The organism is Actinobacillus ureae ATCC 25976 (genome assembly GCF_000188255.1).
Lineage (GTDB): Bacteria > Pseudomonadota > Gammaproteobacteria > Enterobacterales > Pasteurellaceae > Actinobacillus > Actinobacillus ureae.
In genome coordinates, this window is the sequence record NZ_GL831080.1 from 437657 (window position 1) to 482892 (window position 45236).

The following is a 45236-nucleotide window of genomic DNA, read 5'->3' on the forward strand; positions in this document are numbered from 1 at the left end:
GGGGGGCAGATCAATTCGGCAGGTCTTTGCGTGTAGCTGCGTACATTAAAATCACGCCGTTTTCTTTTGCCATTGATTGTTTCATCTCATCTAACACAATCGCTTTAAAGTCTTCATTTTGTGTGGGGTTCACGCTCACTTCAGCTAAATTGATGAGATAATCACCGTTTTCAAATGTTGCAAGCGGTTGTTTTTCCAATAAAATTTGCGAATCTAGTGGCTCGACTTTACGACCAGTTACTGCAGTTTTAGCAACTTCAATAAACTGTTTAAAATGTGGCGCATTGATATGTGTTTGATAAGCAGCTTCATCTTGGTAAATTTCCAAAATCACATTTTTGCTTGGCTCATCTTTTTTCACGGAATGGAACATTGCCAACGTGCCAGCTTCGGTTTGAATTGACGTACCAAGATTCGTTTTACCCACCGTATCAATCGCTTGCTGTTATTCTGGTTTGACCGTAAGTTCAAATAGACTCATTCGGTATTCAGCTTGTGCCATTGTTGCTACTCCCAATAGAAGTGCGGTTAAAATTCGTTTCATTTTTTCTCCTGAGTTATAGCTTTACTGATTTAGATAAAAGAAACTGCTTACGAACAAATCATAAGCAGCCGAAATTTATTATTTACATCATTGACTCTTCCCAAGCGCCTTTGGTATCTACACCGGTTTCTTCAGCTAACTCTTCTAACTCAGATACTTCATCAGCAGTTAATGTGATGTTCATCGCCTGTACTGCGTTGGTTACGTGGTGCAGTTTGGTCGCCCCTAAAATCGGTAATGTGCCTTTGGCAATCGTATAGGCAACGGAGATTTGTGCCGCACTAGCATTTTGCTTTTCACCAATTTCACGCATTTTGTCAGTTAAAGCAACCAGTTGTGGCAATACTTTATTGTAGGTTTCGCCACGTCCTGAACCTGCTGGCATTGGGTTTTCTGGGCTGTATTTACCACTCAATGCCCCTTTGTTCAAACGTCATATAAGCAAAGAATGTGATGTCGTTTTGTTGGCAGTAATCTAAAATCCCTGCTTTTTCTGATGAACGGTAAAGCAAGCTGAAATGGTTTTGAACAGCATCGATCTTAAAGCCTTCTGCGTTTAAAACCTCATTTGCACGTTTAATTTCCGCTAAGTTGTGGTTTGATACGCCCACCGCTTTCACTTTACCAGCTTTGAGCAATGGAATGAGTCCTGCCACCCAACGTTCAGATTCGATCGGATTGTGAATCCAGTAAATATCAATGTAATCGGTGTGAAAACGAGCTATACTCGCTTCAGCCATTTTCTCTACCGAATTGTCATACATTTCCGCTAATTGTGGGGTGAATTTCGTTGAAATGATAAGATCTTCACGTTTGTAATCCGCCATCAGTCCTCCCAGAATTTCTTCCGAAGCCCCTAAACCGTAAGCAGTAGCGGTATCAAAAGCGTTCAAACCGTTTTCTACGGCAGCTTTAAAAACCTCTTTCACATCTTGAGTTGAAATACTGTTACCGAAGACTTGATCGCCGCCATACATTCCTGCGCCCCAAAACCAAGTACCGAGCATAATTTTTGGTAAGTTTACATTTTCCATTTTGTTATCCTTTGCTGTAAAAATTTTGTGTTTTTTAACCGCTTGTTATTCGTAGGCTTTTGCAACGTGAGCAATCGCTGGCACGATATACGGTGTACCTGCATAAAAGGCAAGGTGCGCAAGCAACTCTTGCATTTCTTCTTTTGTGATACCAACGGCTTTGGCACGCAATGTGTAAACGGTTACAAAGTCATACAAACCTTAAGCGATTAAAGCAGTAACACTGATTAAATTACGTGAACGAATGCTTAAATCAGGGCGTTGCCACACTTGGTGGTAAAGCACATCGGTTGAGTTATCTGCCAATTTCGGCGTGAATGAGTGAATGTTCTGATCGATTAAGCCCATAAAAAATTCGTTGTCAGGCAAAGCATTTTCTAATGGCAACGGATTTGGCTCGAGTTCAGGCAGTTGGTCTGGTGTAATGCCACGCTCTGCGAAAATATCTTTTAGAATATCTACCGCGGCAAAGGCATTTGACCAGCCTGCGTAGAACGCCATATGCAATACAATTTCTGACATTTCTTTGGCGGTTACGCCTAAATCCATTGCTAAGTTGAAATAATGCTTCATACCCAAAGTTTGTTGGCGGGCAATAAGCGCCGCCACCGTAATCACTGCACGGTCGTGCTTGCTTAAAATTGGGTGGTTCCACATATCATCGGAAATTAAGGTTTTGGTGTAAATCGCCAATGTTGGCGGCACGCTGTAAATTTGCTCTGGCGATAATGCCGATTTATGAGACATAACTGCTCCTATAATTTGAATAATTTTTCTGCGTTTTTGTATGCAATTTTTTCTTTATCTTCTTGTGAAATCGGTAGATTTTCTAGCCAAGCTCTCGCCCCATTGAGCGAAAGGTAAGGATAGTCCACCGAAAACAGAATACGATCCACGCCAACTAAGGCTTGGTTAAAGGCAAAGTGCGGATTACTCATCATACCACTTGGGGTGACGTAAACCTGTTCTTGGAAAGTCTGCACAATAGTGCGTTTCAAGCCTGTGGCTTCTTGCGGAATACTGTCATCAAGACGTTGCAAGTAATACGGCACAAGCTCACCCCAATGCCCCATAATCACGTTGAGTTTTGGGAATTTATCGAACACGCCTGCCAAAATCATACGAATCAGCTGCACACCTGCTTCGTTGCGCCAACCCCACGCAAACATTGAAAAACGAGCTGATACTTCACGGCTGAAACCTACGTAATACGATTGCTGCACTTGCTCAAATGGCAAACCAGGGTGCAAGAAAAGTGGCATTTCCAACTCATTGAGTTTTGCCAAAACGGCTCAGATTTGACCGCACTTTTTCAATCAAATAATCATTGGCATCACGAACGGCTTGTACACCTGCTTCGCCTTGCACTAATTGTGGCAAGCCTGCATAAGAAAGCATTTGCATATCAATGCCATGTTCGTCCATCTCTGCCACGCGCTCTTCGCCGACATCAATCAATTTTTTAAGAGACTCACCAGACGCAAGCACATGTGGGTGTGAAAGGTCGGTAATTTTATCGGTAACATCTTTACCCCAATCAAGCAAAAATGGGGCTTGTTTTAGCATTTCAGGCATCATCGCTTTTGCTAAAGTTGGGCTTTGGATATGCTCTTCAACTGCGATAATTTTCATTTGCGTTTCCTTTTTGAGCGGGAAAGACTGGCTAAAATTTCGCCAAATCTTCCTAAAACCACACCACTTGCAAGCAAGCCTGTGTAAGTAAGAAATTTACGTCTAGAAATCATAATTTGTCGGTGGCAAAAGCCACGAGGTTTGTAATAAGGGAGTTTCCGTACGCTCAACGCCCCTACAAATTAACGGATTATCCCAATAACACTTTTGTCAGTGCTGCTCCAACGCCTTTGGCTGAAGCTGGGCTTTGACCTGTTACAAATTGTTCATCAACCATCACATTTTCCGCCCAATTTGGTGCGGCGTGATGAATTGCTCCTTGTTTTTCTAATTCAGTTTGAAGCATATAAGGTACAAGTTTGTTGCCACCGACTTCTACCTCTTCAGCATTGGTAAATGCCGCAATGTTTTTGCCTTTTACCACAAATTCGCCATTTGGTAGTTTTGCCCCTACGAATGCAGCAGGACCGTGGCAAACCGCAGAAACCACACCACCTGAGGTATAAACTTCGCTAATAATACGATGCACTTCTGCACTTTGGGCAAAATCCCACATTGTGCCGTGTCCGCCCGCAAAGAACACCGCAGAATAACCTGCTCCATTGAGTTCTGAAAGTGTTGGCGTATTTTCTAAACGGCTGTATAAATCTAATTCGTTCCAATATTTTGCATTCACAGCATCGGTTAAATCGAAACCATCAATCGGTGGAATACCACCACGCACAGAAGCGATAACAGTTTTAAGCCCTGCTTTTTCGATTTCATCTAAAGCGTGCGTTAATTCCGCTAAGAAAAAGCCTGTTGGAATACCGCTTTTACCTTTAATTGGTGCACTTGTTACAACACATAAAACAGGTTTGATTGAATTTGTCATATTTATTTTCCTTCTTTAAATGTATTAAGCTTATCAAGCATTATTGCTTGATGTAGTTTATTATATGCATCAGAATTATAAAAATAAGACTAACATTTCCTAAATAACAATTAGCTTTAAACTAACAATAGAAAAGCAAATCAGCACACATTTTGCAAAATACATGAAAATTTGACCGCTTGTAAAAACTGAATTAAATCCCAAATCCACCGTCCACGGCATAATGTGAACCTGTGGCATAACGAGCTTCATCACTAGCAATAAACGCCACTACTGGGGCGATTTCTTCAGGCTCTGCAAAACGACCGAGTGGCACAATTTGTTCAACCGCTTCTTCATAGCCTTTCGCTTCCGCTTCGCTTAACCCTAATTTGTCATAAAGTGGCGTTCTGGTTGCACCTGCGGCAACGGAATTCACTCGAATGCCAAATGGAGCAAGACCTTTCGCCCAAGTTCTAGTCATACTTAACACTGCAGCTTTACTTGCGGTGTAAATTGAGTTCATTGGCATCGGATTGTTTACCAAACCTGATGTGATGTTCACAATGTTGCCTTGGGAGACTTTTAGATAAGGAATGGCTTGGCTGACTACATCCACCACAGCGCGTAAATTCAAGGCAAAAGTGCGGTCAAAATCCGCTAAATTTACGTTTTCAATCGGCGTAACTGGCGCAATGCTTGCATTATTCACCACTACATCGAGCTTACCAAAACGCTGGTGAATCTCTGAAAGTATGCGAGCAATCTCTTCTGATTTCAGCACATCCGCCACGATATAACTGATATTTTCATGCTGACTTGTACTCTCTTTCAATGAATGTTCACTTCGCCCAATAATGATTACATTCGCCCCATCTTGAGCCATTTGGTAAGCAATCGAACGACCAATTCCCGTGCCACCACCTGTGATTAATGCGACTTTATTTTGTAATTTCATTTGTCTCTCCTTTATTTGGTTTCAGCAGGCAAGCCTTCTACAATCATCACTCGAGAATTTGTCGAGCTTTGACGAATTGGGCGAATAGCAGAATAAGCGACTGAACCATACCATTCTTTTGCTAATGCTAAATTATCAAATCCAATAATCACGACACGCCATTTACTTGCTTGCCCTTCAACCATAATCGGTTCTGCACCACGAGCCAAAAAACGACCACCATAAGGTTTTAAGGTTTCAGGCATTTTTGTGCGATAAGGTTGTAGTTTATCTATATCTAACACTTCTGTTTCGCCAATGACATAAGCAGGTTTTACACTTTCAGCTTGAGCAAAAGCCGTTATACCTAGCAAAATTACAGCTAAAGATTTCTTCATTTTTACGACTCCATAGAATGATTTAATGAAAATTATACGTAGATGAATAGGCATGATAAGACGGAGATTAGCTAATTGATTATTAGGTTTTATCAAAGAATCAAGCGGTCAAATTCTGCAAAAAATTTACAAAATTCAACCGCTTGTTGTGGGAAATTGACTATTTCAATTTGCCGTAATCTTCATCAGAAACAGGTTCTAGCCATTCATTGCTAGTGTTTTCGCCGTCCACTTCTACGGCTAAATGTTGGAACCAAGAATCTGTTGCCGCACCGTGCCAATGTTTGACGTTAGCAGGAATATTTACCACATCACCAGCTTTGAGTTCTCGGGCTGGCTTGCCCCATTCTTGGTAATAGCCCCGTCCTGCGGTAACAATCAGCATTTGCCCACCACCTTTGGTGGCGTGGTGAATATGCCAGTTGTTGCGAACCGTAGGCTCAAAGGTGACGTTATAGATTTTCACTTGCTCGGTGGAAATTGGGGAGAGATAGCTTTTGCCTGAGAAGTATTGGGCGTAAGCATCATTGGATTGCCCGATCGGGAATTGGCTGAGCGTTGGGACAAGCACATTTTGGATTGTGGCAATTTGCTCATCAGTCACGCCATTTTTTTTACTAATGCCAATATGGGCGTTGAGCTGGCTTTCCACGCCTGAAAGTTGGTTAAGTGCTGCCACAGTGACGATTTCGCGTTCTTGCCAAGTAAGCAAATCACTAGCGAAAATATCGCCGAACAAATGGGTTTTCAGGTAGCGATCAATATCAGGCGAAAGGGCAGAAAGATCCACCTTTTGTCCTACTAATGCTGTCTGAGTTTCTGTTCCCAAAGCTAGCATATGCGTATTCGTAGGTAATAATGTTGCTGTTTTACCTCGCTCTGTCTTTATCCCTTTTTCCTGACGGGCTTTTACCATTTGTGATAAAACGCCTAATGCATTTAAGCTGCGAGGAAAGCCTGTATAAGCATAAAGTTGTACCATCGCATCTTGAATTTCATTAATAGTTAGACCGTTATTTAAAGCTGTATTTACGGCACTTTTTAAGTTTTCAAGATCACCCTTGGCAGTGAGTGCACCGATTTGTGCCAAACTGAATTGGCGAGCAGAAAGTGTCATTTGTGTTGCTCCTTGTGTGTTTTCAATAGCAGATTGAATGTCAGCGGCAAGGATTGTCGTTGGCAAAGAAAATGGTCAGATTTGTATATTGATCAAATTTGACCGCTTGTTATAACCGCTTAATCAACGTAACTAAACGCTCTTCGTGTTTTTTTGCTTCTTGTTTTTGGGCATCAATTTTTCTTCATTTTCACGGCTGGTGTAGCCAATGCCGTTAGTGTAGATATAACCTGAATAAAAAAATAAACTGCACTTTAATGGTTAAGGTTAATAAGTAAACGGATTAAAGTGCAGATGCTTTATAACAACATATAAGTCATTTTACAAATGAGGACTTACTTTCTTCACCAACTAAGCAAATAAATCGTTTAAGCCTTCAATAATTGTCGGATGGGTAAAGATCTGATTTTTGACATAGCTTGCCGGAATTTTGTAGTCCATCGCCATTTTAAACAGATTGATAATTTCATGCGCTTCCGCACAGAATAACGTTACACCTAAAATTTCATCCGTATCCGCATCAATAATGGCTTTCAACAAACCGTCTGTTTGACCCAATACTTTCGCTTTTGGAATCATTTCGGCTTTCATTTTCTTCACAATCACGTTGCGTCCCGATTTTTGTGCCGCACTTTCGGTTAAACCGATATGTGCAAATGGTGGCTCGGTAAATATCGCGGTCGGGAATACCGCACGATCATCACGGCTACGTTTGCCTTCCGCAAATAATTGATCACGCACAATACGGTAATCATCTAATGAAATGTAGGTAAACTGCGCAGAATCGGCGACATCGCCCATCGCCCAAATATGTGATTTACCTACAATACGTAATTGTTCATCGGTAATGATTGCACCTCGCTCATTTAGCTTAATACCGGCATTTTCCAGCGCTAAACCTTTCGTATTGGCACGGCGACCGATCGCAACTAATACTGCATCGGCAACAAATTCACCTTGATTGGTGACTACGGTAGTCGAATCTGCATTTTCAACAAAGCGTTCCGTTTGCACACCTAAATGCACTTGGATACCTTCACGATTCAGTACATCAAGCATTGCTTCCGCCATATCACGATCTTCGCGCGCCAAGAAAGTATCGCCATTCTCTAAAATAGTAACTTGGCTACCGAATGCTTGATACATAAAGGCAAATTCTAAAGAAATATAACCGCCGCCAACAATCACAAGGCGATCCGGACGTTCGGTTAGAGAAAGAATACCGGTACTGTCATAAATTCTCGCACCATCTGCTCCTTCAATCGCTAAACGATTTGAACTCGCACCGGTATTGATAAAAATTTTATCGGCACGTACTTCAAATTCGCCGTCACGACCGTTTAATAACACGGTATGTTCATCTTTAAAGCTCGCTTTGGCAGTAATAATACGCACGTTTTCAAGGCTATTTAATTTAGCAAAGTTTGCGGCACGTAATTTTCCGATTAAGCCGTTTTTTGCCGCCATTGATTGATTAAACATGGCGACTTTATCCGCCACATTTTGCCCTTTCTGTCCTTCTACCAATAATTTTTTAGAAGGAATACAACCGATATTGATACAAGTACCGCCATACATTGCTTCACTTTGTTCTACCAAAATTACCGACTGCCCTGCCTTAGCCAAATCCGCCGCTAAGGTTTTACCCGCTTTACCAAAACCAATCACTAAATTCTCTACTGAGAGCTGCTCCATACAGTATCCTTAAATCTATCATTAAACGAAGTTTTCATAAGTCATGATATATAATTGAAACCTTACAAAAAAAGCGGTCGAATCTGCAAAATTTTTTGCAAATCCAACCGCTTGTAAACCTTCCGTTTTACTTATAACGTAATCTTCTGACCTTTATGCGCACTTTCAAATGCCGCTTCGATAATGCGTAAGACTAAAGTGACTTCTGCTAATTTTACGATCGGTTCTGATCCGATAGTTAACACTTGGTATAAATCATCCAACAAATTTTGATAGCTGGCTTGGGCATTAGGATACGGCTTACGAATTACTTCACCATCAATTTCTGTATGTAATACACCCCATTCAGTTTCCGGCTCGGCATTCCAGTTACCAATCGGCAACACACCTTTGCTTAAATGCGCTTCTTGGCTATCGCTTGCTTGTTTCATATAAGAGCCGTTTTTGCCGTGCAATACGAAAGTAGGGCTTGGCTCTCGTGCATATTTAGATGCTTGTAAGGCAACTTTTAAGCCGTTTTCGTAGTAGAGATGTAAATCAAAATTATCGTCCACCAATGCTTCATCATGCTGATAACGAATATCGGCAAATACCGCTTGCGGCTTGCCAAACAGATAAACCGCTTGGTCAATCAAATGTACACCTAAGTCATAAACTAACCCAGTGCCACGATCGCCCGCTTCTTTCCATACTTTGGCATTTTTACCTTTGGCATAACGATCAAAGCGAATTTCACAATCCACTACCTCGCCCACTAAATTTTTATCCAAGACTTCTTTTGCGGTGGCAATATGACTGTCCCAGCGGCGATTTTGGTAAACATATAGCACCACATTTTGCTGTTTAGCTAACTGTTCTAGTTCTAATGCTTCTGCGGCACTCGCTACAAGCGGCTTCTCAACTAAAACATGTTTATCAGCTAATAACGCACTTTTCACCATCTCATAGTGTGTTTGATTTGGTGTGGTGATCACCACTAAATCCACTTCATCACTCAATAAGGCATCAAAGCTACGTACGGTTTCGACTTCTGGTAACCAAAGCTGTGCATTATTTGTAGTACGTTCAAAAACTTTCGCAATTTGAAAGCGAGCATCTTGTTTAAAAAAAGGCACATGAAAAACTCGGCTGGAATGGCCGGCACCGGCAATCGCTACATTTATCACTTTCATTATTTTCTCCTAAATATAATCTTGAATCTATTCTAAAAAAAGCCGTATCTTGCACAACAAGATACGGCTTAGTGATTATTTATTCATACAACATTTTTTGTATTTTTTACCGCTTCCACACGGACAAGGCTCATTTACGCCCACTTTGTTTTGATTCACATAAGGCTGTGGCTTTTCAAGTAATGGTGCAGCTTCATTAACCTGTTCAAAAATAGCTAGTGCCGCATTACGAAGCGCTTTTTCAATTTTGCGCTGCTCTTCCAACGGTGGCATTTGCTCCGCATAGCTTGATTTGGCGTGCTGTTCGATTAAATCAAAATATGGCTGAATTTCTGCTGAGAGATTTTGCCAGCTCGCAGCCATTGTCAACAATATAGCCACCACACCAAGGAGAAACGACCACTAATTTACGGTGACCGACACGCTCTTCCCAAAAAATCGGGTGATATTCTTTTTTGTCATTGAGAAGTGTTTGAGCTAATGAATTGTAATGACGAGAAACCAACTCAATAAATTGCTTCGAACGTTTGTCTTCTAAATTAGGCACGTCATTATTAAACAAAATCGGTAACCAATCAGTCATTGCCGGCACGTTTACCGACGATAAAATTGCAGTTAAAAAACCATCTAATTCCGAAACGTTTAATAAAATCGCATCTTCATCGCCTTTATTGGCATACAAAAATAGCAGCTCATCAAGTAACTCAAATTCTTCACTGGTTAAAGGTGCGGCTAATTTATCGCTCATTGTCTCTCCTACTGATAAAATTTAAGGGGCGTATTATGCTACTTTTTGGCGAGCTAGTCATTAGCCGCTAGCATGAAAGCGCTATTTCACTTCCAAACTTTCACCAATCAGATAAAACTGTCCTCCGGCAACATAATGTAGCGTACGTAAGTCATTTTCTGCTTGGTCAAAAATCCAATGGTTATCTTTAAACACACGATCATCTGCATACGCTGCTAATACTTTTCCGATAAAAAGATCATGCTCTTGCTGATTCTCTTGGTTTCGAATCAATTCACATAAAATCCAACCGGCGCAACCTTTTACCAACAGAATATCAAAACCGTCTTGATAAAAAATCTCAACATTATCCAATTTATGAGGGTCATTATGACGTGAAGTCGAACCGAGTTTCAGCACTAATTCCGCTTGATTTGCTACCGGAATGTGAATCGCAAATAAACCTCTTTTCTCAACCAAACCTCGTGTAAAAGCTTGCTTATCTAATACGGTCGTAACCTTAGAAAGCGGACCATAATCCAAGGCACAAGGCCAAGCCACCGCCATGACATTTTCAATGTTATCCGCTTTTCCGAAACTAACGTTGTCGGGCCGATATTGAGTAAACGGTATGATTTTTCAACCGGAACAGAAACAATCGCCATTTTTTCTCCTAGTGAATAAGCTAATTAATAAAACATAAGCTATATTGTACACACGGTTTCAGCATAAAACATACTGATTTTAGCATCGTAAAAAATCAGGCAAATCTCACCGCTTTTTGATCGTTGCTAAGAGAAATGAAATAATTATTTCAATCGAAAAGATTAAATCTTGTACAATATTTAGCACTATGTTTACAAGTAAGGAAAATTATGAAAAAAGAATTTATCTTTGATATGGACGGTGTGCTGATTGACTCAGAACCCTTATGGCAACAGACAGAGTTAGATCTTTTACATCACTATGGTATTCCGATTACCGAACAAGAACTTGCCTGTACTCGAGGAATGCCATCCGCGCCAGTATTACGATATGCCAGTGAATTGTACCAAAAGCCTTTGGATATCGAAAAAGTCGCTCAAGAACTATTAGATGCGGCAATCAGTAATATTTTAAAAGCGAAACCGCTGATGAATGGCGTACCGGAAACCTTGGAATTACTTGCACAAAATGACATAAAAATCGCTATCGCTTCTGTGTCACCACGCTATATGTTGGAAAACATTGTCAAAAGTTGTGGCATTGCCGATTATTTCAGTTATATCGCTTCCGGTGCAGAACTGCCTTATAGCAAGCCGCATCCGGCAGTATATTTACAAGCGGCACAAGGCTTAGGAATCGCTCTCGCCGAATGTGTTGGGATTGAAGATTCCAAAACGGGCATGATCTCGGTTAAAGCAGCTTCGATGAGCTGTATTGTGATCCCAAATCCACTAGAATTTCATGAAAATTACTGGGCATTAGCGGATTTTAAATTGGCACAAATGAATGCGATTAATCAGCCGTTTTTAACACAGCTTTAATGACTGGCGCATAAATGACAAGCGGTCGAATTTGCAAAATTTTCTGCAAATTCGACCGCTTGTTATGTATGAAGAATTAGTGAATATCTTCAGCTAAGAAACCACCGCTTTGGTGTGCCCAAAGTTTGGCGTAAACACCGTTTTGTACCAATAATTCTTCATGGCTGCCCTGTTCCACAATTTCACCTTTATCCAACACAATCAGTCTATCCATCGCCATAATAGTTGAAAGACGGTGAGCAATTGCCACTACCGTTTTTCCGTCCATTAACTCGGTTAAGTTTTCTTGAATAGCCGCTTCAACTTCCGAATCTAACGCACTGGTTGCTTCGTCCAATAATAGAATCGGCGCATCTTTTAACATTACCCTCGCAATCGCAATACGTTGACGCTGACCACCGGAAAGTTTTACGCCTCGCTCACCCACATGCGCATCAAACCCGGTTCTGCCTTTTGCATCTTGTAGATTCGGAATAAATTCCGCCGCTGCCGCTTTTTCCACCGCTTTCAACATTTCTTCTTCGGTTGCATTCAGGCGACCATAAAGTAAGTTTTCACGTACTGAACGATGTAATAACGAAGTATCTTGCATCACTAAACCGATTTGTGAGCGGAGGCTCTCTTGGGTAATATCACGTACATTTTGTCCGTCAATCGTAATCGAACCGTCTTGAATATCATAAAAACGTAGCAATAAGTTAGTGAGCGTCGATTTACCTGCACCGCTGCGTCCAACTAAACCGACTTTTTCACCGGCTTTAATGGTTAATTCAAAATCTTTAAGTAATGGTTTTTTTGGATCATACGCAAAATTGACGTGTTCGAATTTAATTTCACCTTTGCTAACTTCCAACGGTTTTGCATCCGCTTTGTCCACTACCGTATGCGGTTTTGATAACGTTCGCATACCGTCTTGCACCGTGCCTAAGTTTTCGAATAAACGGGCAAATTCCCACATAATCCATTGCGATAACCCTTTGATACGTAAAGCTAAAGCAGTTGAAGTGGCAATCGCACCGGCAGTAACGAATTCTGCCCCCCATAACCATAAACCGATACCGGCGGTCGCAACAATTAAGCCGATACTCATCGCATTAGTAAGGGCTTCGATGACTGTCACCAAACGCATTTGTTTATGTACGGTGACCATAAATTCTTGCATTGATTCTTTCGCATACGCCGACTCACGGTTGCCGTGTGAGAACAATTTTACCGTCGCAATATTTGAATAAGCATCGGTAATACGACCGGTCATTAAGCTGCGTGCATCAGATTGTTCTTGCGCCGCTTCCGCCAATTTCGGTACGAAAATGCGGATCGTCACCGCGAGAGCAATAACCCATAGAATAAACGGCACAAATAACCAACCGTCAAACTGCAATAAGATCACACTTGAGGTAGTTAAGTAAACCGCAACGTAAACCAACATATCCGCACAGGTCATAATCACATCACGTACGGCTAAAGCGGTTTGCATCACTTTCGCCGAAACTCGTCCGGCAAATTCGTCTTGATAAAAGCCCATACTCTGACCCAGCATTAAGCGATGGAAGTTCCAACGCAAGCGCATAGGAAATACGCCTTGTAACGACTGAAAGCGGATGATACTCGCTAGAAATACGAATAAAATTCCTAACAAAGCAATGCAAAACATCGCAATAATACTACCGCTTTTCTCCGCCCAAAGTTGTGCTGGGGAATATTGCGCCACCCAATCAACTAATTCGCCCATAAATTGAAACAGCACCGCTTCGATAATCCCGACAGCAGCGACTAACACGGTCAGCATAACTAAATAGCCTCGCATGCCTTTGGTCGCTTCAAGAATAAACGGAATAATCCCAGCTTTCGGTGTTTTAGGCGCTTCTTCCGGATAGGTTTCGATTCTCGCCTCAAACCAACTGAAAATTTTGTTTAACATCTTACTTTCCTGAAAAAACGAAAAGACGCAAGGTGCGTCTGTCAAAATTAGAATATATTTTGCAGAAGAAAAAGACGTAATAAAAATTACGCCTTTTTGAATGACTATGGATTTAATAATTTCTCATCAAGCGCTAAATCTTCGTTACGGTTTACGCCAATACCCTTGGCTAACACATCACGAGCAATTTGATGCGCTTCTTCCAGCGAATGTTCTTTATAAGAACCGCATTGATATTCGTTTAATTCCGGAATTTTTGACACATCCGGCACTTTATGTAACGCATCTTCCATTGATTTAGTCCATGCCGAAACCACATCCGCTTCGCTTGGCATACCGATTAACGACATATAGAAACCGGTACGGCAGCCCATCGGTGAAATATCAATGATTTCCACATTTTCGCTATTTAAATGATCACGCATAAAGCCGGCAAATAAGTGTTCCATCGTGTGAATACCACGCACCGGTAAAATATCAATATTCGGACGGCAAAAACGTAAATCGAATACGGTAATCGTATCACCTTTTGGGGTGGTCATCGTTTTTGCAACACGTACAGCAGGTGCGTTCATACGAGTGTGATCAACTTTAAAGCTATCTAATAAAGGCATTTTTTACTCCAATTTAAAATTTAAAGGGGGTAACGATAATTACCCCATATTCTGAAATTATTCTGTGATTCCTTGATCCCATTCAGGCGCTTCTTGCGGAATCTTACGTTGTAATAAGAAATGACGATTCGGTTTCGCTTGCGGCTGTACCACTCTGCCCGATGGGGTTGAGAATTCAATACCGCCTTTTAATAACTGCGACATGGTGCCCGAATTCATACTCACTCCTTGTAAGCTGACATCTATGGTATAACCGGAAGCCGCCCAGAATTCTGTATTATTACGCACTAAATGTTGGTATCTACTTTCGATACTCAAGTGAATCATCACTCTGTCACCTAATTCACTTAGATTTAGACGTTTGACGATCCCCACTTGCATACCTCGGTAAAGCACTGGCGCATCTACCTCAATTCCACGTGCATCACTAGTTTCGACAATCACCGGGAAACCATTCGCATAAATAGTTTTATTGGTATCGGTATCGCTTAAATTAAATTGCGTTTTGCGCTTGCCGCTCCCAGCATCGACATTAATATAATTTTGTAACGCCGCATCAATATTTTTAACACCGCTGGTGGTAATTTCCGGTGAGATAGCGCTAAATCGACTGCCCTCTTTTGCTACTAAGGCATAATACTGGCTATCAATGTAAGCGGTCGCTTTTATCTGTTTTTTTGCATTTTGCAATTCCAGCGATTCAATCTGACCGATGGTTAACCCTATATATTTGATGTCCATACCTTTTGAAAGTTTGGAGGCATCTTTCGCAATTAAGGTAATACGGGTATTACCTGAGGTCGCTTTTGCTTGGCTGGCATATAAGGTTTTATCGCCTTTAGTGCCGCCATTATCAAAGCTGATTGCTCCTTTCAAAGTGCGCATAAGCGGTGCCGCTTCTACGTTCAAACCTTTCATAGAAAGCTCGGCAGACACCGCCGGTTCAATCCAAAAACGACTTTTGTCACTCAGTAAATGGCAATACGCCGGTTCAACAAATAAATCGACTTCAAATTTACTTTTTTGCGGACGCACTTTCAGCACTTCACCGATTTGAAAATTGCGATAAAGCACAACGGAACCTTTATCAATACCAGATAAATCATTAGCTGATAAGGTTAAAGTGGTCTTTTTATGATCATCAACAATACCGGCTTCGGCACTTTCGACATCTTTATAAAGCGGATATTGCTTTTTAGCTTCGCCTTGCGCTTTATCCGTTAATAATCGAATACCGCCTTTTAACCAGTCAGTTGGAGAACCGGCTTGTACTCGCATTCCGTCTAAACCGATCGATACGTCTAAGTTTGAAATCGCAACAAATTTACTGTTACCGGCAACTAAATGGCGATATGGTAGATAAATAATACCTTGGAAAGTTACCCCATCCAAAGTTAACTTACGTTTCAGCAATTCACCGATTTGTACGTCGTTATAGTAAATCCCCTGCCCTTGATCCACACTATACGATTGCGGCGCAGTAAAGGTTAACGCCAGTAAATTCGGGCGAGAAAGCAAATAATCAGCTTCTTTTTGTACATTAAACTCAAGTTTAGGCTCGCCTTTGCCTGCTTCAATATCGAAATAGACTCCTCGGAAAAGCTCATTAAGCTTACTAATTTGCTCTTTATTTAAATTAAATTTAGGCTCTTTTAGTAAAATTTTACTGCCTTGGCGCAATAAATCGACATGATTAGGATCAATCAATAATGTACCTTTCATCATGCCTTTCTCTTGAGAGTTTTCAGCTTGTGTTGATGCCTCATTGTTATCAAGCGGTACTGAAAGCTCTAGGTTCGATAGCACCCCAACTTGTATATTCTGAAAGAATACCGGCGTTTCATTCACTTTAAGATTCGGCATAATTGGTAAAGTCACTTTAACTTCCGTACCTCGTTTTGCCGAACTTAAATTTTCGTATAATTGGAATTTTTGTCCTTGTTCCGCTTGTTGCAAGTCATCCGGCGAATCAAAGGCGACCGCACCTTGCACAACTGAAGCAAGGCTATCCACATTTACCGATACGCCATCAAGACCAACATTGGCATTAATACCGCTAATATTCCAGAAATGTGAACTTTGTTTGACAAGATTGGCATACTTCTTATCAATAACGACATCAATTTCAACTTTTTTCTGATCACTGGTAAAACGGTAATCGGCAATACTCCCGACCGGCACTTTACGGAAGTAAACACTCGCCCCAACCGTAATCGAGCCTAGATCATTCGAGATCAGGCGAACCAATAAATCACCGTCAGTTACCGTCACCGCTGGCGGTTCTTCTTCCGCAATAAATTCATTCGCACTTTTACCTTCACCCGGTAAGAGTGTGATGTAGTTACCGGAAACCAAAGCATCCAATCCGGAAACACCGGCAATCGAGGCACTCGGTTTAACCAACCAGAATTTTGTATCGTCACGTAATACGCTCTTAGCCTCCGGATTGATCTCAGCTTGCACTTCTACTTTTTTCAGATCATCTACGAAATATACTTTTTTTACCTGACCGATTTGTAAGCCTTGGTAGCGGATCACCGTTTTACCGGCAGTAATACCATCCCCTTCGTTAAAACGGATCGTAATTGTTTCACCTCTTTCTTTCAAAATCTGAAAAAAGAGCAAGCACCCGATAGCAAACGCAACAATCGGTAACAACCAAAATGGCGAAATTCTACGAGGCTGACGTACCTTTGCCGGCACGGAGCTTAAAGTATTTTCATCTGTCATATCTATCGTTTATCTCGACAACTTTAGTGGTTTAATTTTGTAAAAAACAAACTAAAAATAACCGCTTGTAAGCGATTTTTAGCATCCTTTAGATAGCATAAAACCGAAAGTTTCAAAAACCTTCGGTATATTTTGCTAGAGATCCATACAAATCTACTGATTTCACGGATTCAAAATCAATTATTTTTTATCTTTTGACGAATCGCAATGCGCAATATCATTACATTTAGCATAGAGATATAAGCTGTGAGTCGCTAATTCCATACCATGTTGTTGACTGATTTCACGCTGACGGCGCTCGATATCCGGATCTTTAAATTCAAATACCTTGCCGCAATCCATACAGATAATGTGATCGTGTTCTTGTTCTACGTTAAGCTCAAATACCGCTTTGTTCGCATCAAAGTTATGGCGAAGTAAAATATCAACTTCTTCAAATTGGTTTAGCACACGGTAAACCGTTGCTAAGCCGATATCAGAACCTTGTTCCAATAAGAGTTTGTAAATATCTTCTGCAGAAAAGTGCTGCATTTGATCGCGATGTTGTTGCATTAACGCAAGAATGGTTAAGCGAGGCTCGGTTACTTTTAAGCCAACACTTTTTAGAAGTTTTGTATTCTCTTCAGACATAACTGCCACCCTTTGTATCTTCAATTACTATGCTAATTGATCTAAGCACATTTCTTCAGTAAGTTGTTTACACCAACGGCTTACACGCTCGCTGGTTAATTCCGGTTGGCGATCTTCATCGATACATAAACCAACGAATGTATTTTCATCAACTAACGCTTGTGAAACTTCAAAACTATAGCCTTCTGTTGACCAATGACCAACAATCACTCCACCATTTTGTTCTACTACGTCACGAATAGTTCCCATTGCATCGCAGAAATATTCCGCATAATCTTCTTGGTCACCACAACCGAAAATACCGATAACTTTACCGCTAAAATCAATCTCTTTTAAAGTTGGCATAAAGTCATCCCAGTCTGCTTGAGATTCGCCGTAATACCAAGTCGGAATACCTAATAATAAGAAATCGTAAGCCTCAATATCTTCCTTGGTACTTTTCGCGATATCGCGAATATCCACTAAATTCGCACCAAGTTCTTTCTGAATCATTTTTGAAATATTTTCTGTGTTACCAGTATCGCTACCGTAGAATAAACCTACCACTGCCATTTGAATTTACCTATTTTTCTAAGTCGGCGAAATTGTTGCCGATATAATCATTTAAAATAATTTCGATTAACTGTCCGCGTGTCACTCCACGTTGGGAAGCTTCCTCTTCCAAAGTCTGCACTAAGTCCGAATGTAGTTTTAATTCAACACGTTTAAGCCCGGACGAGCGATCTCGTTGAAGCTGGTTTCGTTTATTAATTCGAACTTGTTGTTCCCGACTTAAAGGATTAGTGCGTGGTCGCCCAACTTTTGGCACGGTTGCGAACAGATCTAACGTTATACAATCTGCGTCCTGTTTTGCCATTTGTTCCACACGAAAGATATTTGCCTATCATTCCAATAGATAATTCTAATTGAGAATGAGACGCTACTAACTAATGAGATGTGAACTATACCATACTAATTTAGTCTTGGAAATTACACACCCTAAATTTACATTGGATTTGCGGAACTTTTCAGAAAGCATAACTTTTTGTTTGCTTTGCAAAATTCCGTCCAAAATCAACCGCTTGTTACTCTTTAATATCGGCAAAAGTTGCATTTAACAAACTTGCCAAATCTTGCGGTGCAAGCTCCACGTCTAAGCCTCGCTTACCGCCTGAAACAAACGTTGTTGCAAACTGTTGTGCGGAACTGTCAATCACGGTGGTTAAGCGTTTTTTCTGACCTAGAGGGCTAATTCCTCCCAGTAAATAACCAGTTGTTTTCTGGGCGATATCTTTATCCGCCATTTCCACTTTTTTCACGCCGAGCGCACTTGCTGCGCGTTTTAAATTCAGCGTATGCGAAACCGGCACAACCATCACCGCTAATTTTTTCTGATCACCATTTTCCGCCACCAATAACGTCTTAAATGTCTGATTGGCATCAATACCTAATTTTTCCACCGCTTCTTGCCCGAAATTGGTGTTATTCGGATCATGTTCATAAGGATGAAGCGTATGTGCAATTTTTTGTTTTTTTAATAAATTTATTGCCGGGGTCATTAGTTTTTCCTCTTAAAAATATTGTACAATTACTCCCCTTGTGTGTGCGTTACGCTAAATCACGCGTATAAAAAAGGAGCAACTCACCTATGTCTAATTTAATTACATCAGATATCCGTTTAGCGATTGCCGCTGATTTTACCTTGTCATCAAAATTACTTGAAGCATTAGCAGAAAGTGATTTGCGTTTAGGCAATATTTCCGCCATTGAAATCGAACCTTTTGGTGAAGAACAATCACTTTATATGGGTAGTAAAGCGATTGAACAAATTGCACTGGATGAAGTAAATTGGGCGGATTTCAGCCACGTTTTGTTTGCTGGCAAAATGGTGCAAGCCGAAATTTTGGCACAAGCGGTGCAAGCCGGTTGTATTGTTCTCGACCTTTACGGCATTACCGCATTAATTGCAAACGTGCCGGTGGTAGTACCGAGTATTAATGATGAAGCCATCGCTAACTTACGTGAACGTAATATCGTTGCTCTGGCTAACCCGCAGATTTCACAATTGGCGCTAGCACTCAAACCATTCTTAGCTCAGCCATTAAGCCATATTTTTGTCACGTCTTTATTACCGGCAGCGTATTTCGGTGATGAAAAAGTTAAAGAACTTGCCGGTCAAACCGCTCGTTTGTTAAACGGTATTCCGCTTGATGAAAATGCGAAACGTATTGCATTTGATGCCGTACCGGCAAACGTGCAAGGTGAAGAGAAAAACTTACCGTTCTCTCGTGTTTTTGAATTACAACTTGCAAAAGTTTTACCAAATTTAACCGCTTCCACCACATTCCATTCGGTACAAACGCCGGTCTTTTACGGTATTTCACAAATGGTAAGCTTACATTCAGAATATCAATTAGACGTTGAGAGCGTTAGCGCAGAATGGCAACAACAAAATTGGTTACATTTCCATGAAGAAAGCGTAATGACTCCGGTTAAAAACGGTGAAAACGAAGAAGAAAATCAACTTCAAATCAGCCAATTATTAGCAAAATCGGAAAACGAAGTGCAATTTTGGTCTGTTGCTGATGAACAAAAATTCAGCTTAGCGTTTTTAGCAGTTCAACTGCTCAACTTAGTGTTGGAATATTAATTTTATCCGCCACGGAATAAGTAAATTGTTGCGTGGTTTCTTTCCTTTTATTTGAGGTTCTTATGTTAGAACGTTTGTTCCAATTATCTGCAAAAGGCTCTAATGCCAAAACAGAAATCGTGGCGGGGATCACCACCTTCTTCACTATGGTTTATATCGTGTTCGTTAACCCTTCAATTCTTGGCGTTGCCGGTATGGATACACAAGTGGTTTTCGTTACCACTTGTTTAATCGCTGCATTCGGGACGATTGCAATGGGTTTATTCAGTAATCTTCCTATCGCACTTGCACCGGCAATGGGTTTAAATGCGTTTTTCGCTTTTGTGGTGGTACAAAAATTAGGTTACTCATGGCAAGTGGGTATGGGTGCAATTTTCTTAGGCTCGGTCGGTTTATTCTTATTAACCGTGTTACAAGTTCGCTATTGGTTTATGTCGGCTATTCCGCTCGGTTTACGTGTCGGTATCGGTGCAGGCATCGGCTTATTTATCGCCCTTATCGGCTTTAAAAATATGGGCTTAGTAGTGGCAAATCCAGCAACACTTGTTGCGCTGGGCGATCTGCACGATCCAAAAGTATTAATGGGTCTTTTAGGTTTCTTTATTATTGTGGTGTTAGCCGCAAAAGGCATTCACTCCGGCGTACTGATTTCTATCGCTGTAGTCACTGCATTAGCGTTAATCTTTGACCCTGCGGTAAGTTTTAACGGCGTAATGTCGATGCCGCCAAGTTTAGATGCGGTTGTCGGTCAGGTGGATATTGCCGGTGCGTTAGATGTTGGTTTACTCGGCATTATTTTCTCCTTTATGTTAGTAAACTTATTCGACTCATCAGGTACATTAATTGCGGTAACCACCAAAGCCGGTTTTGCCGATGAACAAGGTCGCTTCCCTCGTATGAAACAAGCGTTATTAGTGGACAGTACTGCAGCAATGGCAGGTTCATTTATGGGAACGTCAGCAATCAGTACTTATATTGAGAGTGGCTCAGGTGTATCCGTTGGCGGTCGTACCGGTTTGACTGCGGTAACCGTAGGTATCTTATTCTTATTAACCATTTTCTTCTCACCGCTTGCTGGTGTAGTTCCGGCTTATGCAACTGCCGGTGCATTAGTTTTCGTGGGCATTTTAATGGCTTCAAATTTAATTGAAGTGAAATGGGATGACTTAACCGAAGCGACTCCGGCGTTTATCACCACAGCAATGATGCCATTTACTTATTCAATTACAGAAGGTATCGCATTCGGATTTATTTCATATTGTGTGATGAAGGCTTGTACCGGTAGTTGGAAAGAAATCAATCCATCTGTTGCGGTAGTATCATTACTATTTATCGCAAAATTTGTTTGGGTTGGCTAATAGCGCTTAATCACGGAATACACAAGCAGCAAATTTGGTAAAAAATATGCAAAATTAGACCGCTTGTTTTGTGTATTCCGTCTTTTTAAAGGAACACTTATGCAAAAACTCCTCTTTATCTTCAACTCCGCGCCTTACGGCAATGAATCTTTATTTAGCGGTTTACGTTTAGCGCTACAAATTCAAGAACAGCATAAAGCTCAAATCAAATTATTCTTAATGTCCGATTCCGTCACGGCAGGTTTGAAAAAACAAAATCCAGCGGAAGGCTACAACTTACAATAAATGCTGGAAATTCTCACCGCACAGGGCGCAACGGTTAAACTTTGTAAAACCTGTACCAATGCACGTGGCATTACTGAATTACCACTGGCAGACGGTGTAGAAATCGGTACACTGATTGAACTGGCGGATCGGACAATCGAAGCAGACAAGGTATTAAATTTCTAATGCAACATTTTGATGTCGTTATTATTGGTGCCGGTGCATCCGGTTTATTCTGTGCCGCACAGCTAGGGCAAGCCGGCAAACGAGTCGCTGTTTTAGACTCAGGTAAAAAAATCGGACGCAAAATTTTAATGTCCGGTGGCGGCTTTTGTAACTTTACTAATTTAGAAGTCACAGCAAATCATTACCTCAGTCAAAACAAACATTTCGTAAAATCGGCGTTGGCTCGTTACACCAACTGGGACTTTATCGCTTTAGTGGCACAATACGGGATTAGCTACCACGAAAAAGAATTAGGGCAATTATTCTGTAATGAAAGCTCGCAGCAAATTGTCGATTTACTGCAAGCGGAATGTGACAAAGGCAAAGTGGAAATCTTTTTACGACAAGCGGTCATTTCTGTCGAAAAATTTGCAAAAAATTTCCAAATTCAGACCGCTAGTGAAACCTTTGAAACCAAGCATTTAGTCATCGCCACCGGCGGCTTATCTATGCCAGCGTTAGGCGCTAGCCCATTCGGTTATAAAATTGCAGAACAATTCAATATTCCGGTGATTCCACCACGAGCAAGCCTTGTGCCTTTTACTTGGAAAGACTCGGACAAACATTTTGCGACACTTTCCGGCATTGCGTTACCGATTCGCGCCACTTGTGGGCAGCAAAGTTTTAGTAATCAAATGTTGTTTACTCATCGAGGTTTATCCGGCCCAGCAATTTTGCAAATTTCTAATTATTGGGACTTGGGTGAAACGGTAGAAATTGATTTGTTACCTTCTGATGACATTTCAACAATTTTAAGTGAATTGCGTCAATCTTCGCCGAAATTACAGTTAAAAACCGTATTAAGTCGTTACTTACCGAAAAAATTAGTCGAGCTTTGGTTGGAACAAGGTGATTTCAAAGATAATGTGATTGCTCAGCTAAGCAAAGCGGAATTAGCTCAGTTAGATCAACTGATTCACCATTGGCAATTTTTACCCAACGGAACGGAAGGCTACCGCACCGCCGAGGTCACAATGGGTGGTGTAGATACCGATTTTATTTCGTCCAAAACGATGCAAGCGAAACATACCGAAGGGCTTTATTTTATCGGCGAAGTGTTGGATGTGATCGGCTGGCTCGGTGGCTATAATTTCCAGTGGGCATGGTCGTCCGCTTTTGCGTGTGCGGAAGCGATTATTGAAAAATAGTGTTTATAATTAACCACAGAATACACGGAGAACACCGGTGTGTGATGTGGAAATAAATGTTACACAAAGTAAAAATAAAACGACCTTAAGTCAAATGGGATAAACAAAAAACGGAAGCTGATTTCTCAACTTCCGTTTTTTGTTTTAAGCCTTTAATTAACGTGCACGGAAAATAATACGTGCTTTGCTTAAATCGTATGGCGTCATTTCTACCGTTACTTTATCACCGGTTAAAATACGGATATAGTTTTTACGCATTTTACCTGAAATATGTGCGGTAACAACGTGACCGTTTTCTAATTCCACACGAAACATTGTATTTGGTAAGGTTTCTAAAATTGTACCTTGCATCTCAATGCAATCTTCTTTAGCCATTGATTCCTCTTTAAATTAGGGTTTGGATATAAATAAAAAAACGGGAGTTATTATACTCTCATCAGCCTAAATTACAATCATTTCCAAGCGATTACTTACGTCTAAATGTACGGCGGCGCGAATGAAAACGCTGGGTTTGGGTCTTAGTCGTGGTTGTCGGTAACTTAATCGGCGAATGCATCACCACACTTTTACGGCGGAAGAAATAATGGTAACTACTTGCGAGCAAGATGCCTGCCAAGACTAAAATAATCAGTTGACCATATAGCTGATGGAAAATACGCTCCACTTTACTTTTGGTCGTTTGCCCATATTGCGCATCAAATGTCACACGCAAAAAGCCAACTAAATCTTGCTGAGAAAAAATCGGTTCTACAATTTGTTGAGTTGCTAGCTGCTGAGCATTCTCTTTCGTATTGTCTTGTTTGAGTAACGACTTAAGTTCTAAAGCATTATGGCTTTGGGCAATCAAAGTGCCTGACGGTGAATACAAACTGGCATCAATCACAAAATCTTCTTTCGAGAACGTATCCAACGCTTCGATCAAATCTTCATTTCTTACATTTTTCACCAACATCAACGAAAACAAATTCGCTTGCTGACGCACCAATAAATGCGAAAGATTGGAAACTTGGTTTACACTCGCCAGTTGTGAACCTAATTTAAACTGGTTAACACCGCTTAAAATCACACTCACCACCATTATGCATAATGCGCTAATGCCAGCAAGTAAACCGATTTTCACGAGTTTTTCACGGGGTAAATACATAGATTAATTGCTAATAAATAGTCGATAATAGATAATTCGAACACGTATTATCTATGTACAATTCCAAAATGTCTATTAAAAAGAGAACACTATGCCAAACACCATTTTTATCTTTGCCAAGCAACTAAACGAACAACACATTCAGCAATTTTCAGCGCAAACCGGTGCAGTATGTGTAAAGCAAGCAGTCTATTTAGGCTATAGCCTTGCATTTTTTGAGACAAATGTGACCGCCTGTGATTTACGAGAAGCAGCAAGCCAAATAGCAGCCGATGTAGCGGATCTAGCAATTGTGCCGAATCTTGCAGAAGCTGGCTTATTGGTTATGGATATGGACTCTACTGCAATCAAAATCGAGTGTATTGATGAGATCGCTAAGCTTGCAGGTTCCGGTGAAATCGTCTCGGCAATCACCGCAAGTGCCATGCGCGGTGAACTGGATTTCGAGCAAAGTTTACGTAAACGGGTTGGTACGCTGGAAAATGCACCGGAAAGCATTTTACAAACCGTACGAGAAAAACTACCGCTGATGGACGGTTTTGAACAAATGGTCAGTGAGCTAAAAGCATACGGTTGGAAACTTGCAATTGCCTCGGGCGGCTTTGACTATTTCGCTGATTATTTAAAAGAGAAATATCAATTAGATTATGCGGTTTCGAATCAGTTAGAAATTATTGACGGTGAATTAACCGGCGTGGTGTTAGGAAAAGTGGTAGATGTACAATATAAAGCAGAAACCTTAACCCGATTAGGTGAACAATTTAAAATTCCACAGCAGCAATGGGTAGCGATTGGTGACGGGGCAAATGATTTACTGATGATCAAAAGCGCTGCTCTCGGAGTTGCATTACATGCCAAACCAAAAGTTCAAGAACAGGCAAAATTTGTGATAAACTTTGGCGACTTGAGCGCATTGTGCGTGCTGCTTAATGCGAAAAATCTCTATGTATCATCCAACTAGGCTAATGCAAACTGTGTTAGCCGTAGTTTTCAATAATGAGGAATAAAAAATGCCATCTTTTGATATTGTTTCTGAAATTACAATGCACGAAGTGCGTAACGCCGTTGAAAATGCTAGCCGTGTTTTAAGCACACGTTATGACTTTCGTGGCGTTGAAGCGATTATTGAGCTTAACGAAAAAAACGAAAGCATTAAATTAACCACCGAGTCTGATTTCCAATTAGAGCAATTAATCGAGATTTTAATCGGTTCTTGTGTAAAACGTGGCATTGAACACAACTCACTTGATATTCCAAGTGGAGCGGAACACCACGGCAAACTTTACTCAAAAGAGATCAAACTTAAACAGGGTATTGAAACCGAAATGGCGAAGAAGATCACAAAATTGATCAAAGATTCAAAAATTAAAGTTCAGACTCAAATTCAAGGCGAGCAAGTGCGTGTAACCGGTAAATCTCGTGATGATTTACAAGCAGCAATCCAGCTAGTAAAAGGCGCAGAACTTGGTCAACCATTCCAATTTAATAACTTCCGCGACTAACAAGCGGTTAAATTTTGCAATTTTTTTGCAAATTTGATGAGGTGAACTATGTCTGGTAAATCGTCAGATACATCACAAAGCTGGTTCAAAAAAATGCTGGCAAAATATGATAAATTTTGTGAAGAACTCGGAGTAAACCAAGGTGCTTGCCGTGGCTGCGTGCCGGTAGTGAAATTCGATCCTGAAAAAGAACCGAAACCGGCAAAATCACAAGATAAAAACGCGACAGAACAGCAATCAAGCTAGTCCTACTACTAAATCCTCCCTGACTAATTTTAGCGGGGAGGATTTTTTTATTTCATGGCTTTTTGATAATAGCGAAAGATTTCTTACTTTCACTCTGGAGAAAATGTATGGCGATCACGGCACAATTTTCAGCATTATTTGACCGCAGTTTACAAGCTTACTGCGAAGAACGTTCTTTAAATCCAACTCAATTATCCGAACAACAATGGTATCAGCTGGTGGCACAAGTCGCACACCAAGCCGCTTTGCAATTTTTCCCTAAAAACACACCGCTTGCAGATACCCGTAAGGTTAACTACCTTTCAATGGAATTTTTAGTCGGGCGCTTACTCGGCAATAACTTACAGAATCTCGGCGTATACCAATATGTAGTAGATGAAGTGGCGAAATACGGCAAAACCTTAGTCGATATTTTAGAACAAGAAACCGATCCGGCGTTCGGTAACGGCGGATTAGGACGCTTAGCAGCGTGCTATTTAGACTCAATGGCAAGTATCGCACAACCGGCGGTCGGTTATGGCTTACATTATCAATACGGCTTATTCAAACAAAGTTTTGACTGGGCGGGCAGACAATATGAAGAAGGCGATGCGTGGGGACGTGATTTCTTCCCATTACAGTCACACCGTGCAGATTTCCGCCAAGCAGTTGGCTTTGCTGGCGAAGTTCGTCACATTACCGGCGATAAATACAGATGGCAACCGGCATGGACAATTTACGGTGAAGCATTTGATTTACCGGTAGTCGGTTATAAAGGCGTACAACAACCGTTACGCTTATGGCAAGGCTACAGTGAAACCGCTTTTGATTTAGCAAAATTCAATGACGGCGAGTATTTAGATTCGGAATCAATGGTAATTGATGCGTCAAAAATTACCAAAGTGCTTTACCCGAATGATAACCACCAAAACGGTAAAGAACTGCGCCTAATGCAACAATATTTCCATTGTGCTTGTTCAGTCGCAGATATTCTCAAAAACCATTTAGCAAAAGGCAGAACGCTTGATCAATTAGCTGAATTTGAAGTGATTCAATTAAATGATACTCACCCTGCGATTGCGATTCCTGAATTAATACGCTTATTACTCGACCAATACGGTTACAGTTGGGAAAAAGCTTGGTCAATCTGTTCAAAAGTATTCGCTTATACCAACCATACCTTGTTACCAGAAGCACTAGAACAATGGGATCAAAACCTTGTTGCTAAACTATTACCTCGTCATTTGATCATCATTGAACGCATCAACCTTGAACTTTACCAACAAGTCAAAGCCTGTTTTAGTGAAGATGAATTAGCCAACGTATGGGACGAAACAGCAATTATCGCTAATAACCGTGTACGTATGGCTAACCTTTGCGTAGTCGGTTCATTTGCGGTTAACGGTGTGGCACAAATTCACTCGGATTTAGTGATTAGCGATTTATTCCCTGCTTATGCGAAATTATTTAACGGCAGATTCCATAATGTGACGAACGGTATCACTCCACGCCGTTGGATCCGTCAAGCTAACCCGTTATTAAGTGCCTTACTCGATCAACATATTGAAGGCGACTGGACACAAAATTTAGAGCTGTTACGTCAAATCAAACCGCTTGCAGAAAATTCGGCATTTCAGACCGCTTACGCTGAGATTAAGCAACAAAATAAACAGGCGCTGGCACAAGTGATTGAAGAAACACTGGGTATCCAAGTGAATCAAAATGCGATCTTTGACGTACAAATTAAACGCTTCCACGAATATAAACGTCAGCACCTCAATTTATTAAATATCATCGCCACTTATCAAGAGCTGAAAGCCAATCCGGATATGCCATTTGTGCCACGCGTCTTTATTTTTGCCGGCAAAGCAGCTCCGGGCTACTTTATGGCGAAGCAAATTATTCAAGCGATTAATAATGTGGCGCACGTCATCAATCACGATCCGGAAATGCAAGGTAAATTACAAGTAGCATTTTTACCTAATTACAGTGTAAGTCTGGCGGAAAAAATCATTCCGGCGGCGGATGTTTCCGAACAAATTTCCCTTGCAGGTAAAGAAGCATCCGGTACCGGTAATATGAAATTAGCCCTAAACGGAGCGATTACTTTAGGTACGCTTGACGGTGCGAATGTGGAAATTGCCGAATTTGCCGGCGAGGAAAACGTGGTGATTTTCGGTCATACGGTTGAATCAGTACGTGAATTACGAGAAAAAGGCTATGTTGCTCGTGAATATTACGAACAAGACGAAGTATTACGTAAAGCGATTGATGCGTTAGCGGACGGCTCATTTGCCGGTGGTAATCAAGAAATCTTCGAACCATTGGTTTATGATTTGCTAAACAAAGACTATTTCTGCGTATTAGCCGATTTTGCCAGCTACCGTGAAGCACAACAAGAAGTTGCAAAACGTTACCAAAATCAGACCGCTTGGTTAAAATCTACGATTCTGAATACCGCTCGTCTCGGCAGCTTTAGCTCAGATCGCTCAATTCGTGATTACCAAACCAGAATTTGGAAAAAATAACGAAAGAAATAACCCTCGCCCCTTGTGGGCGAGGGACAGATTTTTCTTCATTTAGAAGAAAAATCAGGGAGAGGGGTAAGCGGTTAAAAATATACGAAATTTTGCAAATTTTCCCATCTTTCTCCCACAAAAAGAGAGTTATCATTAGCGAATGTATTTTTCGTGAAAATTAACTATATCCCATCATTCTCAATAAACTGCGTGTATATTCAATCGCTTCACTACGATTTGCCACACCGATTTTTTGATACAGATTACGAATATGCGTTTTAATCGTGGTTATCGCCACCACCAATTCTTGTGAAATCTGTTCATTACTGTAGCCTGAATAAATTAAACCGAGCACCTGCCATTCTCTCGCTGTAAGTGGGCTAATTTTAAGTAACTCCGGTACTTGTGGATTCTTCAACAAGTTAGCGACAAATTCCTCATCAAAATGCGCAAATTTATGGCGATTGTGCTGGTTAATACTCCGCAAAATAAATTGCGCTTTGTGGGTCGAAAGCTCATCCAACACATTGATTTGTAACAACTGACGGATTTGCTGCGCCATCAAATCACCTTCAATCACAAAAGCACTGATAAAATTGGTTTGTTGAGTTAGATTTAACGCTCGGATCAAATCTTTTTGAGCCAGATCCATTCTACCTTGGCGATAAAATACTCGATTACGCAAAATCAGCGCTCGTTGCGTATCACTGATCAAATTAAAGGTCGCAGAAGTTTGTAACAGGCGATTCAAAATATTCAACGCTTGTTCAAAATTATCCTGTAACAAATAACAACGAGCAATATTTCGCCATTGGCGTTGTAAAAAGTGATTATTGTCTTGTTCCGGAAAACTGACTTGCGTCAACCAACTTTCCAAATGTGACTTATCATCACTGATTTGCCAATACAGCATTTGTACTTCGTCAAAAGTTGAACGCCAATCCCAATGCACCGCCTGAGCAATAATTAAATTACGACATTGTTCTATCAAACGTCCGGCATTATTTAAATCGCCTTTAGTCAGCGAAACCTTTGCCAACAATGCCAAACAATGCGCTTGTTCGCCCTCTTTTTCTAAGACTTCAATACCGGCATTCGTCATCGCTTCCGCTTGGTCTAAATGATGCCATTCCCACAAGATTTGTCCTTTTAAACGCAATAGAAATTCATGCATCGGAATTTGGTGTAAATGCTGCGCTTGCAAAGTGGTGTCTTTCAGCAAATCATAGGCAGACTGCCAAAAGCCCTGTGCCGATAAAATTTCCGCTTGTTGCAGCTTCGACCATAACCATTGATGATAGGCCCTTTGCTCTAATGCCATTTTCTCCACTTTCTGCATTTGAGCCAAACCCTCTTTCAAATAACCACGGCAATGTTGTGCTTCTCCAATAATGGAATTTGCAACAATTTGTGCATAACCGAAATCGGACGACAGATGAACAAGTGCCTGTTTTGCTAAATTATAGGCCTGCTCATCATTGCCCTCATTAATTGCTACCTGTGCTTTTAGTGCATCAAAACGTGCTTGTAAATCGGCAACAAGCGGTTGATTTGGCTGAAATTTTTGCAAAATACCCGATACTTCTTGATGACGGTGCTGGCTCTGTGCAAGCCACGCTTTTAACAGCACTAAGTTTGAATCTTGCCAAAGTTGCTGCGCTGAAAGTAATGCCAAACAGTCTTCCAATAACTTAAGCTGACCTTGATGAAATAACGACCAACCATGTTCTTGTAAAATGGTATAAAGCGTTTGAGAATCTTCCAACATCTGCGCATGATAAAGCGCCTCGGATCCATATCCTAATTTCAGCCACATCATCGCTGCAATTTTATGTAGCTCTTGCCATTCACACGGCAGTTCTAAACGACAACTTTGCGCAAGATAAGATGCTAAGATCGGATGAAATTTCCACCAAATTTCATCATCATCATGCAAGATCCGTTGAATAAAAAGCCCCATTTTTTCTAATTCATCGAGTTTTTTTACGCCATTTTCATCTTTAGTGAGAGCAAGTACTAATTTTTCATTCATCGAACGTAAAATCGCACAGCGTTGCATAAATAACTTAATTTCCGGCTCAACGTAATGGAATACTTCTTCATTCAGATAATCGGCAATATGTTGTTGATTGAGCTTAGCAAATAATTTTTCCGGCGAACGCAATAATTCAGGATTTTGTTTCACCGCAAAACTGACTAATTGTAATGCCGTTGCCCAGCCTTCAACCCGATCACAAAGCGAAAATACTTCATCGTCTGTGAGTGGCTCATTAAATTTTAATGCTAAAAATTGGCGGGTTTCGGTCGGCGTAAATGCCAGCTGATGCACATCAATTTCTAATAGTTGCTCATGAATTCGTAAATTAGTAATACTTAACGGAGGGGTTAAACGTGATAAGACAATCAGGCTCATCGTCTGTGGTTGATGCTTTAACCAAAAACGAAGCGCATCGTGAATTTCACTATTTTCAATATGGTGATAATCGTCTATCACTAAGTAAAAGTGGCTACGCACCTGAGAAAGCTGAATCAATAACTGAGAGAAATAATCTACCAAATTATTTTGGTAAACAATTCCGGAAAAAGAGAGGTCGGTCGCTTGCGAGAGTGCTGCGGTAAAATAAGCGGAGAATTGTTCAGTTTTATTGTCACTTTCGTCAAGTGAGTACCAACCGATACGTTGGTTTTTCGCTAATTGTTTTTCTTTCCATTGGCAAACCAGTGTTGTTTTACCATAACCTGCCGGTGCAATAACAAGCGTCATCGGGTAAAATTCAGCCCGATTTAATTCATTTAAGAGTAATGTTCGTTCAACGGTTTCTGTCGCTTTTGTGGTTCGATTGACTTTATTAGAAATGAGTTTAGTTGGAATCAATCTTGAAAATGTCGCTTGCATTTTTCCTCCATTACATACGATATGGAGATTCTAACAATTTTCTCCTTATTTAGTTAGTGGAAATAAAAAGGCCACTGAAAATTCAGTGGCAAAAGGAGAAAGAAAAAAACATCTATTTTTTAGCAGAAACTTGTTTTAAGAAAATTTGACGCGGCGAAGAAAGCCCGAGTTGCTCCGCTTCGTTTACTAAATTCATCGCTTTACTAATATCATTATTTTTTAATGCCTGCATAACCGCTTCATTAAAGTATTGTTCTGTGGTTTTCTCTACTGCTTTCTGTTTTGCATTTCTTTGTGGATTTTTAACCGCCTGTACTTCCACTCCTACCGTTTGACTAACAGTCGGTTTCGCTTCAAATAACACGCCGCCATTAGCTACATTACCTAGACCGACAAATTGAGTACTCTGAACACCATCTACATTAATTTGAATTTGCCCTGAATTAGTGTGTTTTACTTGTAAATCTGCAATTGCGGGTGGTTGATTACCTTTTGCTTTTTCATATAATTTTACTGGATGAGTAAATGTCGTTTGGCCAGCAAGATCCTTTTCAGTGGTGTAGATCAGTAAATAAATAAAATCTTGTCCGATTGCCGGCGTTAAACTTAATTCCGCTTGAATTTGCCCGCCTTCAAAACCACGCTCTTCCACGACTTTAAATTGCGAAGCGGGGTATGTTAGCGATTCATTAAAATTCGCATCCAGAACTAAAACATTCGGTACAAAAATATGTTTATTATCTACCACTAAACTGCTGATTTTAATCTTCACGGTGCCTTGATTTGCCGGAATTTTATAACCGACTACCGCACTATTTGTGCCTGCCAACGTTTGGCTAAATGTACGGATTTGTTTTTCTGAAAGTTTATTAACAACCTTTTGTGAGAAAGTCACATCTTGCCAACCAAAACGGCTTAGCTCTGTTTTTGATGGCGTAGTTGCCATAGCAACCGATGCAAATAAAACACTTGATAAAAATGCTGCAATTTTGGTTTTCATAAATGCCTCTCTAAAAAATTATCTGTTACATCGTATAAAGGGGCGTAATACATACGCCCCAAATGGCTCAATTACCACCATGCTTCAAATTGAACACCGCCGATAAACTCGCCGTCTTTCGCTTTATAACCAGCGTCTGTGCGATTTGCCGTGTTAAATTTGTCATTCCAGTGTGCGTAAGTGCCGAATACACGGATTGCAGGGCGAGCCCAAATGCTACTACCCGCTTGCCATTGTTGCGCAATGGTGTATTTCATTAGATCATTTTTCTTACCGCTTGCTTGATCTTTAATACGGTCATAACCTACTTCTAATAAGGTGCTTATTGTATCGTTCCATTTATACATCGGACGAATACCTGCTGAGTACCAAGTTTTACCTCGCTTATTATCTAAGTCTGTTTTTTCGTAGATTAACGCATACATTACTTCTACTTTATCGCTTGCTTGTACAACACCTTGGTTAATTAAACGAAGCATATCGCCTTTATTATTTGCAGAACCGCCTTGTGAGTGACCTGTACTCCATGATGTCATTGCATCTTTAGCATACTGTGCGGTAAATTTATTAAAACCGCCGAAGAAGTTACCTTGAGTGTGCTCAATAGTTGCCATATAGCCACGTTTAGTCGCATCTTTTTCATAGATTGCACCATCTTTAGTATGCGCATTACCAAAGTCAAAACCGATTTCTAATGAACCGTCTTTATTCGTTTCAAGACCGGCTAAACGGATATCGAATACATCGTTATAAACGTCTTTATTTTTATCTTGGCTACTTTGCCATTTTTTAGTCATTGGATCATATTTCCAACTATACGCACCATCTTTTTCAGTATTACGAGTTACCGCTAAGGAGAGTTTACCGAAACCGACATCAATATTTTCAACCCCCGCACCCGGGCCTGAAATATCCCAGTAGTAGAAGTCATTCATATGTACATCGTGACGTTGGTAGAAACGTTTACCAGCCCATAAAGTAGCGCCCGGTAAGCTGTCAGCGAAGTTCTTGAACTGTACGTTAATTTCACGAAGTGCAGGATTAGTTGCTTCCCAGTCCACTTGTTGATTCACCGAATAAGCAACGTTAGAGTCTAAATAAATAGATTTCTCACCGTTTTTATAAAGCTCTTGACCTAATTTTAATTCCGCATAAGTTTCTGCTTCATTACCTAAACGGTATTTAGAACCGCCACCATTCACAGTAAATGCCGATTGCTCGCCACCACCTGAAGTCCAGCCAATACCGGAACGTGCATAACCGTGGAAATCAACCGCTAATGCACTGGTTGAAAGTAAAGCACTTGAAACTAAAGTTGCTAACATCGTTTTATTGAGGTTCATAGGAAACTCCTTTCTCTTTTCAGACAGTTTTTTTCATTATTAAAATTTAAGGGAAACCCTTAAGAACATTTATACGCCTTGCTCGACAAATAAACGTTTACATGCCGTGCCATCTTCTCGGAAAAGGTGACAACGATTCGGATTAATACCAATCGACATTGAATCACCTTCTTTCACTAATACAATGTCATTTTGGCGATAGACCAGACTCTGTTTAATCGGTGGCATTTCAATATGAACTTGCGTTTCATTACCCAATTGTTCTACCACTTTTACCATGCCGGAAATACAAACTTCACTTTTTTCACACGGTAATAAATGTTCCGGACGAATACCTAATGAAAGGTTATCTCCTACTTTTACGCCACCACTTTCAACCGGTACCCAGAAATTCAAATGGGTTGAGTCCGGTAATTCAATTTTTACCCCACCTTCTCGTACATCAATCACTCGTACCGGTAAGAAATTCATCTTAGGTGATCCGATAAAACCCGCCACAAAACGATTTGCTGGGTAATGATAAAGCTCTAATGGCTTACCCACTTGAGCAACGTTCGTTGTAAGATTGCTGCCTGCAGAAAGCGCTTGTAAAACAACAATTTTATCAGCGAGCGTCATTGCTTCGATTTGGTCATGCGTTACATAAATCATTGTTCTGCCAAGTTTTTTATGTAATTTTGAGATTTCTACACGCATTTGCACACGTAATGCCGCATCTAAATTTGAAAGCGGTTCATCCAATAAAAACACTTCGGGCTGTGAGACTAAGGTACGCCCAATTGCAACACGCTGACGTTGACCGCCCGACAATTCTTTCGGCTTGCGATTTAGTAAATGAGCGAGTTGCAGAATTTCCGCGACTTGGTTAACTCGCTGGTCAATTTCTTCTTTTTTTGCTCCGGCGAGTTTCAAACCAAACGACATATTTTCTGCAACAGAAAGATGGGGATAGAGGGCATAAGATTGGAATACCATACCGATATTTCGATTTGCCGGCGGTACATCATTTATTCGTTTATCCCCGATAAATAAATCACCGGAGGTAATTTCTTCCAAGCCAGCAATCATTCGTAATACGGTTGATTTACCACAGCCTGACGGGCCGACAAAAACAACAAATTCGCCGTCTTTAATTTCTAAATTAACATCTTTAGAAATATGTACATTGCCATACGATTTGCATACGTTTACTAATCGAACATCTGTCATTTTTTTATCCCTCTCGCTTGAAATTTGTTACGTAGTTTACGTATTTCTCTTTTTTCCACATCATACTTTCAGTAAATTTTTTCTTTCCGCAACTCAATGTTTTTATTCCATTTTTTCTTGTTTTTTTGTGAATTTGATCACAAAAAATACCTGAAATTTTGTGATCATATTCACAAAAAATTGGGATTTCCCCAAAATCTGTGAGCTACATCAATAAATTCGGTTATGGGGAGGAGGATGGGGGATGATGAAATGATGGGTAAATTCTTTATTATACTCTGCGTAAAAGACTGGAAAGTCAGTCTATCTCTAAAATTAAATGAGGAAAATCCTATGAAAAAACTCACTAAAACCGCATTAGCTGTATTAACAGGACTTTGTATTGCTCAAGGTGTCAATGCAAAAATTGTGGAAGGTCAACTCAATATCTGGATTAGTGCAGATAAAGGTTATAACGGTTTAGCCGAAGTAGGTAAAAAGTTTGAAGCGGAAACCGGTGTTAAAGTGACAGTAGAACATCCGGGGAAATTAGAAGAATTATTCCCACAAGTTGCTTCAACCGGCGATGGTCCTGACGTGATTATCTTCGCCCATGACCGTTTCGGTGGCTACGCTCAAGCCGGTTTATTAGCCGAAGTAAAACCAAGTGCTGAATTTAAAGCAAAATTATCTGACATCGGTTGGGATGCGAATAAATATAACGGTAAACAAATTGCTTACCCAATTGCGATTGAAGCGATTTCATTAATCTATAATAAAGATTTAGTTGCGACACCACCAAAAACATGGGAAGAAGTAGAGAAACTTGATAAAGAATTAAAAGCTAAAGGTAAAAGTGCCATTATGTGGAACTTACAAGAACCCTATTTCACATGGCCGGTTATTTCGTCTCAAGGCGCTTATGCATTCAAATTTACACCAAACGGCTATGATGTTAAAGATATTGGTGTAAATAATGAAGGTGCGCAAAAAGGCTTACAATTCGTTGTTGATTTAGTAAATAAAAAAGTAATTAACGCCGATATGGACTATGCTGTTTCGGAAGCAGCATTTAATAAAGGGAATACCGCTTTAACTATTAATGGTCCGTGGTCTTGGGCAAATATTGAGAAAAGCGGAATCAACTACGGCGTAGCCGTTCTTCCGACGCTCAATGGCAAAGCCTCTAAACCATTTGTTGGGGTATTAAGTGCTGCAGTGAATGCCTCTAGTCCTAACCAAGACTTAGCAAAAGAATTCTTAGAAAATCACTTATTAACCGATGAAGGACTCACAACCGTCAACAAAGACGCGCCATTAGGTGCTGTTGCATTAAAATCTTTCCAAGAAAAACTTGCCAAAGATCCTCGTATTGCTGCAACGATGGCGAATGCGGAAAACGGCGAAATTATGCCAAACATTCCACAAATGAGCCGTTTCTGGTATTCAGAAAAAGCAGCTATTGGCAATGCGACAAGCGGTCGTCAATCTGTAAAAGCAGCACTTGATGAAGCACAGGCAAAAATTGAAAAAGAATAACTTTTGCTAACCTCACTGTTAGGACGCCTATTAGAGGCGTCCTATACCTCCAGCTTATCAATTTACAGGGGAAACACTATGCCAACATCAGATACAATGCCCCCTTCTCAACTTTGGGCTAAACGTCTATTTATCGGATTACTCTATCTGCTTTCTTTCTACCTCGTGTTCACCATTTATCTACAAGGCGAAATTCTCTTTGCCTTACTTGTTTTAGTTGTTGTGACCACAGGGATCTATATTTTTTCAAATCAATCAACTTATCGTTGGCGCTATGTTTACCCTGGCGTTTCTGCTATGGGGATTTTTGTGTTATTCCCGTTAATCTGTACTGTCGTTATCGCCTTTACAAATTATAGCGGATCCAATCAACTTAACTTTGAACAAGTCGTCCGCCAATTACAAAATCAGACTTACGCAGCAGGCGATCATTTGAATTTCAAATTGTTACAAACAAGCGAAAATCAGTATCAAATTGCATTAAGTAATCCGAATTCGCAAAAAAATTATCTTTCTGAACCGCTTGTATTGGAGGTTCTTCCTAGCGAATTAAGTGTCGCTGAAGTAGAACAATTTCCGAATATATCAACAGCACAACTAAAAACAATCACTCAAAACCGCACTAAATTACAAGCGATAAAAGTATTACTGCCTAATGAGCAAATTGTCACTATGAGTTCGCTTCGCCAATTTGCTGAACAAAAAGCTCGTTATACGTTTGATGAACAAAACCAAATTTTAACTAACCATGAAAATGGTGAGCGCTATAAACCAAATAATGAGATCGGATTTTTCCAACCAATTGACGAACACGGTAATTTTACAGGCAATCGATTAGAGCCGGGTTATACCGTTTCAGTAGGCTGGCAAAACTTCATTAAAATTTTAACGGATGACGGCGTTCAAGAACCATTTATTAAAATCTTTATTTGGACGGTTATTTTTGCCCTTTTAACCGTTGTTTTTACTACATTACTCGGGATGATTTTTGCTTCTCTAGTGCAATGGGAAGCATTAAAAGGTAAAGCGATTTATCGCCTGTTACTCATATTACCTTACGCTGTACCGGGCTTTATTTCTATCTTAGTTTTTAAAGGGTTATTTAATCAAAGTTTCGGTGAAATCAACCTCATTCTGAATCAGCTCTTCGATATCCGTCCGGAATGGTTTAATGATCCGTTCTTAGCTAAGGCAATGTTACTGATTGTGAATACTTGGTTAGGCTACCCGTATATGATGATTGTCTGCATGGGCTTGCTAAAAGCAATTCCGCAAGATTTATATGAAGCGTCTGCAATTGATGGTGCAAGCGTATGGCAAAATTTCACGAAAATTACTATGCCTTTATTGGTTAAACCGCTTATGCCGTTAATGATTGCCAGCTTCGCCTTTAACTTTAATAACTTTGTATTAATCCAGTTATTGACCAACGGTGGCCCAAATATGGTAGGTACAACAACACCGGCTGGTCATACCGATTTACTGGTCAGTTACACTTATCGTATTGCCTTTGAAGGTAGCGGTACGCAAGATTTTGGTTTAGCGGCTGCAATCGCCGTCATCATCTTCTTGCTAGTAAGCGGATTAGCATTATTCCAAATCAGAATGACGAAATTATCACAAGATTAATTGACGTTGCTCCTTCTACACACGAAGAAGGAGCAAAGAGGATATCAACTATGGCTATTGTTCAACCTAAATCAATGAAATTGCGTTTATTTTCCACGCATCTTTTTCTAATCTGTTTTTGTGCAATTATCTTATTCCCGATGCTGATGATTATCGGGATTTCATTACGTCCCGGAAACCTAGCAATCGGTGAATTGATCCCAAATGAAATTTCACTTGAACACTGGAAACTCGCCTTAGGCATTAGTGTTACTCATGCAGACGGAAGTATAACCCCACCGCCATTCCCTGTTTTACTTTGGCTATGGAATTCCGTCAAAGTCGCAGGGATTACGGCATTAATTACCCTCGCACTTTCAACCACTGCTGCGTATGCTTTTGCTCGTTTGCGTTTTGCCGGTAAAAGTTTATTACTGAAATCGATGTTAATTTTCCAAATGTTTCCGGCAGTACTTTCATTAGTCGCGTTATATGCCTTATTTGATCGTCTAAGCGATTACATTCCATTCTTAGGTTTAAATACGCACGGCGGAGTAATCTTTGCCTACTTAGGCGGTATCGCAATGCACGTTTGGACAATCAAAGGTTATTTTGAAACTATTGATAAATCGCTTGAAGAAGCCGCAGCCCTCGACGGAGCAAGCCCGTGGCAAACTTTCCGCTTAATTTTACTACCGCTTTCCGTACCGATTTTGGCAGTTGTATTTATCCTCTCGTTTATCTCAAGCATTATCGAAGTACCGGTTGCATCCTTATTGTTACGAGATGTTGATAACTACACGCTTGCAGTAGGTATGCAACAGTATTTACACCCGCAAAACTACCTCTGGGGCGACTTTGCCGCAGCAGCCATCTTGTCTGCTATTCCAATCACACTTGTATTCTTATTAGCACAACGCTGGTTAGTCGGTGGTTTAACTGCCGGTGGCGTAAAAGGATAACATTGGAGGACCTCCTCCGATTTGCAAAAAATAAATAAAAAATAACCGCTTATGAGGCTATGCTCACTAAGCAAAAAAGGAAAATCACAATGAAATCGCTTCACCCATACCTTAATCCTTATTTCTTTGATGAATATGGCAGACGCCGTTATGCCAGCCAAGCGGTCTGTCACAAAATTGCAAAACGCTTAGGTTCTCCTAAAAGCAAACCAATTATTCCTCCTGTAAAGGTAGCAACAGAAGGACAAGCAGTCTATATTCGACTAAATCTTGCAAATAGCAATAAAGCGTTACAAGCTCGCTGGCAACTTCACTTAGAAAACGGTGAAATACGTTGCGGTAAAGTAAAACGTAATGCGATCAATTTACCGAAAGCTCTGCCTCTCGGCTATCATCATTTACAGCTTAAAAGTGAGCATTATTCACTAAGCTGCCGCCTGATTATTACGCCGAAAACTGCTTTCCAGCCAAAAGAATTACAACAAAAACAAAAATTATGGGGCGCAATTTTACAACTCTATACGCTTCGTTCCGAACATAACTGGGGCATCGGCGATTTTAGCGATTTGAAAACCTTCCTAAGTCGACTTGCTGAAAAAGGTGGTGATTTTGTTGGGCTAAATCCAATTCATGCAATTTTCCCAGCCAATCCGGAAAGTGCCAGCCCTTATAGCCCTTCATCTCGTTTATGGCAAAACATTGTTTATATCGATGTAGCAGCGATTGATGCCTTCCAACAATCTAGCGAAGCGCAAGCCTGGTTTCATTCCGCAGAAGTTCAACAACAGCTTATTGAGGCAAGAGCAAAAGACTACGTAGATTATTCGCAAGTGATGCGCTTAAAACTCGAAGGATTACGTTTAGCCTATGCCACTTTCGTTCAGCAAGATCAACAAGCTTTCGAACAATTTATCAATGAATACGGCGAAAGCCTAAAAGTGCAAGGTACATTCGACGCATTGCATTATTGGTTATCCAACCAATTTAGCGAGCAATGGGGTTGGAATTTCTGGGCGCAAGAATATCAAGACTACGCATCAAATGTAGTACAGGCATTCCAAACGGAACATAGCCAATTAGTTCGTTTCTATATGTGGTTGCAATTTGTGGCTCAACAGCAATTAAGAGCGTGTAATCAATTGGCAAAAGCACTCAATATGCCTATCGGCTTTTACCGTGATTTAGCGGTAGGCGTTGCCGATAACGGTGCGGAAACTTGGGCGGATAAAGAGTTATTTGTGCTAGATGCCTCTGTCGGTGCACCACCGGATATTATGGCACCAAACGGACAAAACTGGGGCTTATCACCGATGCATCCGGAAGTGCTACAAGCTAGAGGATACCAGCCATTTATTGATTTATTACGTGCCAATATGAAAGATTGCGGTGCATTACGTATCGACCACATTCTTGGTTTTGCACGTATGTGGTGGGTGGCAAAAGGCGATTCGGCTAAAAACGGCGCTTATGTACGTTATCCGCTAGAAGATTTGTTAGCAATTCTTGCGTTAGAAAGTCAGCGAAATCAGTGTTTAATCATTGCTGAAGCACTTGGTACAGTACCGAAAGGTATGCTACAGAAATTAGAAGACAAAGGTATTCTCGCTTATAACATTTTCTATTTTGAATGGGATCAACACGACAGTAAGCCATTAGCTAATTATCCATATCAAGCGATGACGACACTCAGTACGCATGATTTACCAACCCTACAAGGCTACTGGAAAGGCTACGACTTTGATTTAGGCAAGAAATTTGGTGTTTACCCAAGTGAGAAAGTGCTTAATATTCTGAAACAAAGTCGCCATTTCAATAAAGAAGCGATTAGACAAGCGGTCGAAAAAGTCCAAGATCTTGCAAAAGATAGCGAAGGCGTAAACTTAAAATTTGTACATCAATTACAAATGTATGTAGCGGATACCAATTCTGCTTTATTTGGCACTCAGCCGGAAGATTGGCTAAATATGCTCGAGCCGGTAAATATTCCCGGAACAAGTAATGAATATCCGAATTGGCGTAGAAAATTAAGCTATACAATTAATGAGATTTTCAACCACGAGCAAATCAATCAACTACTTGATGCTTTCGAACAAAAACGAAATAAATAAGGATATAGCCATAAAGCATTGTGGCTATTTTTATAAATTATAGGTTATTTAAAAGAGGAGGACTTGGATAAAAATTGGAAGTTATTCACATTTATTACATAAACACCCATTTATCGTAACGAACTTAATTTACTTTATTCACGTATATCACTAAAATACAACGCCTTTTGGCGATTTGTAATATCCAGATTATTCAAACTTTTATAAGGTTACCTTTACTATGTTGTGGTTTTTCTTTTGTGTAGCAGTTCTCGTACTAGGCTACTTTGTCTATGGGAAGATCATTGAGAAAATCTTTGTGATCAACCCGAAAAAAACAACACCGGCTTATGCGATGAACGACGGTGTTGACTACATGCCAATGTCAAAAACAAAAATTTGGCTCATTCAATTATTAAATATTGCAGGAACAGGCCCTATTTTTGGTCCAATTCTCGGCGCACTATATGGTCCGGTCGCAATGCTTTGGATCGTTATCGGTTGTATTTTTGCCGGTGCGGTACATGACTACTTCTGTGGTATGTTAAGTATTCGTAACGGTGGTGCAACAATGCCGGCTTTAGCGGGTAAATTCTTAGGTCGTCCGGTTAAAGTATTCATCAACGTGATGGCACTTGTTCTTCTTCTACTTGTTGGTGTGGTATTTGTAGCAAGCCCAGCACAATTAATGGCAACCATTACGATGGACGTCTTCGGTGCGACAGGCGGAACATTACAACTAAACGATACGGAAGCACTTCACCACGCAGTTGAAGCAGGCGGCTTAACGGTTTGGGGTATGGATAAAGCAACTGTTATCTCTGTTTGGACATTAATCATCTTTGCTTACTATATCTTAGCAACCTTACTTCCGATTGATAAAATTATCGGTCGAATCTACCCATTCTTCGGTGCATTATTGCTGTTTATGTCGATCGGTATGGTGTACGGTTTAATCACTTCACATTTCAGTGCAACCGATCCAATCGAATTCTTCCGCACGATTAATGCAGACGGTCAAGGTTTAACATGGGAGAAATTCACGCAAAACTTCCAAGTGAAGGGCGATGTTCCGATTTGGCCTTTATTATTCTTAACTATTTCTTGTGGTGCATTGTCAGGCTTCCACGCAACGCAAACCCCATTAATGGCACGTTGTGCGGAAAATGAAAGCGAAGGTCGTTTTATTTTCTACGGTGCAATGATTACTGAAGGTGTTATCGCATTAGTATGGTGTATGGTAGGTCTTGCATTCTATGAAAACCCACAAGCATTACAAGATGCTATTTCGGCAGGTTCACCGTCTAAAGTGGTTTATGACAGCTCATTACACTTCTTAGGCTTTATCGGTGGTATTTTCGCCGTATTAGGCGTAATAGTATTACCAATTACTTCAGGTGATACTGCATTCCGTGCTGCACGTTTACAATTGGCTGAACTCTTTAAAATTGATCAACGTTCATTAACTAAACGCTTAATGATTGCAGTACCATTATTCGCATTAGGTTTCGTGGTATCAAAAATTGACTTCAGTATCTTATGGCGTTACTTCACTTGGGCAAACCAAATGACAGCAATGGTAATGCTTTGGACTGCAGCTGCATATTTATATCGTTACAAAAAATTCCATTGGGTATGTTCGATCCCCGCATGGTTTATTACAACCGTATGTGCAACCTACTTGTTCTATAACAAAATCGGCTTCGGTTTAGATTATCAACTTTCCGTTTACTTAGGTATAGCAGCAACAATTATTTGTATCGTACTATTCTTCACTATGCTTAAACCATTAGGTGAACGCGATGAAGATGCTTATGTAGCAAATTAATCTATTGATTGATATTTTAAAAGCGGGGATAATTTCCTCGCTTTTTTATTTTAAATAATTCTCCTATATGCAATTCTTTGACACTCATACTCATCTAGATTATGTAGCAGAAAGCGTCAACCTTTCCATTACTCAACTTGTTGAAAATGCCAAACATTCAAATGTCACTCGTATTTTAATTGTGTCGGTATTTGCAAAAAATTTTGTAAAAGTGACCGCTTGTGCTAAGCAAGCACCGAAGCATTTGGTTTACGGCTTAGGATTACACCCGCTTTATATTCAACAACACCAAACAGTTCATTTAGATTATTTAGAATCGTTATTAGCACAACAAGATCCACAATGTACTGCAATTGCGGAAATTGGTTTAGAAAGAGCGGTAGAAACACTTTGTACCCCCGAACTTTGGTATAAGCAGTGTGAATATTTAGAAGCACAACTTGGTTTTGCCAAGCGGTTTAATTTACCGGTAAATTTACATTCTCGGAAAAGCCATGACCAACTTCCAGTCTTTCTGAAAAAAGCCCAATTATCGCATACGGGAGTAATTCACGGGTTTGCCGGAAGTTATGACCAAGCAAAACGCTTTGTTGATTTAGGTTATAAAATTGGGGTGGGTGGCACAATCACCTACGCAAGAGCTAATAAAACCAGAGAGGCTATTCGTAAGCTGCCTTTAGAAAGTTTATTACTGGAAACTGACTCGCCCGATATGCCTGTATTTGGCTTTCAAGGAAAACCAAACCGTCCAGAGCGATTGGCTGTGACTTTCCAATCTCTTTGTGAATTACGCGATGAATCACCACAAGAAATTGCCGAGGCCATCTGGCAAACCAGTGAGAAATTATTTTGGTATAAATAAACGCACACGAAGCACCAAACCCGATAATTAAGGCAAATGCACGAGGATCAAGGTTTAATGACTCCGCAATTGAAATAAAGATCGGCACAAGTAATGCTGCACTCGTTGTATTCGAGGTAAATTCAGTTAGACATACAATAAACGCCGCAATAATCAAGCAGATAATATAATAGTGTTTGCCTTCAATTAATGAAACTATACCTTCCGCCATAATTTTACTTGCACCGGTATGACTAACACATAACTTAGGGTTAAACCGCCACCGAATAAGAATAATACGCCCCATTCGGTTCCTTCTTGTAACTGGTTCCAAGTTGTTACACGTGATGCACATAAAGCAAGAGCGGCTATCATCGCAACGATACTATCAAAACTACCAATATTTTTTGATAAGCCTAAGAGAGGTGAAATAAAACTATTCACTTGTTGACCAAAAACCCAACAAAGTGCAATCACTACGAAAATGCCTAGAGTAATAAGGCGCTTGCGATTCATCGGAATATCTTCCGCATGAAATTCAAAACTACCGGAAAACTTTGGACGGAAGTTAAAATATAGCACCACTAATGCCATTGGTAATAAAATCGCAACCATTGGTAAGCCATACATTAACCACTCGGCAAAACCAATACCTAATTGTGATGCAGCAATTGCATTCGGAGGGCTACCTACTAAAGTCCCCATACCGCCAAGACCTGCACTATACGCAATACCTAAAATAACAAAAGCAAAAGTATTATGCTCTCGCTCTTTATCCATATTGCTTAATAAGCCTAAGGCTAACGGTAACATCATTGCCGCTGTTGCAGTATTACTCATCCACATAGAAAGGAATGCTGTTACTGCAAACAAATAAATCACCGCAACAGAAAGTTTGCCCTTTGCCATTGCCATAATCTTATTTGCAATTAAGCGGTCTAATTGCTGAATATGTAATGCGGTCGCTAGAGCGAAACCACCAAAGAACAGGAAAATTGTCGGATCAGCGAAAGCAACTAATGCATCCTTAGATTTAACCAATCCTAACGCTATTGAAAGAATCGGCACCAGTAATGCCGTTACCGTAACATGTAAAGCTTCAGTAAGCCACAATACAGCAACAAATACTAATAACGCCAAGCCTTTATTTGCTTCGGGCGCAAAAGGTAAGGTGTTGAGGAGAATAAAAAAACAGTGCAACATTCGCAATAAAAATCACGTTATTACGAATATTGGTTTTGTTAAGAGAAACAGAAGTTGCGTCCATTGCGTCCCCACAATTGAACAATTAAAATACAAAGGCACTATACACAAAATTTTAAGGAAAGAAATGGAAATGTAAGAGAAATGTGAACTTTCTCAAAAATATTTTTAACTTTTTATTAACATTAAATTAGGGG

42 protein-coding genes and 3 pseudogenes are annotated in these 45236 nt (G+C 40.4%); 15 read left to right on the plus strand and 30 right to left on the minus strand.

The features are described 5' to 3' along the window. Nucleotides 1–10: 10 nt before the first annotated feature. From HMPREF0027_RS02220 to HMPREF0027_RS02280, 16 genes and pseudogenes are all read right to left on the minus strand, one after another. Nucleotides 11–427 (minus strand): putative quinol monooxygenase, encoded by a 417-nt coding sequence (locus HMPREF0027_RS02220; protein WP_005621852.1) that lies wholly within the window; start codon nucleotides 425–427, stop codon nucleotides 11–13. Between the two features lie 199 nt (nucleotides 428–626). Then, nucleotides 627–929 (minus strand): aldo/keto reductase, encoded by a 303-nt coding sequence (locus HMPREF0027_RS12350; RefSeq protein ID WP_244261825.1) that lies wholly within the window; start codon nucleotides 927–929, stop codon nucleotides 627–629. A 19-nt stretch (nucleotides 930–948) separates the two neighbouring features. Further along, a complete protein-coding gene (locus HMPREF0027_RS02225) occupies nucleotides 949–1578 on the minus strand; it encodes an aldo/keto reductase (RefSeq protein WP_005621855.1) in 630 nt (209 codons plus the stop codon). 45 nt (nucleotides 1579–1623) lie between these two features. Continuing rightward, nucleotides 1624–1776, minus strand: coding sequence for a carboxymuconolactone decarboxylase family protein (locus HMPREF0027_RS12355; RefSeq protein WP_005621858.1), 153 nt, complete (start codon nucleotides 1774–1776; stop codon nucleotides 1624–1626). Nucleotides 1777–1779: 3 nt separating this feature from the next. After that, nucleotides 1780–2325: a carboxymuconolactone decarboxylase family protein gene (locus HMPREF0027_RS11295; protein ID WP_005621859.1), complete on the minus strand. Its 546-nt coding sequence runs from the start codon at nucleotides 2323–2325 to the stop codon at nucleotides 1780–1782. An 8-nt stretch (nucleotides 2326–2333) separates the two neighbouring features. Beyond that, the gene (locus tag HMPREF0027_RS12185) at nucleotides 2334–2864 is read right to left on the minus strand and encodes an amidohydrolase family protein (RefSeq protein ID WP_005621861.1); all 531 of its coding nucleotides are present in this window, start codon (nucleotides 2862–2864) and stop codon (nucleotides 2334–2336) included. Next, entirely contained in the window at nucleotides 2848–3210 is a 363-nt protein-coding gene (locus HMPREF0027_RS12190; protein ID WP_005621862.1) for an amidohydrolase family protein, read from the minus strand. The genes HMPREF0027_RS12185 and HMPREF0027_RS12190 overlap by 17 nt, the downstream gene beginning before the upstream one ends. Nucleotides 3211–3400: 190 nt before the next feature. After that, entirely contained in the window at nucleotides 3401–4084 is a 684-nt protein-coding gene (locus HMPREF0027_RS02245; RefSeq protein WP_005621863.1) for a type 1 glutamine amidotransferase domain-containing protein, read from the minus strand. 193 nt (nucleotides 4085–4277) lie between these two features. Beyond that, a complete protein-coding gene (locus HMPREF0027_RS02250) occupies nucleotides 4278–5021 on the minus strand; it encodes an SDR family NAD(P)-dependent oxidoreductase (protein ID WP_005621868.1) in 744 nt (247 codons plus the stop codon). Between the two features lie 11 nt (nucleotides 5022–5032). After that, nucleotides 5033–5398 carry a DUF1330 domain-containing protein gene (locus HMPREF0027_RS02255; RefSeq protein WP_044024225.1) on the minus strand — a complete coding sequence of 122 codons (366 nt, stop codon included), beginning with the start codon at nucleotides 5396–5398 and terminating at the stop codon, nucleotides 5033–5035. A gap of 160 nt (nucleotides 5399–5558) precedes the next feature. Continuing rightward, nucleotides 5559–6581 (minus strand): carboxymuconolactone decarboxylase family protein, encoded by a 1023-nt coding sequence (locus HMPREF0027_RS02260; protein WP_005621874.1) that lies wholly within the window; start codon nucleotides 6579–6581, stop codon nucleotides 5559–5561. A gap of 285 nt (nucleotides 6582–6866) precedes the next feature. Next, a complete protein-coding gene (locus HMPREF0027_RS02265; RefSeq protein WP_005621879.1) occupies nucleotides 6867–8210 on the minus strand; it encodes an FAD-dependent oxidoreductase in 1344 nt (447 codons plus the stop codon). Nucleotides 8211–8341: 131 nt separating this feature from the next. Continuing rightward, nucleotides 8342–9382: a Gfo/Idh/MocA family oxidoreductase gene (locus HMPREF0027_RS02270; protein WP_005621883.1), complete on the minus strand. Its 1041-nt coding sequence runs from the start codon at nucleotides 9380–9382 to the stop codon at nucleotides 8342–8344. A 75-nt stretch (nucleotides 9383–9457) separates the two neighbouring features. Continuing rightward, complete coding sequence (locus HMPREF0027_RS12360; RefSeq protein ID WP_005621885.1) at nucleotides 9458–9745, minus strand: SEC-C metal-binding domain-containing protein; 288 nt, start codon at nucleotides 9743–9745, stop codon at nucleotides 9458–9460. Further along, nucleotides 9696–10130, minus strand: a complete 435-nt coding sequence (locus HMPREF0027_RS12365) for a UPF0149 family protein (RefSeq protein ID WP_005621888.1) — start codon at nucleotides 10128–10130, stop codon at nucleotides 9696–9698. The genes HMPREF0027_RS12360 and HMPREF0027_RS12365 overlap by 50 nt, the downstream gene beginning before the upstream one ends. A gap of 81 nt (nucleotides 10131–10211) precedes the next feature. Next, nucleotides 10212–10774, minus strand: a pseudogene (locus HMPREF0027_RS02280) (flavin reductase family protein). Between the two features lie 210 nt (nucleotides 10775–10984). Between HMPREF0027_RS02280 and hxpB the strand changes: the two are divergent. Beyond that, nucleotides 10985–11635 carry a hexitol phosphatase HxpB gene (gene hxpB / locus HMPREF0027_RS02285; protein WP_005621894.1) on the plus strand — a complete coding sequence of 217 codons (651 nt, stop codon included), beginning with the start codon at nucleotides 10985–10987 and terminating at the stop codon, nucleotides 11633–11635. A 76-nt stretch (nucleotides 11636–11711) separates the two neighbouring features. Here the strand turns inward: hxpB and HMPREF0027_RS02290 are convergent, their stop codons facing one another. The 7 genes from HMPREF0027_RS02290 to ybaK all read right to left on the minus strand — a co-directional run bounded on the left by HMPREF0027_RS02290 (nucleotide 11712) and on the right by ybaK (nucleotide 19068). After that, nucleotides 11712–13556 (minus strand): ABC transporter ATP-binding protein, encoded by a 1845-nt coding sequence (locus tag HMPREF0027_RS02290; protein ID WP_005621897.1) that lies wholly within the window; start codon nucleotides 13554–13556, stop codon nucleotides 11712–11714. 104 nt (nucleotides 13557–13660) lie between these two features. Beyond that, entirely contained in the window at nucleotides 13661–14170 is a 510-nt protein-coding gene (gene luxS, locus HMPREF0027_RS02295; RefSeq protein ID WP_005621900.1) for an S-ribosylhomocysteine lyase, read from the minus strand. A gap of 57 nt (nucleotides 14171–14227) precedes the next feature. Further along, entirely contained in the window at nucleotides 14228–16900 is a 2673-nt protein-coding gene (locus HMPREF0027_RS02300; protein ID WP_005621903.1) for a PqiB family protein, read from the minus strand. Nucleotides 16901–17080: 180 nt separating this feature from the next. Beyond that, nucleotides 17081–17530: a ferric iron uptake transcriptional regulator gene (gene fur / locus HMPREF0027_RS02305; RefSeq protein ID WP_005621905.1), complete on the minus strand. Its 450-nt coding sequence runs from the start codon at nucleotides 17528–17530 to the stop codon at nucleotides 17081–17083. A gap of 27 nt (nucleotides 17531–17557) precedes the next feature. Continuing rightward, on the minus strand, nucleotides 17558–18082 hold the full coding sequence (fldA, locus tag HMPREF0027_RS02310) for a flavodoxin FldA (RefSeq protein WP_005621908.1): 525 nt from the start codon (nucleotides 18080–18082) through the stop codon (nucleotides 17558–17560). A gap of 10 nt (nucleotides 18083–18092) precedes the next feature. Beyond that, entirely contained in the window at nucleotides 18093–18386 is a 294-nt protein-coding gene (gene ybfE / locus HMPREF0027_RS02315; protein WP_005621911.1) for a LexA regulated protein, read from the minus strand. A 208-nt stretch (nucleotides 18387–18594) separates the two neighbouring features. Further along, entirely contained in the window at nucleotides 18595–19068 is a 474-nt protein-coding gene (ybaK, locus tag HMPREF0027_RS02320) for a Cys-tRNA(Pro)/Cys-tRNA(Cys) deacylase YbaK (protein ID WP_005621913.1), read from the minus strand. Between the two features lie 89 nt (nucleotides 19069–19157). Between ybaK and HMPREF0027_RS02325 the strand changes: the two genes are divergently transcribed. The 4 genes and pseudogenes from HMPREF0027_RS02325 to HMPREF0027_RS02340 all read left to right on the plus strand — a co-directional run bounded on the left by HMPREF0027_RS02325 (nucleotide 19158) and on the right by HMPREF0027_RS02340 (nucleotide 23154). Continuing rightward, nucleotides 19158–20159: an oxidoreductase gene (locus tag HMPREF0027_RS02325; RefSeq protein ID WP_005621916.1), complete on the plus strand. Its 1002-nt coding sequence runs from the start codon at nucleotides 19158–19160 to the stop codon at nucleotides 20157–20159. 62 nt (nucleotides 20160–20221) lie between these two features. Further along, nucleotides 20222–21517: an NCS2 family permease gene (locus HMPREF0027_RS02330; RefSeq protein WP_044024226.1), complete on the plus strand. Its 1296-nt coding sequence runs from the start codon at nucleotides 20222–20224 to the stop codon at nucleotides 21515–21517. Between the two features lie 99 nt (nucleotides 21518–21616). Continuing rightward, nucleotides 21617–21967 (plus strand): annotated as a pseudogene (locus tag HMPREF0027_RS02335) (DsrE/DsrF/TusD sulfur relay family protein). Next, the gene (locus tag HMPREF0027_RS02340; RefSeq protein ID WP_005621927.1) at nucleotides 21967–23154 is read left to right on the plus strand and encodes a BaiN/RdsA family NAD(P)/FAD-dependent oxidoreductase; all 1188 of its coding nucleotides are present in this window, start codon (nucleotides 21967–21969) and stop codon (nucleotides 23152–23154) included. Before HMPREF0027_RS02335 ends, HMPREF0027_RS02340 begins: the two are co-directional and overlap by 1 nt. Nucleotides 23155–23310: 156 nt before the next feature. Here the strand turns inward: HMPREF0027_RS02340 and infA are convergent, their stop codons facing one another. Further along, nucleotides 23311–23529 (minus strand): translation initiation factor IF-1, encoded by a 219-nt coding sequence (gene infA / locus HMPREF0027_RS02345; protein WP_005598198.1) that lies wholly within the window; start codon nucleotides 23527–23529, stop codon nucleotides 23311–23313. A gap of 91 nt (nucleotides 23530–23620) precedes the next feature. Beyond that, nucleotides 23621–24298 (minus strand): YtjB family periplasmic protein, encoded by a 678-nt coding sequence (locus HMPREF0027_RS02350; RefSeq protein WP_005621930.1) that lies wholly within the window; start codon nucleotides 24296–24298, stop codon nucleotides 23621–23623. A 91-nt stretch (nucleotides 24299–24389) separates the two neighbouring features. Here HMPREF0027_RS02350 and serB point away from each other — a divergent pair, with 91 nt between their 5' ends. The 4 genes from serB (at nucleotide 24390) to glgP (ending at nucleotide 28553) form a co-directional block, all read left to right on the plus strand. Next, nucleotides 24390–25259 carry a phosphoserine phosphatase SerB gene (serB, locus tag HMPREF0027_RS02355; protein WP_005621932.1) on the plus strand — a complete coding sequence of 290 codons (870 nt, stop codon included), beginning with the start codon at nucleotides 24390–24392 and terminating at the stop codon, nucleotides 25257–25259. 49 nt (nucleotides 25260–25308) lie between these two features. Continuing rightward, on the plus strand, nucleotides 25309–25800 hold the full coding sequence (locus HMPREF0027_RS02360) for a YajQ family cyclic di-GMP-binding protein (protein ID WP_005621934.1): 492 nt from the start codon (nucleotides 25309–25311) through the stop codon (nucleotides 25798–25800). A 48-nt stretch (nucleotides 25801–25848) separates the two neighbouring features. Continuing rightward, nucleotides 25849–26046: a DUF5363 domain-containing protein gene (locus HMPREF0027_RS02365; protein ID WP_005621935.1), complete on the plus strand. Its 198-nt coding sequence runs from the start codon at nucleotides 25849–25851 to the stop codon at nucleotides 26044–26046. Nucleotides 26047–26153: 107 nt separating this feature from the next. Further along, nucleotides 26154–28553, plus strand: a complete 2400-nt coding sequence (gene glgP / locus HMPREF0027_RS02370) for a glycogen/starch/alpha-glucan family phosphorylase (protein ID WP_005621937.1) — start codon at nucleotides 26154–26156, stop codon at nucleotides 28551–28553. A gap of 169 nt (nucleotides 28554–28722) precedes the next feature. Here glgP and malT read toward each other — a convergent pair whose 3' ends face one another. The 4 genes from malT to malK form a co-directional block, all read right to left on the minus strand. Then, nucleotides 28723–31440: an HTH-type transcriptional regulator MalT gene (malT, locus tag HMPREF0027_RS02375; RefSeq protein WP_005621939.1), complete on the minus strand. Its 2718-nt coding sequence runs from the start codon at nucleotides 31438–31440 to the stop codon at nucleotides 28723–28725. Between the two features lie 112 nt (nucleotides 31441–31552). Next, nucleotides 31553–32440, minus strand: coding sequence for a maltose operon protein MalM (malM, locus tag HMPREF0027_RS02380; RefSeq protein ID WP_005621941.1), 888 nt, complete (start codon nucleotides 32438–32440; stop codon nucleotides 31553–31555). Between the two features lie 71 nt (nucleotides 32441–32511). Then, nucleotides 32512–33783, minus strand: a complete 1272-nt coding sequence (locus tag HMPREF0027_RS02385) for a maltoporin (RefSeq protein WP_005621943.1) — start codon at nucleotides 33781–33783, stop codon at nucleotides 32512–32514. 69 nt (nucleotides 33784–33852) lie between these two features. After that, nucleotides 33853–34992 carry a maltose/maltodextrin ABC transporter ATP-binding protein MalK gene (gene malK / locus HMPREF0027_RS02390; RefSeq protein ID WP_005621945.1) on the minus strand — a complete coding sequence of 380 codons (1140 nt, stop codon included), beginning with the start codon at nucleotides 34990–34992 and terminating at the stop codon, nucleotides 33853–33855. Between the two features lie 333 nt (nucleotides 34993–35325). Between malK and malE the strand changes: the two genes are divergently transcribed. The 6 genes from malE (at nucleotide 35326) to HMPREF0027_RS02420 (ending at nucleotide 43857) form a co-directional block, all read left to right on the plus strand. Beyond that, nucleotides 35326–36510, plus strand: coding sequence for a maltose/maltodextrin ABC transporter substrate-binding protein MalE (malE, locus tag HMPREF0027_RS02395; protein WP_044024227.1), 1185 nt, complete (start codon nucleotides 35326–35328; stop codon nucleotides 36508–36510). A 78-nt stretch (nucleotides 36511–36588) separates the two neighbouring features. Beyond that, nucleotides 36589–38139: a maltose ABC transporter permease MalF gene (malF, locus tag HMPREF0027_RS02400; RefSeq protein WP_005621952.1), complete on the plus strand. Its 1551-nt coding sequence runs from the start codon at nucleotides 36589–36591 to the stop codon at nucleotides 38137–38139. A gap of 50 nt (nucleotides 38140–38189) precedes the next feature. Continuing rightward, entirely contained in the window at nucleotides 38190–39080 is an 891-nt protein-coding gene (gene malG / locus HMPREF0027_RS02405) for a maltose ABC transporter permease MalG (RefSeq protein ID WP_005621954.1), read from the plus strand. Nucleotides 39081–39139: 59 nt separating this feature from the next. After that, complete coding sequence (gene malQ / locus HMPREF0027_RS02410) at nucleotides 39140–41188, plus strand: 4-alpha-glucanotransferase (RefSeq protein ID WP_005621957.1); 2049 nt, start codon at nucleotides 39140–39142, stop codon at nucleotides 41186–41188. Between the two features lie 220 nt (nucleotides 41189–41408). Next, entirely contained in the window at nucleotides 41409–42995 is a 1587-nt protein-coding gene (locus HMPREF0027_RS02415) for a carbon starvation CstA family protein (protein ID WP_005621959.1), read from the plus strand. A 67-nt stretch (nucleotides 42996–43062) separates the two neighbouring features. Further along, nucleotides 43063–43857, plus strand: coding sequence for a TatD family hydrolase (locus HMPREF0027_RS02420; protein ID WP_005621961.1), 795 nt, complete (start codon nucleotides 43063–43065; stop codon nucleotides 43855–43857). Here the strand turns inward: HMPREF0027_RS02420 and HMPREF0027_RS02425 are convergent. Continuing rightward, a pseudogene (locus tag HMPREF0027_RS02425) lies at nucleotides 43853–45103 on the minus strand (SLC13 family permease); the annotation flags it as partial. The gene HMPREF0027_RS02420 and the pseudogene HMPREF0027_RS02425 overlap by 5 nt on opposite strands. Nucleotides 45104–45236: the final 133 nt, after the last annotated feature.

Bases quoted from the DNA above. Each gene is read 5' to 3' on its own strand.
- HMPREF0027_RS12350 (WP_244261825.1), bottom strand. From the start codon at position 929: ATGCCAGCAGGTTCAGGACGTGGCGAAACCTACAATAAAGTATTGCCA.
- HMPREF0027_RS02225 (WP_005621855.1), bottom strand. From the start codon at position 1,578: ATGGAAAATGTAAACTTACCAAAAATTATGCTCGGTACTTGGTTTTGG.
- HMPREF0027_RS11295 (WP_005621859.1), bottom strand. From the start codon at position 2,325: ATGTCTCATAAATCGGCATTATCGCCAGAGCAAATTTACAGCGTGCCG.
- HMPREF0027_RS12190 (WP_005621862.1), bottom strand. From the start codon at position 3,210: ATGAAAATTATCGCAGTTGAAGAGCATATCCAAAGCCCAACTTTAGCA.
- HMPREF0027_RS02245 (WP_005621863.1), bottom strand. From the start codon at position 4,084: ATGACAAATTCAATCAAACCTGTTTTATGTGTTGTAACAAGTGCACCA.
- HMPREF0027_RS02250 (WP_005621868.1), bottom strand. From the start codon at position 5,021: ATGAAATTACAAAATAAAGTCGCATTAATCACAGGTGGTGGCACGGGA.
- HMPREF0027_RS02255 (WP_044024225.1), bottom strand. From the start codon at position 5,398: ATGAAGAAATCTTTAGCTGTAATTTTGCTAGGTATAACGGCTTTTGCT.
- HMPREF0027_RS02265 (WP_005621879.1), bottom strand. From the start codon at position 8,210: ATGGAGCAGCTCTCAGTAGAGAATTTAGTGATTGGTTTTGGTAAAGCG.
- HMPREF0027_RS02270 (WP_005621883.1), bottom strand. From the start codon at position 9,382: ATGAAAGTGATAAATGTAGCGATTGCCGGTGCCGGCCATTCCAGCCGA.
- HMPREF0027_RS12360 (WP_005621885.1), bottom strand. From the start codon at position 9,745: ATGGCTGCGAGCTGGCAAAATCTCTCAGCAGAAATTCAGCCATATTTT.
- HMPREF0027_RS12365 (WP_005621888.1), bottom strand. From the start codon at position 10,130: ATGAGCGATAAATTAGCCGCACCTTTAACCAGTGAAGAATTTGAGTTA.
- hxpB (WP_005621894.1), top strand. From the start codon at position 10,985: ATGAAAAAAGAATTTATCTTTGATATGGACGGTGTGCTGATTGACTCA.
- HMPREF0027_RS02290 (WP_005621897.1), bottom strand. From the start codon at position 13,556: ATGTTAAACAAAATTTTCAGTTGGTTTGAGGCGAGAATCGAAACCTAT.
- luxS (WP_005621900.1), bottom strand. From the start codon at position 14,170: ATGCCTTTATTAGATAGCTTTAAAGTTGATCACACTCGTATGAACGCA.
- HMPREF0027_RS02300 (WP_005621903.1), bottom strand. From the start codon at position 16,900: ATGACAGATGAAAATACTTTAAGCTCCGTGCCGGCAAAGGTACGTCAG.
- fur (WP_005621905.1), bottom strand. From the start codon at position 17,530: ATGTCTGAAGAGAATACAAAACTTCTAAAAAGTGTTGGCTTAAAAGTA.
- fldA (WP_005621908.1), bottom strand. From the start codon at position 18,082: ATGGCAGTGGTAGGTTTATTCTACGGTAGCGATACTGGTAACACAGAA.
- ybfE (WP_005621911.1), bottom strand. From the start codon at position 18,386: ATGGCAAAACAGGACGCAGATTGTATAACGTTAGATCTGTTCGCAACC.
- ybaK (WP_005621913.1), bottom strand. From the start codon at position 19,068: ATGACCCCGGCAATAAATTTATTAAAAAAACAAAAAATTGCACATACG.
- HMPREF0027_RS02325 (WP_005621916.1), top strand. From the start codon at position 19,158: ATGTCTAATTTAATTACATCAGATATCCGTTTAGCGATTGCCGCTGAT.
- HMPREF0027_RS02330 (WP_044024226.1), top strand. From the start codon at position 20,222: ATGTTAGAACGTTTGTTCCAATTATCTGCAAAAGGCTCTAATGCCAAA.
- HMPREF0027_RS02340 (WP_005621927.1), top strand. From the start codon at position 21,967: ATGCAACATTTTGATGTCGTTATTATTGGTGCCGGTGCATCCGGTTTA.
- infA (WP_005598198.1), bottom strand. From the start codon at position 23,529: ATGGCTAAAGAAGATTGCATTGAGATGCAAGGTACAATTTTAGAAACC.
- HMPREF0027_RS02350 (WP_005621930.1), bottom strand. From the start codon at position 24,298: ATGTATTTACCCCGTGAAAAACTCGTGAAAATCGGTTTACTTGCTGGC.
- serB (WP_005621932.1), top strand. From the start codon at position 24,390: ATGCCAAACACCATTTTTATCTTTGCCAAGCAACTAAACGAACAACAC.
- HMPREF0027_RS02360 (WP_005621934.1), top strand. From the start codon at position 25,309: ATGCCATCTTTTGATATTGTTTCTGAAATTACAATGCACGAAGTGCGT.
- HMPREF0027_RS02365 (WP_005621935.1), top strand. From the start codon at position 25,849: ATGTCTGGTAAATCGTCAGATACATCACAAAGCTGGTTCAAAAAAATG.
- glgP (WP_005621937.1), top strand. From the start codon at position 26,154: ATGGCGATCACGGCACAATTTTCAGCATTATTTGACCGCAGTTTACAA.
- malT (WP_005621939.1), bottom strand. From the start codon at position 31,440: ATGCAAGCGACATTTTCAAGATTGATTCCAACTAAACTCATTTCTAAT.
- malM (WP_005621941.1), bottom strand. From the start codon at position 32,440: ATGAAAACCAAAATTGCAGCATTTTTATCAAGTGTTTTATTTGCATCG.
- HMPREF0027_RS02385 (WP_005621943.1), bottom strand. From the start codon at position 33,783: ATGAACCTCAATAAAACGATGTTAGCAACTTTAGTTTCAAGTGCTTTA.
- malK (WP_005621945.1), bottom strand. From the start codon at position 34,992: ATGACAGATGTTCGATTAGTAAACGTATGCAAATCGTATGGCAATGTA.
- malE (WP_044024227.1), top strand. From the start codon at position 35,326: ATGAAAAAACTCACTAAAACCGCATTAGCTGTATTAACAGGACTTTGT.
- malF (WP_005621952.1), top strand. From the start codon at position 36,589: ATGCCAACATCAGATACAATGCCCCCTTCTCAACTTTGGGCTAAACGT.
- malG (WP_005621954.1), top strand. From the start codon at position 38,190: ATGGCTATTGTTCAACCTAAATCAATGAAATTGCGTTTATTTTCCACG.
- malQ (WP_005621957.1), top strand. From the start codon at position 39,140: ATGCTCACTAAGCAAAAAAGGAAAATCACAATGAAATCGCTTCACCCA.
- HMPREF0027_RS02415 (WP_005621959.1), top strand. From the start codon at position 41,409: ATGTTGTGGTTTTTCTTTTGTGTAGCAGTTCTCGTACTAGGCTACTTT.
- HMPREF0027_RS02420 (WP_005621961.1), top strand. From the start codon at position 43,063: ATGCAATTCTTTGACACTCATACTCATCTAGATTATGTAGCAGAAAGC.